The following is a 57,671-nucleotide window of genomic DNA, read 5'->3' on the forward strand; positions in this document are numbered from 1 at the left end:
CTGCCGCCGCGCCGGGTGGGCGGGCGCGCGGCTCCGCGCCGCGCCCGACCGCGCCGGCGGCAACAAGACCCGGGCGGCGAGCTTCCTCGGCGTCACGCGCCGCCGCCTGTACTCGCTGCTCGCCTCCTCGGGCTGCAAGCCCGGCGAGCCGGGCGAGGACGCGGGGGCGTAGCGTCACGAAACCGTCACCCGCGCCCAGGGGACGGGCGAGGGCGCGCTTGGTATACTCATGGGTCGCCGTCGCGCGTGCCCTGGGGCCGCGCGCGGAAAATCCCGCGCGAGATCCTCACGATCCATGCCCGACCGCACCCTCCAACTCGCCAGCGCGCCCGCCGAGATCGCCCGGGAGCCCGCGCCAGCGCCCGCCGGCCTCGCCGTCGGCGCGCTCCTCGACGAGCGCTACCGCATCGCCCGGCGCCTCGGCGCCGGCGGGATGGGGACGGTGTACGAGGCGGAGAACGTCCGGATCGGGCGCCGCGTCGCGATCAAGGTGCTCCACCCGGAGTTCGCCCGGAGCCGGGTGGACGTCGAGCGGTTCCAGCGGGAGGCGCAGATCGCCGTCCGCCTCGGCTCCCCGCACGTCGTCGAGGTCCTCGACTTCGGCCGGACCGCGGAGGGGTCGCTCTACCTCGTCATGGAGCTGCTCCGCGGCGAGAGCGTGGGCGCCCGGCTCGCGCGCGACGGCCGGCTGCCGCCCGAGCGCGTGACGGACCTGATGCGGGAGCTCCTCACCGGGCTCGCGGCGGCCCACGACGCCGGCATCGTGCACCGCGACCTCAAGCCCGAGAACCTCTGGCTCACCGCGGGCGGCGGCGGCGAGCGGCTGAAGATCCTCGACTTCGGCATCGCCAAGGTCGCCGACCTGCCCGAGGGGGCGGCGCGGACGCAGGTGGGGCTCGTCGTCGGGACGCCCGAGTACCTCTCGCCCGAGCAGGCGGTGGGCGGGGCGGTGGACGCGCGGTCGGATCTGTACAGCGCCGGCATCATCGCCTGGGTGCTGCTGACCGGGCGCCACCCCTTCCCGCGGGAGAGCGCCCGCGAGCTGGTCCGCGCCCACGCGTTCGAGCCCGTCCCGCCGCCGGACCGCGAGGTCCCGGAGCTCGCCGCGCACCCGTCGCTCCTCAGGTTCGTGGCGCGGGCCACCGAGAAGGACCCCGCGGCGCGGGCCCAGTCCGCCCAGGAGCTCCTCGCGATCCTCGACGGCCGCGAGGCGGTCCTCCGCTGGACGTCCACGGCCGGCGCCCGGGCGCGGACCGGGGCCGGCGCCTGCGAGCCGGCCGAGCCCGCCCCGCCGCCGCCCCGGACGCTCTCCGGCCTCCTCCGGCCGACGGCGACGCTCCCCCGCGCCGTGGGCACGACCGTCCTCGTCACCGAGATCGTCGGCTACGCCGAGCTCGAGGGCGCCCTCTCCGCCGACGCGCTCGCGCGCCTGCTGCGCGTCCACGACGAGATCGTGCTCCCCGCCATCCGGGCGTTCCAGGGGCGGCCCGTCCGCTCGCGGCGCGAGACCGCGCTCGCGGCGTTCCCCTCGCCGACCAACGCCATCCTGAGTGGGATGGCGATCCAGGACCGCCTGGCGGGGCGGCCCGCCGCCCCCGCCGGACCGGCGTTCGCCCTCCGCGTCGGGATCCACCTCGGCGAGGCCCGCCCCGAGGGCGGGGACCTCGTGGGCGAGGCGGTGGACCTCGCGCTCGCGGTCCGCGGCGCGGCCGAGCCGGGGGACGTCGCGCTGAGCCGGACCGTGTACCTCGCGATGAACCACAGCGAGGTGCCGGTGGAGCCGCGCCCCGCGATCGCCCACCCGCAGCGCGACGAGCCCCTGCCGCTCTACCGCGTCGAGCGCGTGCCAGGCCCCCTCCCCTACGGCGGCCGCGAGGCGGGCCGGGTCGCGACGAGCGATCGGGTCGCGCAGGTGCTCGGCCCCATCGCGGACGGCCTCGCGTCCATCGAGGAGGGCGCGGCGGAGGGGCGTGGCCGCGCCGCCCTGCGGGTCGTGGGCGCCGGCACCGGGCTCGTGGCGCTGCGCTGCGTGGACGTGGGCGCCCGCGCCACGTCCGGCGCGCTCGCCGTGGTGAGCTGGGTGGGCTACCGGCGCCGGCCCATCCCCGCGGCGCTCGCCCGGCTCACCCGCCAGCTCGACGCCCTCCGCGAGTGGGTCCGCCAGCGCCGGCCGGTCCACCGCGCCGCCCTCTCGCGGCCGCTGCGCTGAGCGACCCCCGCCCCCGGAACGGACCTGCGTGATGCGAAGCGAGAACCGCGTCGTGATGTTCACGGACATCAAGGGCTACACGGCCGCGACCAGCCGTCAGACCCGCGAGGAGAGCGCCCGGATGCTGGCGCTCCACGACGCGCTGGTGCACCCGGTCATCCGTGCGTTCGCCGGGCGTCGCGTGAAGACGATCGGCGACGCGTACCTCGTGGTGTTCGGGGCGCCCACGCGGGCGCTGCTCTGCGCGATGGCGATCCAGGATCGCCTCTGGGATCACGCGCGGCGCGTCCCCGAGGCGAAGCGGATCGAGATCCGCGTCGCCCTCTCGCTCGGCGAGGTCCGGATCGCGAAGGGCGACGTGTTCGGCGACGCCGTGAACCTGGCGGCGCGCGTCGAGGCGGAGGCGCAGCCCCGGGAGATCTGGTTCACGGAGGCGCTCTACTGGTCGCTCGACCGGAGCCTCGTGCCGTTCGAGGAGGTCGGCTACCGCGCGCTGAAGGGCTTCCCCGACGCGGTGCGGCTGTTCCGGGTCCCGCGGGTGGGCGCGACCGACGCGCCTCCCTACGGGAACGCCGCGCTCGACCTCGTCTCCGGGATCCCGGAGCCCGATCCGGCGGTCCTGGAGAAGGACCTCGACGTCGGCCCGATCGAGGCCGGCTCGCGGGGCGCCCCCATCCTGCGCGTCGGCGCGCTCGCCCTGCTGCTCGGCGGCGGCGCCGGCGCGGGGTGGTGGTTCCACCTCCCCCCCACCGAGCGCGCGCTCCGGCGCGGCCGGTACGAGGAGGCGCGCGTCGCGCTCGAGCAGGTGACGGAGGAGAAGGGCCCCCACGACCCCGGGGTCCTGTTCCTCCGCGGCCGGTACGAGCAGGTCCGGGCCGACGCCGGCGCCGGCGGCTCGCTCCGGGCCGCCTTCACCTCGTGGTCCCGCGCCCTCGCGGCAGGCAGCGAGGACGCCCTCTCCACGCTCGCGCACGAGGCCCGGTCCCACGACTGCGAGCGCCGGCGCCTCGCCGCGCGCGCCCTCGCCGAGTCGCGCTCGCCCGAGGCGCTCGAGCCGCTCGGGGAGCTCTCCGAGGCCGAGCCGCCGGAGCCGCCGCCGGAGAACGCGCTCGAGGCCCTCCGGGGCGCCTTCTCGGGTCCCCGGGGGTGCGGCGCGGGCGAGATCGCCCGCGACGGGATCGCGTCGATCGAGCGCCGTCGTTAGCGAGCCGCCGCACGCCCGCAGGGCCGGCCCGCGATCCCCCCCGGCAGCCGGCAGAGCCCACGCCGGCCTCTCGGGAGCCCCGCTGGATCGCGTGCGCCCCCACGGCGCGCCGGTTATCCACTTGACGGAAGGACCACGATCGCAGCCTGCGTCTCGGAGCACTCCCGCTCCCTCATCGGCCGGCGCGAGGGATCGACCATGGACACTCAGAGCACCGTAGCTGCACCCATTCACTACTACGACACGAGCCATCGCACGATCCTGTGCGGACTCCACGGGTTCGCGCACCGCTCGACGAAGCACGCGCGCGCCGTCACCTGCCCGTCGTGCGTCGCCCTGCTGAAGGGGGAGCCGGCCGAGGAGCACCTGCTGGCGGGCGAGCCCTCGGCAGGCGCCGTCGTCCACTAGCGCAGCCGCCCACGCGCGCCGTCCGGGAGGGGACGACGCGCTCGCGGACGGATCGGCGTGCGCCGCGCTCCGCGCACGCCGACGCGCGACGCACATCGCCGCACGCCGTCCCTTTCGCGCGCCGTCCGCCAGCGCGTACAAGGGGTGATGATCGACGCGCCGAGACGGTCGCTGCTCCCCGGAGACGCCCCCGCAGTTGGCCGCCGGGCAGAGGGCTGACCCCGATGGCCGCGACCAGGTGGAAGCGCGTGAAGCGCGCCGCGCGCGCGGCGGTGATCGTCGCGTTCGTCCGGGGCCTGATGGTCATGCCGCTCGGGGCGGGCCTCGCCCTCGGCGGCGCGCTCGGCCGGCTGGCCTGGCTCCTCTCCCCCCGGCTCCGCCGGGAGATGCGCGCGAGCCTCGCCGCCGCGTTCCCGGCGAAGGACGGCGCCGAGCGCGACGCGATCGCGCGCGCCAGCCTCGTGCACCTCGGGTGGCTCGGCGGCGAGCTGATCACGATGCGGGCGTGGGCCTCGCGGATGGACGAATACGTCGAGGTGCCCGCGGCGACGGTCGCGACCCTCCAGCGCGCCATCGCGCGAGGCAGAGGGATCATCCTCGTGCTCGGGCACATCGGGAACTGGGAGCTCACCTCCCGGATCTCCCGGTACATCGAGCCGACCGGGGTGATCGCCAAGCGGAGCTGGCACACGAGCCTCGACGCCCTGGCGGAGCAGCTCCGCGCCGACAACCACGTCCAGACGCTCTGGCGCGACGACCCGACGACCGCGCGAGGCATGCTGAAGCTGCTCAGGCACGGCGGCACGCTCGGCATCCTGATCGACCAGGACATCCGCGGGGTCCAGAGCGTCTTCGTCCCGTTCTTCGGGCGCCCCGCGGCGACCCCGCGCGGCGCCGCGGATCTCGCGCTGCGCTTCGGGGCGGCCGTGTTCGTCGTGTCCTGCCACCGGCGCGGACCGCGCCCGGGCGACGGGCATCGCGTGGACGTCGTCGAGGTCGAGTACGACGGCGCGGCGACGGATCGCGAGGCCGAGGTGATCCGGCTCACCGCCGCCTGCGTGGCGATCCAGGAGCGGATGATCCGCCAGCATCCCGACGAGTGGGTCTGGATGCACCAGCGGTGGAAGACGGCTCCTCCGACGGCAGGCGGCGACACCCGCTCGAATTGAGAGCTTGTCGAAGAATTCGACGAGCTCTCAGGCCGACCCGCGTGAGCGGGGCGGCGGGTGGGGTGAAGCACCCGAATTCATTTCGGGCGCGAGGGGCGGGCGACGGCCCGCCCCTCCTGGATGGTCAAGGCCCGTCGATTGTTCGACGGGCCTTGAGCTGCCGCGGCGCCCCCCGGCCGCGCTTCCGCCAGAGCGTCGTCCGGCCGATCCCGAGCCGCCGCGCGGCCTCGCTCTGGTTCCCGTTGCACTCGCGGAGGACCTGCTCGATGCGCGCGCGCTCCGCGTCGTCGGGGTCGCCGCGCCGCCGCGGCGCGTCGGGCGCGAGCGGCGCCGGCACCACGGCGCGGAGCTGGTCCTCGAGGGCCTCGCCGAGCGCGCCCGCGCTCGAGCACAGCACCGCCGCGCGCTCGACGACGTTCTCGAGCTGGCGGACGTTCCCCGGCCACGGGCAGCGCGCGAGCAGCGGCAGGAGCACGGCCGCGGCCCGATCACGCAGCGCGAGCGCCCCGTACCGGCGGAGCGCCTGCTCGAGGAGCCGGCCGGCCACGGGGCCGACGTCCTCGGGGCGCTCGGCGAGCGGCGGCAGGTGGAGGTGGAGGATGTCGAGGCGGTAGTAGAGGTCCGCCCGGAAGCTCCCGTCGGCCACGCACCGCTCGAGATCGCGGTTCGTCGCGGCGACGACGCGGACGTCCACCGGCGTCGGGTCGTTCGCGCCGAGCCGCAGCACCTCCCGCTCCTGGAGCACCCGCAGCAGCCGCGTCTGGAGCGGGAGCGGCATGTCGCCGATCTCGTCGAGGAAGATCGTCCCGGTGTGGGCCGCCTCGAAGAGCCCGGCGCGGCCGCCGCGGCGCGAGCCGGTGAACGCCCCCTCCTCGTAGCCGAAGAGCTCGGACTCGAGGAGCGTCTCCGGGAACGCGGCGCAGTTCACGGCCACGAACGGGTGCGAGTGGCGCGGGCTCGCGTTGTGGATCCCCTGGGCGAACAGCTCCTTCCCGGTGCCGCTCGCGCCCGTGACGAGGACCGTCGCGTCGGTCCGCGCGTACGTCGCGGCGAGCGCGCGCGCCCGGCGGACGGCGGGCGAGACGCCGATCACGTCGGCGAGCTCGTGGCGCGCCACGAAGCGTCGCGGCCGCTCGTGCGAGCGCAGGCTCCGGTCCACGCGCGCGATCTCCGACGCGTCCTGGCAGGTGAGGACGGCGCCGGTCTGGGTCCCCTGCTCGACGAAGGGGATCCGGTTCGTGACCAGCGTCCGCTTCCCCACCGTCTGGATGCCCTCCAGCTCGGGCACGCCGCTCTCGAGGACCCGGGCGAGGCCGAGGGCCGGGGCGACGGAGGACAGGCGCGCGCCGACGACCTTCGCCGCCGAGACCCCCAGCAGCCGCTCCATGGCGGGGTTCAGGGACTCGACGCGCTCCTCCGCGTCCACCGCGACCACCCCGTCCCGGAGGTGGTGGAGGATCGTGTCGATCCGCTCCCGGCGCGCCTCCTCGACGCGGGCGACGCGGGCGATCTCGACCGCCCGCGCCAGCGCCTCGCGCACCGAGCTCTCGGAGTAGAGGAACACCCCGCGGAGCCCCGCCTCCTCGGCCAGGTCGCAGACGAGCCCGGGGCCGACCACGACCTCGACCCCCGCCGCGCGGAGCGCCCTCACCGCCGCGCGCGCGTCCTGCGCCGTCACGTAGGCGCGCTGGGCGATCTCGAGGTCGTAGAGATCCTTGAACTGCTCCAGCTCGGGGGTGACCGCGCCGTAGGTGACGAGGCCGACGCGGCCGGAGAGCTTCCGGGCCCGGGAGAGCGCCGCCAGCATGTCGAAGCCGGTCGGCGCCACGACCACGACCGGCACCGGCGCGCGCGCCTTCAGGTAGGCGCCGTTCGACCCCGCGGAGACGAAGACGTCCACCTCGTCGCCCCCCTTGATGAGGGCGCGGGCGGCGTCGAGGGCCTCCTCGAAGCCGAGGTGGAAGACGCGGACCTCGGCCACCGGCTCGAGCTGCGGGATCACCGCCTCGAGGAGCTCGTTCAGCTTGCTGAGCGAGAACGCCCAGATCTTCGGCTTCCGATCGGCCCGGCCTGGCGTGCGCATGTTCCACCATTTGAAACACATCCGTTTCGCGAGGAACAGCGCATGGAACAGTCGCCCGGCCGCGCCGCGCGACGGTACTGCGAGATTTCAACGCCTTACGTCGCCGACCGCTTTCGGCGCGGCGCTGGCCGCGTGCTTGCTCTCGTGGGTGGGCGCCGCCGAGCGGCGGCACTCGAAAGGAGAGGACCTTGAGCAAGCGCTCCACCCCTGGCGACCGGTTCCGGGCAGCGATCGCCGCCGAGCAGCCGCTGCAGATAGCCGGCGCCGTGAACGCCTACGCGGCGCGGCTCGCGCAGCACGCCGGCTTCCGGGCGCTCTACGTCTCCGGCGGCGGCGTCGCCGCCTCGTCCTGCGCCGTCCCCGATCTCGGGATCACCACCCTCGACGACGTCCTCGTCGACGTCCGGCGGATCACCGACGCCACCGACCTGCCGGTCCTCGTGGACGTGGACACCGGCTGGGGCGGCGCCTTCAACATCGCGCGGACCGTCCGCTCGATGGAGAAGGCGGGCGCCGCCGCGATCCACCTCGAGGACCAGGTGCAGCAGAAGCGCTGCGGGCACCGCCCCGGGAAGGCGATCGTCTCGACGCGGGAGATGGTGGACCGGGTGAAGGCCGCCGTGGACGCGCGGGTGGATCCGGCGTTCGTGATCATGGCCCGCACGGACGCCCTCGCCGTGGAGGGGCTGGACGCGGCGCTGGAGCGGGCGCGCGCGTGCGTGGCCGCGGGCGCGGACATGATCTTCCCCGAGGCGGTGCGGACGCTCGCGGACTACCGCCGCTTCGTCGAGGAGACGAAGGTCCCGGTGCTCGCCAACATCACCGAGTTCGGCCAGACGCCGCCGTTCACGGTGGACGAGCTCCGCAGCGCGGGCGTGGCGCTCGCGCTGTACCCGCTGTCCGCCTTCCGGGCCATGAGCGCGGCGGCCCTCGCCGTCTACCGGGCGCTCCGCGAGGACGGGACGCAGGCGCGCGTCCTGCCCCTGATGCAGACCCGCGCCGAGCTGTACGAGCACCTCGACTACCACGCGTTCGAGCGCAAGCTCGACGAACTCTTCACCGCGGAGGAGCACTGACCATGGCAGAGGCCCAGAGCACGACGCAGCCCGCCCCGAAGAAGTCCGTCGCCCTCTCCGGCACGATCGCCGGGAACACCGCGATCTGCACGGTGGGTCGAAGCGGCAACGACCTCCACTACCGCGGGTACGACATCGCCGACCTCGCGGCCCAGGCGACCTACGAGGAGGTCGCGTTCCTGCTGGTGCACGGGCGCCTCCCCGGGGCGTCCGAGCTCGCCGCCTACCGGGCCCGGCTCCGCCGGCAGCGCGGGCTGCCGGGGCCGGTGCGGGCCGGGCTCGAGCAGATCCCGGCCGCGGCCCACCCGATGGACGTGCTCCGGACCGGCTGCTCGATCCTCGGCACCGTCCTCCCGGAGAAGGACGACCACCCCGAGGCCGGCGCGCGGGAGATCGCCGACCGGCTCCTCGCGAGCCTCGGCTCCATGCTGCTCTACTGGCACCACTTCTCGCGGTCGGGGCGCCGGATCGAGGTCGAGACCGACGACGAGACGATCGCCGCGCACTTCCTCCACCTGCTGCACGGGCGGCCGCCGTCGCCCCTCCACGCCCGCTCGCTCGACCAGTCGCTCATCCTGTACGCGGAGCACGAGTTCAACGCCTCGACCTTCACCGGGCGCGTCGTGGCGGGCACCGCGTCCGACCTCTACTCGGCCGTGACCGGCGCGATCGGCGCGCTGCGCGGGCCGAAGCACGGCGGCGCCAACGAGGCCGCGATGGAGATCATCCAGCGCTACGCGACCCCGGACGAGGCGGAGGCCGACGTTCGCGGCCGGATCGCGCGGAAGGAGATCCTGATCGGCTTCGGCCACCCGGTCTACACCGTGGCCGATCCCCGCAACCGCATCATCAAGGAGGTCTCGCGCCGGCTCTGCGCGGAGGGCGGGTTCGGGAACCTGTTCGCGATCTCGGAGCGGATCGAGCAGGTGATGTGGGAGATCAAGCGGATGTTCCCGAACCTCGACTGGTACAGCGCGTCCGCCTACCACGCCCTGGGCGTCCCCACCCCCATGTTCACGCCGCTGTTCGTCCTCGCCCGCACGGCGGGCTGGGTGGCGCACGTCATCGAGCAGCGGCAGGACGGCAAGATCATCCGGCCCGGCGCGAACTACGTCGGCCCGGACGACCGCCCGTTCGTCCCCATCGCGCAGCGCGCCTGATCCCTCGTCCCCGTCCGGAGAACCCATGAGCTCGCACGCCGCAGATCCCAACGCCCGCCCCGCCCCGGATCCCGAGCTGGTCGCCATCGCCGACTACGTCGCCCGGCCGATCGGGAGCGCGGAGGCCTACGACACCGCCCGCCACTGCCTGATGGACACGCTCGGGACCGGCCTCCTCGCGCTGCGCTTCCCCGAGTGCACGAAGCACCTCGGCCCCATCGTCCCGGGGACGGTCGTCCCGGGCGGCGCCCGGGTCCCGGGGACGCAGCTCGTGCTCGACCCCGTGAAGGCGGCCTTCGACATCGGCGCGATGGTGCGCTGGCTGGACTTCAACGACACCTGGCTCGCCGCCGAGTGGGGACACCCCTCCGACAACCTCGGCGGCATCCTCGCCGTCGCCGACTGGGTCTCCCGGAGGAGCGTGGCCGCCGGGAAGGCGCCGCTCACCGTGCAGGACGTCCTCGGCGCGATGATCAAGGCGCACGAGATCCAGGGCGTGCTGGCCCTCGAGAACTCGTTCAACCGCGTCGGCCTCGATCACGTCGTCCTGGTGAAGGTCGCCTCCACCGCGGTCGTGTCCCAGCTCCTCGGCGCGACGCACGACCAGATCGTGGACGCGCTGTCCCAGGCCTTCGTGGACGGGCAGAGCCTCCGCACCTACCGGCACGCCCCCAACGCCGGCTCCCGGAAGTCCTGGGCCGCGGGGGACGCGACGAGCCGCGCGGTCCGGCTGGCGCTGATGACCCTCCGGGGCGAGATGGGGCTGCCCGGCGTGCTCTCCGCGAAGCGCTGGGGCTTCTACGACGTCCTGTTCCAGGGCAAGCCCTTCGCGTTCCAGCGGCCGTACGGCTCCTACGTGATGGAGAACGTGCTCTTCAAGATCTCGTTCCCGGCGGAGTTCCACGCGCAGACCGCGGTGGAGTGCGCGGTGAAGCTGCACCCGCAGGTGAAGGACCGCCTCGACCGGATCGCGCGCGTGGAGATCACCACGCAGGAGCCGGCGATCCGGATCATCAGCAAGGACGGCCCGCTCCACAACCCGGCGGACCGGGACCACTGCATCCAGTACATGGTCGCGGTGCCGCTCCTCCACGGGCGGCTCACCGCCGAGTGCTACGAGGACGCCTTCGCCGCCGATCCGCGGATCGACGCGCTCCGGGCGCGGACGCGGGTCGTCGAGGAGCCGCGCTTCACGAAGGAGTACTACGACCCCGACAAGCGCTCGATCGGCAACTCCGTCCAGGTCTTCTTCGACGACGGCACCGCCACGGACAAGGTCTCGATCGACTACCCCATCGGCCACCGGCGCCGCCGCGCGGAGGGGCTCCCGCTCCTCGTGAAGAAGTTCGAGGAGGCGCTCGCCACGCGCTTCCCGCGCCGGCAGGCCGCGGCGATCCTCTCCCTCTTCCAGGACCCGCCGCGGCTGGCGGCGACCTCCGTCCCGGAGCTGCTCGACCTGATGGTCATCTAAACGAGGGTTCGCGATTCGCGAACACCTTCGGTGTCGCGCCTCGCGCCCTCGTTTAGCCATTTTACACGGGGGCTGCGCCCCCGCCCCGTCGAGCGAAGCTCGCCGGGGCCCCACCCCGGCTCCGCGGGGCCCACGCGCGCTGGCGCGCGCTGTCCCGCGGGGAGGGGCGCTGCCCCTCCCCACCTGCGGTGGGGCCCCTCCCCGCTGACTGTTCTCGAATCATGACCGACCGTTTAGCCGCGTCCTCGCGCACCCTCGAGCCCGCCCAGGCGGCCGCCCTCCGGCGGCCGTCGCGGGCGGAGCCATCCCCGAACAGGAGCCCCGCATGCCGGACCGCTCGACGAACCGCCCCATGAAGACCCTCGACGGCAACGAGGCCGTCGCCTCCGTGGCCCACCGCGCCAGCGAGGTCGTCGCCATCTACCCGATCACGCCCTCCTCGACGATGGGGGAGTGGGCCGACGAGTGGGCCGCGCAAGGGAAGCCGAACGTGTGGGGGGCCGTCCCGCTCGTGCAGGAGATGCAGTCGGAGGGCGGCGCCGCCGCGGCCGCCCACGGCGCGCTCCAGGCGGGCGCCCTGACCACCACCTTCACGGCGTCGCAGGGGCTCCTGCTCATGATCCCCAGCATGTACAAGATCGCGGGGGAGCTCACCCCGTTCTGCATGCACGTCACGGCGCGGGCGATCGCCACGCACGCGCTCTCGATCTTCGGCGACCACTCGGACGTGATGGCGTGCCGCCAGACCGGCTTCGCGCTCCTCGCGAGCGGCTCGGTGCAGGAGGCCCACGACCTCGCCGCCGTCGCGCACCGGGCGACCCTCGAGACCCGGCTCCCCTTCCTCCACTTCTTCGACGGGTTCCGCACCTCGCACGAGGTCGCGAAGATCGCGCCGATCGACGACGCGGAGCTGCGCGAGCTCCTCCCGGACGAGCTCGTCGCCGCGCACCGGGCCCGCGCCCTCTCCCCGGACCGTCCGGTGATCCGCGGGACGGCGCAGAACCCGGACGCCTTCTTCCAGGCGCGCGAGGCCGCGAACGTCCACTACGCCGACGCCCCGGGCAAGGTGCAGGCGGCGATGGACGCGTTCGCCGCGATCACCGGCCGCCGGTACCGGCTCTTCGAGTACGTGGGCCACCCGGAGGCCGAGCGCGTCGTCGTGATCATGGGCTCCGGCGGCGAGGTCGCCCACGAGGCCGTGGAGCACCTCGTGGCCGCCGGCGAGAAGGTGGGCGTCGTGAAGGTCCGCCTCTTCCGCCCCTTCGCGGTGGACGCGCTCCTCCGGGCGCTGCCGCGGACCACCACCCGGATCGCCGTCCTCGATCGCACCAAGGAGCCGGGGGCGATCGGCGAGCCCCTGTTCCAGGACGTGGTCACCGCGCTGCGCGAGGCGGAGCAGCGCGGCACCTCCCGGTGCCCGCCGCCGCTGGTGATCGGCGGGCGCTACGGCCTCTCCTCCAAGGACTTCACCCCCGCCATGGTGAAGGCGGCGCTCGACGAGCTGGGCCGCCCCTCGCCGAGGCCCCGCTTCACGGTCGGCATCCGGGACGACGTCACGCACCTCTCCCTCGACCTGGATCCGGACTTCGACACCGAGCCCGCCGACGTGGTCAGCGCGCTCTTCTACGGCCTCGGCTCCGACGGCACGGTGGGCGCCAACAAGAACTCCATCAAGATCATCGGGGAGCAGACGAGGCTCTTCGCGCAGGGCTACTTCGTCTACGACTCGAAGAAGTCCGGCTCGATGACCGTGAGCCACCTCCGGTTCGGGCCGCGCCCGATCCGCTCGTCCTACCTGGTGCGCCGGGCCCGCTTCGTCGCCTGCCACCACCTCCCCTTCCTCGAGAAGGTGGACGTGCTCGACCGCGCGGCGCGCGGGGCCACGCTCCTCCTCAACGCGCCCCACGCCCCCGCGCAGGTCTGGCAGCGGCTGCCGCGCGAGGTGCAGCAGCGGATCCGGGATCTCGACCTCCGGCTGTTCACCATCGACGCGAGCGCGGTGGCGCGGGACGCGGGCATGGGCGGCCGGATCAACACGGTGATGCAGACCTGCTTCTTCGCCATCTCCGGGGTGCTCCCGCGCGACGAGGCGATCGCCGCGATCAAGCGGTCGATCGCGAAGTCCTACGCGCGCAAGGGGGCCGGCGTCGTCGAGCGGAACTGCGCCGCGGTGGACGCCGCGCTCGCGCACCTGCACGAGATCGAGGTGCCGGCGCGGGTGGACGGACGGCCGCGCCCGCCGGTGGTCGCCGCCGCGGCGCCCGGGTTCGTGCGGCGCGTCACGGCGCCGATGCTGGAGGGGAAGGGCGACCTCCTCCCCGTGTCCGCCTTCCCCGTGGACGGGACCTGGCCCACCGGCACCGCGCGGTGGGAGAAGCGCGCCATCGCCGAGGCGGTGCCGGTCTGGGACGACGCGGCGTGCGTCCAGTGCAACCGGTGCGCGCTCGTGTGCCCGCACGCGGCGATCCGCCCGAAGCGCTACCCGGCCCTCGCGCTCGCCGGAGCCCCGCCCGCGTTCCGGTCCGCGCCGCTCCGGGCCCGCGGCGCCGGCGACGCGCGCTACACGCTGCAGGTCGCGCCGGACGACTGCACCGGCTGCACGCTGTGCGTCGAGGCGTGCCCGACCCGGAAGGACGGCACGAAGGCGCTGCGGATGGCGCCGCTCGCGCCCGTGCGCGACGCCGAGCGCGCGAACCTCGAGTTCTTCCTCGGGCTCCCCGATCCGGACCGGAGCGCGCTCGAGCTGGACGTGAAGGGATCGCAGCTCCTGCGCCCGCTGTTCGAGTACTCCGGCGCCTGCGCCGGCTGCGGCGAGACCCCGTATTTGAAGTTGGTCACGCAGCTCTTCGGCGACCGGGCGCTCGTCGCGAACGCCACGGGCTGCTCCTCCATCTACGGCGGGAACCTCCCGACCACCCCGTACACGGCCGACGCGCAGGGGCGGGGTCCGGCGTGGTCGAACTCGCTCTTCGAGGACGCCGCGGAGTTCGGCTTCGGGATGCGCCTGGCGGTGGACGAGCTCGCGGACCACGCCCGGGAGCTCCTGCGGCGCCTCGCGCCGCGGCTCGGCGGCGAGCTCGTCGAGGCGCTCCTCGGCGCGGACCAGACCACCGAGGCCGGGCTCGCGGCGCAGCGCGAGCGGGTCGCGCTCCTCCGCGAGCGGCTCGCCTGCACGCCGGGCGACGAGGCCCGCCGGCTGGCGCGCCTCGCCGAGCACCTCGTGCGGCGCAGCGTCTGGATCGTGGGCGGAGACGGCTGGGCCTACGACATCGGGTACGGCGGCCTCGACCACGTGCTGGCGCAGGGGCGCGACGTGAACGTCCTCGTGCTCGACACGGAGGTCTACTCCAACACCGGCGGGCAGGCCTCGAAGGCCACGCCGCTCGGGGCGGCGGCCAAGTTCGCCACGAGCGGCAAGCGGAGCGAGAAGAAGGACCTCGCGCTGCTCGCGATGACCTACGGCACCGCCTACGTCGCCCGGGTGGCGCTCGGCGCGAACGACCAGCAGGCGGTCCGCGCGTTCCGCGAGGCGGAGAGCTTCCCCGGCCCGTCCCTCGTCATCGCCTACAGCCACTGCATCGCCCACGGCTACGACCTCGCGCGCGGGCTCGACCAGCAGGCGGCCGCCGTCGCGAGCGGCTACTGGCCGCTCCTCCGGTACGACCCGCGGCGCGCCGCGCACGGCGAGAGCCCGCTGCGGCTCGACTCGCGCGCGCCCACGCGCGCGCTGGCCGAGTTCACGGCCGTCGAGAACCGCTTCCGCCGTCCCGGGAGCCCGCAGGAGGAGGCGGCGTTCCTCGACGAGGCGGAGCGGCGGCTCCAGGCCCGGAGGGCGCTCTACGAGCGGCTCGCCGGGACGGGACCCGCCGCGCCGCGCGACGGGCGTTGACCGGTCGCGCCACCCCGTCGCCGCGCGGCACCTCGTCAGGCGCGCCGCGGGCTCCCCGAAGCGCCAGGGGCCCGCGGCGCCGCGAAGCCGCGGTCTTCAGCGCCCGCTGCGCTCCGCGTCGAGGACCTCCGCGAACGCCGCGCGCCGCGGGGGCCGCAGCGGCACGGTGAGCGGATCGCGCCGCGCCGCGGGCGGGCCGCACACCGGGCAGTCCGCGCTCCGGCGCGGCGTGAGCCAGACCCCCTGGTACGGGCCCTGCCCCGGCGTGTCCCCGAACACCCGCGGGTAGAACCAGTAGCCGGCCACCGTCGAGAGCGTCAGGTAGGACATCCCGGAGGAGAGCACCTCCTCCGCGAAGGCTCCCAGGGCGGCCTCGCTCCCGGGCGGCAGGAGGAGCGACAGCGCGAGCTTCACCGCGGCGGAGGCCACGTGCTGGATGTCGGCCGCGAGCGCGATCTCGCCCCGGAGCCGGCCCGTGCCGTAGTCCACCTCGCGGGCCACCCGCCCGCCGGCGCGCTCGACCTCGTGGCGGCTGCGGGTCGCGCACAGGTAGCACGCGGTGCGCTCGGGGACGCTCACGACGACCTCGCCGCCGCGCGCCCCCGCGTACAGCCCGACGAAGAGGGCCGGCTTCCCGCGCGCGTAGGCGAACCGATCCAGCGCGCGCTGCGCGCCCGGATCGTCCGTGGCGGCCACCACCAGGTCGGCGCCGCGCACGAGCGCGTCGAGGGCGGCGGGCTCGAGCGCCTCGACCGCCGACGGCGTGAGCGCGAGCTCCACCGCGGGGTCGACGCCGAGGAGGCGCCGCGCCAGCGCCGCCGTCTTCGGCGTCCCCACGTCCTCGGCGGTGTAGACCGTCCGCGAGAGGTTCTCCGCCTCGACGGCCTCCGGATCGAGGAGCGCGAGCCGGCCCACGCCGCCGCGCACGAGGTGCTCGGCGACGTAGCAGCCGACGGAGCCGCACCCCGCGACCAGCGCGGAGCGGCCGCGCAGCGCGCTCGAGAGCAGGCCGGCGCCGCGGGAGAGGATCGCCGCGCGGCGCGCGCCCGCGCGGGCCTCGAGGTCCTCGCCGGTCAGGCGCGGCGCCCACCCCGCGAGGCGCGCCACCGCCTCGTCGCGCGTGAGCGCGGGGCCGCCCCGGGGGCCGTGGGCGCGGCGGTAGGGGCCACGCCCCTCGAAGACGGTCCGCAGCGCCGCGACGAGTCGGTCCTCCTCCGGCGCGGCGAGCGCCCAGGGGAGCTGGAGCTGCTCGGTCGCGTCGCCGGCGCCGCTCAACAGCACCGCGGGCGGGAGCGACGGGTACAGCTCGCTCGCGAGCACGACGAGCTCGAGGTCGCCCGGGAGCCCGAGCCGCCCCGCGAGCAGCGCGCCCCGCCCCGCGTCGGAGACGAAGGTCGCCGGGCGCTCGCCGCCGAGCGCGTCCGCCGCCCGCTCCAGATCGCGGAGGAGCGGCACGAGCCGCACGCGCACCGGCCGGAGCTCCGCCCCGCCCTCGCGCGTCCGGTGGGCGGCGAAGAACGAGATCTTGCCGGACGGGAGCGGGAGCTCGTGCGGGGCGAGCTCCGCGTCCTCGCGGCGGTCGGAGACGATCGGACCGGCGTAGCGGGCGAGGTGCGGGTTGCGGCGGAGCCCCTCGGCGAGCTCCAGGGCGTCCTGCTCGGAGGGACGATCCAGCCCGTCCCGGTGCGAGTGGACGATCCCGGCGAGCTCGAGGTCCGCCTCGCGCTCCAGCTCGACGACCCGCGCGGCGAGGGCGCGCGAGGGCGCGTAGGAGATCGCGGTCGCGACCGCCCCGGGATCCGGGACCAGGTGCGTGAGCACCGGGCGCTGGCGCGGGCCGAGCAGCGCCCCGCCGCGCTCGGGAGGGTGGACGGCCAGCTCCGCCTCGAGCTCGCGGAGCAGCCAGTCGGCCACGTACACGCATCAGCTCCGCGGGGCGGCGAAGACCGCCGGGTGCACCTCCGAAAGCATCCGCTCCTCGGCGTCGTCGGGGGGCGCCATCGGGTCGCCGAAGACGACCCGGCCGCTCGGGGTGACGTAGATCCGGCGGCGGGCCTCCTCCGGGCGGGGCTCCGCCCGGCGACGCTCGTCGAGCATTGCGTCGCGGAGCCGGTCGAGAACGTCGGTCTGGGCCATCGCTGCCTCCTCGGGTGGACCCGCGCGAGCGCGCGGGGGCTGCTAGTAGGGGAAGTGCTCGTCGCGCAGGTAGACGCTGAAGCCGTTGCACCAGACGACGCTCCGGGCGTAGGCCGCCTGCAGCGATTCCATCCCGGCCCCCGCCTCCGCGGAGAGGCAGATGCGGGCGTCCGGCAAGAGGTGGCACGCGTGCGGATCGAACCGCCCCTCCACCTCCGGCTCCACGACCTTCACCTGGTAGGCCGCGCCGTCGAAGTAGAGGAACAGCCGGAACGCGTCGCCGAGCTCCGTCGTGACCGGGAAGAGCCAGCCGCGGACCCCGTCCACGGTCAGGTGGCGGGCGGACGCCGGGAGCGCCCCCTCGGCGCGGGCCTTGTCCCGCAGCACGCGCGTGAAGCCGTCGAGGAAGCTCGCGAGCCCCATCCCCCCTCCGCCGCCGCGGCGCCCCGCGGCCTTCCCCTCAATGTGTTCGGCGCCGCGGCCAGCGCCGCAGCCCCCCGTCAGGGAGCCGCCTGATCATCAACGGGCGACCGCTCCACGGGGAGCCAGGGAGGCGGGGCGAGGGATCGGCCCGTCGAACAATCGACGGGCCTTGACCATCCAGGAGGGGCGGGCCGTCGCCCGCCCCTCGCGCCCGAAGTGAATTCGGGCGCTTCACCCCACCCGCCGCCCCGCTCACGCGGGTCGGCCTGAGAGCTCGTCGAATTCTTCGACAAGCTCTCAGCCCGCCGCGCCGGCGAGCTCCCCGCCGCCGCGCTTCCCGTGCATGAGCTCGAACACCGCCTGGTAGAGCTTGCGCCGGGTCTCGTGCCGCTCGAAGGCCCGCGTGATGTAGCGCGCCTCGATCTCGACCCCGGCGCTGGTCGGGACGACGTTGATCCCCGGCTCCGCGGAGAACGAGCGCACGCGGTAACGCGTGGTCGTCTTGCGCCACTCCTGCTCCGCCAGCTTGGCGTTCGCCTCGGTCTCGCGCTGCGTCAGCTTCTGGACGCCGTCGATGATCGGGTACGGATCCTCGCCCGACGGGATCAGCACCCGGAGCTCGTCCCACATCCACTGCCCGGAGGTGGAGAAGTTGAAGTAGTGCCCCTCGATCGCGAAGCTGTTCACGAACGACACCCGGCGGCCGGTCGGGTGGCCGGCGTCGGTCCAGCTCCCGGTCTCGAGGAGCACCGTGTGGAGCAGGCCGATCTCCACGACCTCGCCCCCCACCCCCTCGATCTCCACCCAGTCGCCGACGCGCAGCCCGTTGCGCCCCATCAGCACGAACCAGCCGAAGAACGCCACGATGAAGTTCTTCATGGCGACCGTGAGCCCCGCGCCGGCGAGGCCGATGATGGTCGTCGCCTGCGCGGGCGCGCCGAAGATCATGAACAGGACGACGAGCGCCCCGCCGAGCTGGATCGCGACCTTCGTCACGGTGCGGAGCGTCGGGGCGCGGGGGTCGTCGCCCTCGATGCGGCGCACGAGCCGGTCCGCCACCACCGACGCGGCGGTGATCGCCGCCACGGTGAGGAGCAGCCAGAGCACGTGGAGGAGGACCGCGTGCAGGGCCGAGCGCGCGCGCGTCTCCACCACGCCACGCCACTCCGAGTACACGTCCGCGAGATCCCGCTGGTTCTGGATCCGCTGGTCCACGACGGTGAGCCGGCGCCGATCGGCCGAGAGCTGCTTCAGGGACGCGAGCGTGGTCTTCGCCTCGGGCGCCGCGCCGGGCAGGGGGTCCCCCTGGGCGATCCCCGCCGCGGCCTGCCGCGCGGCCTCCCGCTGCGGCGCCGCTGCCGCGATCCGCTGCTCGAGCCGCCCGTGCCACGTCTCCAGCCGCGCCGCCTTCTCCCGCGCCTCCCGCATCGCGCCGGCGAGCTGCTCGCGCTTGCTCCGCTGCGCCGTCCACCCGCGGAGCCGCGCCGCCAGGCTGGTCGGCTCGGAGACCGCGGCGGCGGGGGCGCCGGAGGCGGCCGCCGCGACGGCGCGCGGCTCCTTCTGCGCCGCGTCGTAGACCTCCTTGAGCCGCCGGATGCGGGCCTGCGGATCGCCCCCGGCGCGCTCCAGGTCCTCGGCGGCGAGGTTCAGCTCGTCGCGATCGAGCTCGAGCTGCGCCCGGGCCACCTCCAGCCGATCCCGCTGGCGGTCCCCTTCTTCTCCTGGAGCTGCGGGCGGCGTGGCGGCCGCCTGTGCGGTGAGCCGGTCGATGTCGCGCTGATCGGCCTCGACGGCCGCCTGCGCCTTCGCCTTCCGGGCGGCCAGCTCCTTGATCTGCGGGGTCGTCGCGGGCTGCTCGTCGGTCGCCTGCCGCATCGCCTCCGCAAAGGCGAGATCCACGGAGTGGTCCGCCAGCCGCTCGGCCTGGCGCGCGAACTCCTGCTCCTCGGGGGTCGTCGCGAGCGACGACATGCGCCGCGCCGTGAGGAGCGGGCTCATGTCCACCCACCCGCGCCGGTACGCCTGGGCCAGGGATCCGGCCGCGGGGCGCTGCTGGCCCTTCGCGGCCCCGGCGCCCTCGGGCGTGGGCGCCGGGACGGAGTCACGGGTCCACCACAGCCCCGCGCCCGTGCCCAGCGCCAGCGACGCCACCACTCCGATGGTCCACCTGCGAGCGATCATGCAGGAGAGAACACCACGAAGGAGGGTCCGCTGCCCAGCCCTCCACGCGCGCGCCGGGCGATCGTCCTTGCGAGCGGGCGCACGCCCGGGCGCGGGTCGGACCGGGCGGCCGGCGGACGAGGTTCCCCCGCGCCTGCCCCGCGGAGCGGCCGAGGTCTCGCCGCGGCGACGTGGGCGGCCGCCGGCAGCGGCTTCACCCGAGCCGGTACCGCCGCAGCTTGTAGTACAGGTTCCGCGCGGTGATCCCGAGCGCGCGCGCCGTGGCCTCGCGGTTCCCGCCGTTGCGCGCGAGCTGCGCGCGCAGGAGCTGCCGCTCCCAGTCGGCCCTGAGCGCCGCGAGCGGGCGCGGACCGCCCGCGGCCGGCGCGCCGGCCTCGACGCCCGGCGCCGCGTCCTCGAGCACGAGGTCCGACGCGCGCAGCACGCTCGCGTCGGGGGGCCGGTCGATGACGCCGCGGCGCAGGACGTTCTCGAGCTCGCGGACGTTCCCCTTCCAGTCCGAGGCCTGGAGCAGCGCGAGCGCGTCCGGCGTCAGATCCACCGGCGCCACCCGGTACTCCTCGCAGATCCGCGCGAGGAGCTCCCGCGCGAGGAGGGGGACGTCCTCGCGGCGCTCCCGCAGGCTCGGCAGGCGGATGGGCATCACGCTCAACCGGTAGAAGAGGTCCCGCCGGAACGCGCCGCGCGCGAGGCGCGCCGCGAGGTCCGCGTTCGTGGCGGCGACGAGCCGGACGTCCACCGGGACCGGCCTGCTGCTGCCCACCCGCACGATCTCGCGCTCCTGCAGGGCGCGGAGGAGCTTCACCTGGAGCGCCAGCGGCGCCTCGGCGACCTCGTCGAGGAACAGGGTCCCGCCCTCCGCCTCCTCGAAGTGCCCCTTCTGCCCGCGGGCGCGCGCGCCGGTGAACGCGCCCCCCTCGTACCCGAACAGCGCGCTCTCGAGCAGCCCCTCCGGGATCGCCGCACAGTTCACGCGGATGAGGGGGCCCTCGCGCCGATCGCTCGCGTCGTGGATCGCGTGCGCGAAGAGCTCCTTGCCGGTCCCGCTCTCGCCGAGCAGGAGCACGGTCGCGGGCGTGCGCGCCGCCCTCCGCGCGAGCTCCTTGGCGCGCGTGATCGCCGGCCCATCGCCGAGGATGTCGTCGAACGAGCGCCGCGGCTCGAGCTTGCGGAGCAGCCGCCTGGCCGAGGCGAGCTCGGCCGACAGCCGCTGGATCTCCGACACGTCCCGGATGACGCCCACGCTCCCGCGCAGCTCGCCGCCCACGATCAACGGGGCCGCGTTGACGATCACCTCCCGCCCGTGCGGCCCGACCCGCAGCCGCGCCCCTCGGATCGCCTCGCGCGTGCGCAGCACGCGCAGGTGCACGCTCTCGCCCTCCGCGATGTCCGCGGTGACGGGGCGGCCGAGCACCTCCGCCTCGGTCAGCCCCATGAGCTTGGTGTAGGCGGGGTTCACGAGCACGGTGCGCCCCGCCGCGTCGGAGATCGAGATGGCCTCCTGCGAGCACCGGACGATCGCCTCCGACAGCTCGCGGAGATCACGGACGGTGTGCAGCTCTCCCGCGAGCGCCCGGACCTCGGAGAGATCCCGGAAGGTCGTGCCGTCCACCGGGACGCTCCCCTCGAGGATCGCGCCGAGGAGCGCCTCGAGCCGGTCGAGCGACTTCGTCGGGGCGATCGCCATGCGGCTCCTCTAAACGAGGGTTCGCGATTCGCGAACACCTTCGGTGTCGCGCCTCGCGCCCTCGTTTAGCCAGGTTACACGGGGGCTGCGCCCCCGCCCCGTCCACCCTGAGCTCGTCGAAGGGTCGCCGGGGCCCCACCCCTGGCTCCGCGGGGCCCACGCGCGCTGGCGCGCGCTGTCCCGCGGGGAGGGGCGCTGCCCCTCCCCACCTGCGGTGGGGCCCCTCCCCGCTGTCCGTTCGCGAATCATGATCGGCCGTTTAGCGGACGTGTTCCTCGTCGCAGGCGCGGACGCTTCCCGCTCCCAGGTGCGGCTGAAACGATTAGCATGAAAAGGCTTTCAGGATCTCGCGCTGCCTTCACTTCAAGCCACGGAGATCACTCGGGTCGTGCGCGCTACCGCGCGGGCCCGCCGTTTGCTCGCTCTTCACGGCATGAGCGAGCGCCCGCACTGGAACGTCCCGACCGGGGCGTCCCCGCTGCCGCTGGAGATCCGCGTCCACGGGCGCGGCGGCCAGGGCGGCGTGACCTGCGCGAAGCTCCTCGCGGCGATGTTCGCGGAGCAGGGGCGACACGTGCAGACGTTCGGGGACTACGGCTCGGAGCGGGCCGGCGCGCCCGTGCGCGCCTTCACCCGGGTGGACCTCGCGCCGATCACCAACCGGAACAAGGTCTACCGCCCGCACCACCTCCTCGTGCTGGACGCCGCCCTCCTCCCCAGCGGCTCCGGGGACGACGTGCTGGACGGCGCCGGGCCCGGGGCGCTCCTCCTCCTCAACACCGCGCGCGGCCTCGCGGCCTTCACGTCGAGTCATGATGCGTTCCGCGTCGCCGCCGTGGACGCGACCGCCATCGCGCGCCGTCACGGCATCGGCTCCGCCGCCCTCGTGATCGTGAACACGACCGTCGCCGGCGCGTACGCCCGCGCGGTGGACCTGCCGTGGGCGGTCGTCGAGCGCGCCTTCCGATCGCTGGGGATGGACGGCGATCTCGGCGCCGCGCGCGAGGCGTACGCCGCCGTCGCCGTGCGCCCGCCCCGCCCCGGCGCGATCGCCCCGGCACCGCGCGTCCCGGCGCCGCCGCGCCCGGTCCTCGGCCTCGCGGAGCACGTGCGAGACGTCCCCACCGCGCTCCCGACAGGCACCTGGCGCACGCAGCGGCCGCGATACCGGAGCCACGTCGCCCCGTGCAGCGCGGCCTGCCCCGCCGGCAACGACGTGGTCGGCTTCGTCCAGGCGCTCCGGACCGGCGGGGTGGAGGCGGCGGCGCGGCTCCTCCTCGCGACCCAGCCGCTCCCCTCCGTCTGCGGCCGCGTCTGCCCGGCGCCCTGCGCGGCCGCCTGCAACCGGGCCGCCTACGACGGCGCGGTCAACGTCCGCGCGCTCGAGCGCTGGATCGGCGATCGGCTCGCCGACGCGGGCGCGCGGGCGCCGCTCGCCGCGCGGCCGCGCCGGTTCGCGGTGGTCGGCGGCGGCCCGGCCGGGCTGTCCGCGGCCTTCGCGCTGCGCTCCGCCGGCCACGAGGTGCTCCTCCTCGAGGCCGGCACCGGCCTCGGCGGCGTCCTGCGCACGGGGATCCCGGCCTACCGGCTCCCCCTCGACGTCCTCGATCGCGACGTCGCGCGCGTCCTCGCGACCGGGGTGGACGCGCGGTGCGGGGTGGCGATCGACGGCCCCGGCGTGCGCGCGCTCGCCGCCGACCACGACGCGGTGATCCTCGCGGCGGGCCTGCCGCGGCCCGCCCGGCTCGACGCGCCCGGCGCGTCGCTCGGCGGCGTGCGGGACGGGCTCGGGTTCCTCGACGCCGTGAGACGCGGCGAGCGCCCGACGCTCCGCGGCCACGTCGTCGTCGTCGGCGGCGGCAACACCGCGGTGGACTGCGCGCGCACCGCGCTCCGCTGCGGCGCGGCCCGCGTCACGATCGCCTACCGGCGCGGGCGCGAGGAGATGCCCGCCATCCCGACCGAGGTCGAGGAGGCGCTCGCCGAGGGCGTCGCGCTCCTCACGCACCGGCAGCCGGTCGGCTTCGCGGGCGGGGGCGCGGTCGCGCGCGTGACGCTCGCCGAGGTCGAGCCGGGCGCGCCGGACGCGAGCGGCCGCCGCCGCCCGGTCGTCACCGGGCGCGCGAGCGACCTCGCCTGCGACGCGGTGCTCCTCGCCCTCGGGCAGGGCCCCGATCCCGCCCTCGTCCCGGCGGGCTGGTCGGTGCGAGGAGGCCGCTGCATGGACGGGGAGCGACCGACCGACGTGTGGCTCGCGGGCGACCTGGCCACCGGCGACGGGACGGTCGCCCACGCGATCGGGAGCGGCCGGCGGGTCGCCGCCCGGGCGCTGGCCGCGGTCGAGGGCGCGCCCGTCCCCGCCGAGCGCGCTGCGCCGGCCGAGGACCGCGTCACGCCGGCGCACGTGCGCTTCAGCCACTTCGAGGTGCGCCGGCCGCGTCCCGAGCGACACGCGGCGGCCGCCGACCGCGCCCGCTGCTTCGCCGAGGTGAACGGCGGGCTCGAGGACGCCTCCGAGGCCGAGCGCTGCTTCTCGTGCGGGCGCTGCACGCGCTGCGACACCTGCCTGCTGTCGTGCCCCGAGGGCGTCGTGAGCCGGAGCGGCGACGGCTACGCGGTGGACGAGGCCTTCTGCAAGGGGTGCGGCGTGTGCGTGGCGGAGTGCCCGCGGCGGGCGATGGAGATGACGCTCGACGCGGAGGCGAGGTGATCATGGCCGGACGGCTCATCAGCGCGAACCACGCCGCCGCCCTCGCGGCGACGCTCGCCGGGCGGGCGAACCGGACGGCGCGCGGCTTCTGCAGCGGCGTGTACCCGATCACCCCCTCGACCGAGTGCATGGAGCTCCTGTGCAACCAGGAGTTCGAGAAGGGAGAGGTGGTGCGGGTCGAGAGCGAGCACAGCGCGATGGCGGTCTGCATCGGCGCGGCGGCGAGCGGCGCCCGCACCTTCACCACCTCGTCGTCGAACGGGCTCGCGCTCATGGCGGAGAACGTGGTCTCGGCGGCGCTGCTGCGGCTCCCCGTGGTGATGGTCGCCGCGAACCGCGCCCTCGGCCCGCCCTGGAACCTCTGGGCGGACCACGGCGACACGCTCCTGCTGCGCGACAGCGGCTGGGTGCAGTTCTACTGCGCCGACAACCAGGAGGTCCTCGACACGGTGCTCTGCGCGTACCGCCTCGCCGAGGACCACCGGGTGCTCCTGCCGGTGCTGGTCTGCCAGGAGGGGTTCGTGCTCTCGCACACGACGACCCGGACCGAGGTCCCCTCGCAGGAGGAGGTGGACCGCTTCCTGCCGCCGCTCGAGCTCCCCGCCCGGCTCCGCGACACGCCCCGGGCGCTCGGCGGCGTGGACGTGCCCGGCGTGGCCGAGGCGCACCGGGCCCAGCACCACGAGGCCATGGCGCGCGTGTTCGAGGTGTACCGGGAGGTGCAGGACGCGTTCGAGCGCGAGCTGGGGCGCCGCCCGGCCGACCCGGTGGTGCCCTACCGCGCCGAGGACGCCGACCTGCTCGTCGTCTCGATGGGCACCATCGCCGTCACCGCGCAGCGGGCGGTGGACGAGGCGCGCGCGCGCGGGGAGCGGCTCGGCGCCGTCCGGGTCCGCACCTTCCGGCCGTCCCCGGCGGAGCAGCTCGCCGCGATCTTCCGCGGCAAGCGGCGCATCGCGGTGATCGACCGCGATCTCAGCCTCGGGTTCGGCGGCGTGCTGTGGGGAGAGGTCCGGGGCCTCGCCGAGCCCGGCGCGGTGGTCCAGGGGTACGTCATCGGCGTGGGCGGCGGCGACGTCCGGCCGGAGCACGTGGCGGCCGTCGCCGCGGACCTGGCGGCGCGCACCGCCGCGGGGCGGCCCGTGCTCATGGAGACCGGCGCATGAGCGAACCTTCGACCGTCGCGGGCCCCTCCGCGGAGACTCGCCCGACGCCGCTCCTCCGCCCCGGCAACAGCAACTGCGGGGGCTGCGGGATGTCCTCCGCGCTCCAGCTCTTCGGCCGCGCCGTCGAGCACCGGCGCCTCCAGCTCGTCGTCCCCGCCTCCTGCGCCGCGGTGACCGCCGGCCCCTTCCCGACGACGTCCTTCGGCGTGCCGACGGTGCTCACCACGTTCGGCGCGGCCGCCGCGGTCGCGACCGGGCTCTCGCGGGTGGCGCGGCTCAACGGCGACGGCACCCGCGTGGTGTGCTGGGCGGGGGACGGCGGGACCTACGACATCGGGATGGCGAGCCTCTCGGCCGCGGCCGAGCGCGACGAGGACGTCCTGTACGTCTGCTACGACAACGAGATCTACGGCAACACCGGCGGCCAGCGCTCCTCCGCGACGCCCGCCGGCGCGAGCACCACGAACACGCCCGCCGGGAAGCCGGAGGAGAAGAAGGACCTCCTCGCGATCATGGCGGCGCACCGCGTCCGGTACGCCGCCTCCTTCTCCATCGCCCACCCGCAGGACGCGATCCGGAAGGTGCGCCGCGCGCTCGACGCGACCGGGTTCCGGTTCCTCCACGCGCTCTCGCCCTGCCCCACCGGCTGGAAGTCCGAGCCCGCGCTCGGGATCGAGCTGGTGCGCCTCGCGGTGCGCTCCGGCCTCTACCCGGTCGTCGAGATCGTCGAGGGGCGGAAGCTCGTCGTGAACGTCGAGCCGGACTTCTCGCGGGAGGCGCTGGAGCTGTACCTCTCGCTCCAGCAGCGGTTCCAGCGCTCGGGGATCACCGCCGAGCGGCTCGCGCCGGCGATCGCGCGGCGCTGGCGCGAGCTCCGCGCGGCCAGCGGGCGCATCCTCCCGGCCGAGCGCGAGGCCTGAACCCACGCGGAGGACGCCATGCAGAGGGACATCGGCGAGCGGATCCGCAGGCTGCGCGAGGCCCAGCGGCTCACGCGCGAGCAGGTGTGCGCGCTGGCGGGCCTGAGCGTGGATCGCCTCGCGGCGTTCGAGGAGGGGCGCGAGGCGCCCTCGGTCGGCGTCGTCATCAAGCTCTCGCGCGTGCTCGGATCGCGGCTCGGCGGGATCCTCCACGGCGGCGCGTCCACCTCGGACGCCCTCGCCATCTGCCGCGCCGACGCGGTCGGCGTCGGCTACGACCAGGGCGACACCGACCAGGGCTACACGTACCGCATGCTGACGCGGCCCGGGACCCCCGGCCACGGCATGGAGCCGTTCCTCCTCACCTTCGATCCCCGCGTGACGGACGCGCGGCCGCTCGCGCACGACGGCCAGGAGTTCGTCTACGTGCTCGAGGGGCGCATCGAGCTCCTCTACGACGGCGAGCGGTCCACGCTCGCCCCGGGCGACAGCGCCTACCTCGACGCGACCCATCCGCACCTGTTCCGCGGGCTCGGCGACGCGCCGTCGCGGATGCTCGCCGTCGTCTGGTCGGCGGGGTGAGGCCCGATCCCCGCGGCTACCGCGCGAGGGGCGGCAGGCGCGCGTCCGAGAGATCGATCTCGCGCTCGATCCGCCGCAGGACCTCGTCGCTGATCCGGCGCTCGTCGCGGAGACGGATGACGGCCTCGCGCTCGGCGCGGAGCAGCTCGCGGAGCACCTCGCGCCTCCGCCCGCGGGGCGGCGGACGATCCGCGCCGCGGCCCGCCGGGTGCGCGCGCGACAGGGCCGCCAGCCGGTGACGGTAGTGCTCGCCCACGTCGTCGTAGATCGCCTCGAGCACCGGGCCGTCGCGCCCCGACGCGCGGAGCTCGTCCAGGCGCGCCAGCGCCGCCTCGAGGACGATGCGGCGCGCCTCGGGCTCCTCGCAGTCGGGCCCCGCCGAGCCCTCCAGGCCGAGGGCGCGGACGAGCGGCGGGAGCGCCAGCCCCTGGAGCAGCAGCGTCGCGACGATGACGCAGAACGTGAGGAACACGATCGCGTTCCGCTGCCGGAACGGCGCGCCGCCCGCCGTCGCGACCGGGAGCGCCATCGCCGCGGCGAGCGCGACCACGCCGCGCATGCCGGCCCACCCGAGCACGAAGAGCTGGCGAGGGGGCGGCATCGCCGCCTCCTGCCGCAGCACGTGGCGGCGGATCCACGCGGCGAGCCCCGCGGCCGGGATCACGCCGAGCAGCCGGAGCCCGATGACGACGGCGCCGAGCGCCGCGCCGGCGGGGACGAGCCGCCCCGGCCCGAGGTCGCGGATCCCCGCGAGGACCACCGGGAGCTGGAGCCCGAGCAGCACGAACACCATGCCGTTGAGGATGAACGTGAGGGCGTCCCACACGGCGTACGCCTGAATCCGCACCTCCGGTGAGAAGAACCGCGCGCTCCTGCGGCTGAGGTAGAGGCCCGCGGTGACGACGGCGAGGACCCCCGACGCGTGGATCGCGTCGGCGACGAGGTACGCGCCGTAGGGCACGAGGATGCTGATCGCGATCTCGATGGGCCCGTCGTCGATGCGGCGCTCGACCCAGTCCACGACCCACCCGAGCAGCAGCCCCACCCCGATCCCCGCCACGACGAGGAACCCGAGCCGGAGCAGCGCGTACCCGACCGACGGCGCCGCGCCCCGGACGAGCAGCGCGATCCCGAGCTCGAGCGCCAGCAACCCCGTCGCGTCGTTCACGAGGCTCTCGCCCTCCAGCAGGGCGACGGTCCGGCGCGGCAGCCCCATGCGCCGCGCGATCGACGTCGCGGCGATCGCGTCGGTCGTGGCGACGACGGCGCCGAGGACGAACCCGGCGCGCCCGTCGAGCCCGGGGAGGATCCAGCCCGCGGTCAGCGCGACGCCCGCGACCGTCAGGGCGACGACCCCGACGGCGAGCGACGCGATCTCCGCGAGGTCGCGCGAGAACTCCCGCCACGAGGTGTGCCACGCGGCGGCGTAGAGCAGCGGCGGCAGGACGGCCAAAAAGATCACGCCGGGATCGAGCGCCGGCCGCGGCAGGCCGGGGACGAAGCTCACGGCCAGGCCGCCGACGAGGAGCACGATGGGGTACGGGACCCCGAGCCTGCGCGAGAGCGCGCCGAACGCGATCACGAGCAGGAGCAGGACGACGAGGACCAGTTGCTCCGAATGAGCCCCGGCGGCTGCCATCGCGCCTCCGGTCAGGATCTAGGGTCCTTCGAGCCCTTCAGGCTCGGGGCCCCCTGCGTTTCCGTGACCTGCGGCATGCGCCGCTGAATCGCGGGGCGCTGTGTGACCCCCATGGTCACGCCATGACCGTGCCGCGCGACCCCGACGTGCGGCGAGCTCCGTGAATCCAGCCCCTCACGGCACGGGGAGCCGGCACGACGAGTGCAGCCCTCACGCTCGACCTGACCGGCGCCTCTCTCGACGGCGCCCCCCGAGGCGGCCCGCCGCCTGGACGCGTCCGCGCCCGCTTGTCGCGCGGAATCCGGTCTGCGACATGGTCTTCAATCCGTCGAGCGCTCCGGCCGCGCTCGACGAGGCGGCGTGTGAGGCGCGTCGAGCTCCCGAGCGTCCGGGAGAAGCCCTGCATTCGGTGGGGACACGAAATGGGACCAGCATCCCCGATGCAAGACGCGTAACTCGGAGCATCGGCCCGAGGAGCGCCGGCCGACCAGGGCAAGCTCAGGCCGTGAGAAGCTCGGGGGGGCGATCCTGGAGGCGGCCCATGAAGCGCAGCGCGTTGATCCTCGCAGTCGCGCTCGCGAGCTCAGCCGCGGGCGTCGTCGCCGGAGTCACGCTGCTTCGGCCGCGCGGCCCACCGGTCGCAGGACCGCGGAAGCCGCTCTACTACCGCGCCCCCATGAACCCAGCCCGCACCTCGCCCGTTCCGCGAAAGGACGAGATGGGGATGGACTACGTGCCGGTGTACGAGGGCACGGCCGCCCCACCAGCCGGGGCCACGGAGCGTGGCGTCTACGTCGAGCCGCGGATGGCGCAGAGCTCGGGAGTCCGCGACGAGGTGGTCCGCTCCCGCCCGCTCGCACGCGTGATCCGGACCGTGGGGCAGGTCACCTACGACGAGCGGCGACTCTACAACCTGAACGCCAAGATCGCGGGTTGGATCACGCGGCTATACGTCGATTACACGGGCAAGCCGGTTCGCCGCGGCGATCCGCTCATGTCGATCTACAGCCCGGAGCTGTACTCCACGGAGGAGGAGTACCTGCTCGCGTTGCGCCATCGCGGCGCGCTCGCGGCGAGCAGCTCCGTCGAATTGCGCGCCCAGGCGGACGCGCTCGTTCGTAGCGCGCGTCAGCGGTTGCGCTACTTCGACGTCCCCGACTCCGAGATTCGCGCCCTGGAACGGCGCGGCTTCAGCTCCAAGGCGCTCACGCTCCGCTCCCCGGCGGACGGGTACGTGGTCGAGAAGGCGGTCGTCGCCGGCGCCCATGTGACGCCCGGCATGCCTCTCTTCCGGATCGCGGATCTCTCGACGGTGTGGGTCCTCGCCGACGTCTACGAGTACGAGTTGCCATGGGTCGCGGTCGGCCAGCGAGCGTCGGTGACGCTCCCGTATGCGCCTGGGCCGTCGCTCGAGGGGCGCGTGACCTTCGTGTACCCGACGCTCGCAGGCGAGACGCGCACCGTGAAGGTGCGCGTGGAGCTACGCGACCCGGGCCGGCGCGTCCAGCTCAAGCCGGACATGTTCGCGACCGTGATCATCCGATCCCCGATCGTCCGCGAGGCGGTCGCGGTCCCGGAGCAGGCCGTCATCCGCACCGGCGAGCGGGCCGTCGGGATCGTCTCCCTCGGCGGCGGATGGTTCGAGCCGCGCGAGCTGAAGCTCGGCGTCGCCGCCGATGGGTGGGTCGAGATCCTCGAGGGGGTCCGCGCGGGCGAACGGATCGTCACCTCGTCGCAGTTCCTGATCGACTCGGAGAGCAACCTGCGCGCTGCGGTCGCGGCGATGACCGGAGACCAGGCGGGCGGCGCCGCCGGGCCGTCGCCCGCTCCAGCGCCTCAGCCGGGCGTCCAGGGGCGACACGGCGGCCCCGGTCCGCACCGAGCGGGCGCTGCGGCGGGCTCGGACCACGCTGGGCACGGGACGGAGTGACGCGGGGAGGCCCCCATGCTGCAGAAGATCATCGAGGCCTCGGTCCGGAACCGGTTCCTCGTCCTGCTCGTGATCGCGGCCCTGGCCGGGTGGGGCGCCTACTCGCTCCTGAAGACCCCCGTCGACGCCATCCCCGACCTCTCCGACGTGCAGGTGATCGTCTACACCGAATACCCCGGCCAGTCGCCCCGCATCGTCGAGGACCAGGTCACGTACCCGCTCACCACCGCGATGGTCTCCGTGCCGGGCTCGAAGGTGGTGCGGGGATACTCCTTCTTCGGCTACTCGCTCGTGTACGTCATCTTCGAGGACGGGACGGACATGTACTGGGCGCGGAGCCGCGTCCTCGAGTACCTCAACTACGCGCAGAAGCGGCTGCCGCGGGACGTCGTCCCGACGCTCGGACCGGACGCGACGGGCGTCGGCTGGGTGTTCGAGTACGCCGTGACGTCGGATCGGCGCTCGCTCCAGGAGCTGCGCTCGTACCAGGACTGGTACCTGAAGTACGGCCTCGCCTCGGTCCCTGGCGTCGCGGAGGTGGCCAGCATCGGCGGCTTCGTCAAGGAGTACCAGGTCACCGTCGATCCCGCGAAGCTGCTCGCCTACCGCGTGCCCATCGAGATGGTGGAGACGGCGATCGCGCGGTCGAACAACGACGTGGGCGGCGAGGTCGTCGAGCTGTCGGAGAAGGAGTTCATGGTCCGCGGGCTCGGCTACATCCGCGACGTCGAGGACGTGAAGGCGATCCCGGTGATGGTGAACCCGAGGACCGGCACGCCCATCTTCGTCCGGGACGTCGGTGACGTGACGCTCGGCCCCCTCATGCGGCGGGGGCTCACCGAGGCGAACGGCGAAGGGGAGGTCGTCGCCGGCATCGTGGTGATGCGCTACGGCCAGAACGCGCTCCGCGTGATCGAGGGGGTGAAGCGAAGGCTCGAGGAGCTCAGGCAGGGGCTGCCGGCGGACGTGGAGATCACGCCCATGTACGACCGCTCCGGGCTGATCGAGCGATCCATCGAGACGCTGCGGAGCAAGCTCGTCGAGGAGTCGATCATCGTCGCCCTCGTCAGCGTCGTGTTCCTGCTCCACGTGCGGAGCGCGCTCGTCGCGATCCTGACGCTCCCGACCGCGATCCTGATCTCCTTCGCCGTGATGCGGCTCCAGGGGATCAACGCGAACATCATGTCGCTCGGTGGGATCGCGATCGCGATCGGCGCCATGGTGGACGCGGCGATCGTCATGATCGAGAACGCGCACAAGCACATCGAGCGGGAGGCGTCGAAGCCTCCGGAAGCGCGTCGCGAGCACTGGCGGGTGATCCTGGACGCGTCGAAGGAGGTCGGCCCCTCGCTCTTCTACTCGCTGCTCGTGATCACCGTCTCGTTCATCCCCGTGTTCACGCTCGAGTCGCAGGAGGGCCGCCTCTTCCGGCCGCTGGCGTTCACGAAGACCTACGCGATGGCCGCCGCCGCGGCGCTCTCGGTGACGCTCGCCCCGATCCTCATGGGCTACTGGATCCGCGGGCGGATCCTCCCCGAGGAGCGGAACCCGCTGAACCGGCTCCTCATCCGCGCGTACCACCCGGTGGTGGGGTTCGTCCTCGCGCACAGCCGCTGGATCATCCTCGCGGCCGCGGCGGTCGTGGCGGTGACGGTGGTCCCGTTCCTGAAGCTCGGCTCCGAGTTCATGCCGCCGCTCTACGAGGGGGACCTGCTGTACATGCCCACGACGCTCCCGGGGATGTCGATCACCAAGGCCCGCGAGCTGCTGCAGCAGACCGACCGCATCATCCGGACCTTCCCCGAGGTGAAGCGCGTGCTCGGGAAGATCGGGCGCGCGGAGTCGGCGACCGACCCGGCCGGTCTCGACATGGTCGAGACGACCATCCAGCTCAAGCCGGAGGGGGAGTGGCGTCCGGGGATGACGCCCGAGCGCCTCGTGCGGGAGATGGACCAGGCCATCCGGTTCCCGGGCGTCACCAACGCGTGGACGATGCCCATCAAGACGCGCACCGACATGCTCAGCACCGGGATCAAGACGCCGGTGGGCATCAAGGTCGCCGGCCCCGATCTCGCGGTGCTCGAGTCGATCGGGAGGGAGGTCGAGGCGGTCGTGCGAACCGTACCGGGGACGCTCAGCGCGTTCGCCGAGCGGGCGACCGGTGGCAACTACATCGACTTCCACATCGATCGCACCGCCGCGGCGAGGTTCGGGCTCACCGTCGGCGACGTGCAGGACGTGATCCAGACGGCCCTGGGCGGGATGACGATCACCACCACCGTCGAGGGGCTCGAGCGCTATCCGGTGAACCTTCGCTATCCGAGGGAGCTGCGGGACGACCCCGAGGAGCTGCGACGCGTGCTCGTCCGTACGCCGTCGGGGCAGCAGATCCCCATCGGGCAGCTCGCCGACGTCCGGCTCACCAGCGGGCCGATGGTGGTGCGGAGCGAGGCCACGCGCCCGAACGCCTGGATCTACGTGGACATCACCGGGACCGACGTCGGGACCTACGTCGAGCGCGCGATGCGCGCCGTCGCCGAGCGGGTGAAGGTTCCAGCGGGGTACACCCTGACCTGGAGCGGCCAGTACGAGTACATGCAGCGGGCGCAGGCAAAGCTCCTGGTGGTCGTCCCGCTCACGCTCTTCATCATCTTCGTCATCATCTACCTGAACACCCGATCGCTCACGAAGACCGCGATCGTCCTGCTCGCCGTGCCGTTCTCGCTCGTCGGCGCCGTCTGGCTCCTCTACGCGGCCGGCTACAACATGAGCATCGCCGTGTGGGTCGGGATGATCGCGCTCGCCGGGCTCTCCGCGGAGACCGGGGTGGTGATGCTCCTCTACCTGGACGTGGCGTACCAGGAGTGGCGTGGGCAGGGACGGATGCGCGGGCTCGCCGATCTGAGGGAGGCGATCGATCACGGCGCGGTGAAGCGTGTCCGGCCCAAGATGATGACCGCCGTCACGATCATCGCGGGCCTCCTCCCGATCATGTGGAGCGGCGGGGCGGGCGCGGACGTCATGAAGCGCATCGCGGCGCCGATGGTGGGAGGGATCGTCACCTCCGTGCTGATGGAGTTCCTCGTCTATCCGGCCGTCTACTATTTGTGGAAGGCGCGGGAGCTCCGCGAGGCCGAACGTGAGGGGCGACCGCTCTCGTCCTGACGGGGACGACCGAGGTCGCGCCCGAGCTGCTGCACGAGCCGGAGGGACGAACATGGCCGCGAGCGTCAGGGACCCCGTGTGCGGGATGCCGGTCGACCCCGCCCGCGCACTTTCGTTCGAGCTGGACGGGACGCGATACTCCTTCTGCTCCGAGTACTGCCGCCACGTCTTCCGGTGGAACCCGCAGGCCTACGCCGCCGGGGGTCTCGCGCGTGCGGACGCGAATGGGCGGCCGCGTCAGGTCGCGTATCTCTCGATGGAGGTCGCGATCGATCCACGCATGCCGACGTACAGCGGGGGCCTGGGCGTCCTCGCCGGGGACACGCTGCGATCCTGCGCCGATCTCGGGCTCCCGCTCATCGGGATCACGCTGCTGCACCGCAAGGGCTACTTCTCCCAGGCGCTCGACGAGGCGAGCGGACAGGTCGAACGTGAGGAGACCTGGGAGCCGGAGCGCCGCCTCCGCGCGCTCCCTGCTCGCGTGGAGCTCTCGATCGAAGGCCGGACGGTCCAGGTTCGTGCCTGGCAGTACGACATCCCGGGCGCCCGCGGCGTGGTACCGCTCCTGCTCCTCGACACCGATTTGCCGGAGAACGCCGAAGCGGATCGCCATCTGACGGACCGCCTGTACGGTGGCGACGACGGCTACCGGCTCGCGCAGGAGATCGTCCTGGGCATCGGCGGCGTGCGGATGCTCGACAGCCTCGGCCATTCGGCCATCCGCAAGTTCCACCTCAACGAGGGACATGCGAGCCTCGTGCGCTCGAATTGCTCAGACGACACGGCGCAGCGGCGCAGTTCGACGACGTCCGCGAGCAGGTCGTCTTCACCACCCACACCCCCGTGCCGGCTGGCCACGACCAGTTCGACCACGATCTCGTCGCGCGCGTCCTCGGGGAGCCGGTCCCGCGAGCCGTCCTCCAGATGCTCTCGGGCAGCGACCGCCTGAACATGACGCGCCTCGCCCTGAACCTCGCCGGGCACGTGAACGGCGTGGCGCGAAGACACCGGGAGGTTTCGCAGGGGATGTTCCCCGAGTACGCCATCTCCAGCGTCACGAACGGCGTGCACTCGGTCACCTGGACGAGCGAGCCGTTCCGGATCCTGTACGACCGGCACGTCCCCGGGTGGCGCGAGGAGCCGACGCTCCTGCGCCAGGCGATGCGCATTCCCGCGGAGGAGCTCTGGCGCGCACACGGAGAGGCGAAGCGATCGCTCCTGATGGAGGTGAAGCGGCTCACAGGGCGGACACTCTCGGAGGACGCGCTCACCATCGGGTTCGCGCGCCGCGCGACGGCCTACAAGCGCGCGGACCTGATCTTCTCGGACCTCGCGCGGTTGCGCGCGATCCGCCGGATGGGGCCGCTGCAGCTCGTGTACGCCGGGAAGGCGCACCCGAGGGACGAGGGCGGGAAGGAGCTCATCCGGCGCGTGATGCGCTTCGCGCGCGAGCTGGACGAGGAGATCCCCGTCGTCTACCTGCCCGACTACGGCGTCGAGCTCGCAAAGCTTCTCGTCGCCGGCGTTGACCTCTGGCTCAACACGCCGCGGCGCCCCATGGAGGCCTCGGGGACGTCCGGGATGAAGGCGGCCCACAACGGCGTGCCCAGCCTGTCCATCCTCGACGGCTGGTGGATCGAAGGGCACGTCGAGGGCGTGACCGGCTGGTCGATCGGTCGCGCGGAGGCGGGGACCGAGACCGACGCCGACGATGCAGCGGACCTGTACGCGAAGCTCCCGATCGTCCTCGAGACGTTCCAGCACGCCCCGGAGCGGTGGGCCGCCATGATGCGGTCCGTGATCGCTCTCAACGCGTCGTTCTTCAACACATACCGCATGGTGCTGGAGTACGCGACGAACGCGTACCTCCTCTAGCTCTCGATACGGAGGAGGTCGCGTGGCGAGCCCTGACTGTTTCGTCACAGATCGGCCGCCTCGGCGCCGCGCCGGGTCCGGATCCGCCAGACGCTCTCCAGCGGCGTGACGGTGAGGATGCCGTCGCCGGGCGTACCCGTGCTCGCCGCGGCGAGGATCGCGTCGACCACCGCTGCAGCGCGAGCGGAGCCGGTGACGACCTCGATACGAGCGTGCTGGCCCATCCAGTCGTTCGCGAAGAAGTCCACGTACTCGCCGTACCCCTTGACCCGCGAGACGGACACGCCTCGGACGTCCATCGCCTGGAGCGCTCGCTCGACCGTCGAGAGCCGCTCGATCCTCACGAACGCGGTCACCCTGCAAAATGCCGTGTCCATGGCTCACCTCCTGGCGTGCTCGGCCGAGCTTCTCGCTGGGCCGCGCCCGCGAGGCGCACTCTCTGTTTGTATTGCAACAGCAATGCCGAACCGAGCCACGACGGCGCCAGCGCGCGAGGCCGCGACGAGCGACACCGCGCAGCCGTCAGCTCGCGAGCCCCCGGCTGCCCGCCGATCAGGCGGATGCTGGGCCTCCCCGAGCGCGAGCGATTTCCCGGCCCTCTCCGTGAACGTCGGGAACGTCCGGTCGCGGCCGCGCTCCCCGTGCGCGTGGAGGAGGGCTCACGGATCCTGAGCAGGAACGGATCGCGCAGCGCGGCGACGATCGCCGTCAGCGCCGCCGCGAGAGCAGCGAGCGCGCCGGCCGTGAACACGGGCGCGACGAGGACGCTCGCATGACCGACGAGCGCAAGTCGGTCGCCCGCCTAGCCCAGCGCGCGCGCGACCGCGTCGACGGCCTTCAACCCCTCGCCGAAGCGGGCCATCGACTCGCGGTGCTGCTCGAGCGCGCTGTAGGGCAGGTACTTCACCGCGAGATCGCCGATGCGCCGGAAGGCCGGTCGCGCGAGCTGCTTGCGGACGTCCTCCTCCCGCGCGTCGGGCGCGACGAGGTACAGACCACGGACCGCCTGCGCGGCCCCGGAGGCGAGGTCTAGCATCCGCACGATCCCGGAGTAGATCGAGGTCGTGTGCTCGACCTCGAACGCGGCCGCCGCGCGGTCGCTCCCACGCTCGAGCCAGAGCACGTCGATGAGCGGCACGGAGTCGATCGCCGCGAGCGGGGCGGGCAGCGACTCCAGGCACCCGTCCGCGAGCCGACCCGCGCCGGACGCGCGCGTTCGATCGTTGGTTGCGACCCACACGTCGAAGCCGAGCGCACGGCCGAGATCCCGGAGCCAGCCCTGGACCTCCGTGTGAGTCCGATCCCCCTCCCGGACCGCCTCGAGCGATCTGCGCTCCCGCTCCGACTCCTCGCGGACCCGCGCGAGGTCGGCGCGCCACGCGCCCTCCGCCGCCTCGTCCCCGTCGCGCGACGGCAAAGGGTACCGACCCGACCCGACGTCGAAGAGGAACCCGGCGATCGCGCCGAGATCGTTCGAGAAGAGCGCCTGGTGCTCGGCGTTGAGCCTCAGCACCCCGGCGCGCATCGCCAGGTACTCGTCCCATCGCCCGAGCTTCACCTTGGAGCCCGTGAGGGCGTCGTACCCCCTCACGATGGCCGTGTTGAACGGGACCGCGATCGTGGGGTGCAGGAAGTAGAGCAGGTTCGCCGCCGCGGGGCCGAGCCCCTTGATGCGGCGCTCGTCGAGCCGCCGGATCGCCGCGAGGACCTGCTCCTCGCCGGTGCAGCACGCGCAGGTGTCGAGGAAGCGCCCGAACGCGAGCTGGTTCTCGCGGTCCTCGTAGATGTCGGGGATCCGGAGCTTCGGCTTCCAGAGGAACGCGTGATCCGCCCCCTTGAAGATCTGCCGCTGCTCGGCGATGGAGCCGACGACCGTCTCGAGCGCGGAGCCCTTGTACGTGGTCCCGAAGGTCCCGGCCTCGATCTGATTCACGACCACGGCGATGCCGCGGCGGATCGACCGGAAGTTCTTGAGCCGCTCCTCCCAGAGGAACCAGGTCCGGTACGTGCCGCCCGGGTCATCACGCCAACGCTCGACGAGCTCGCGTACGTGCGCCGTTCGCATTCCCCGGATGTTACACGCCGAGCGATCGGAGCCGCCAGCGCCTCGCGCGCGGCGCCGGCGCGGCGCGGGCGCGCTACGCGTAGACGGAGGTCGTCCGGACGTCGTCGCCGGACCAGGTGTACACGGCGAGCAGGGGCTCGTCCTCGGTGCGCATCGCGTGCACGACGCCCGAAGGGTGGAGCACCAGCTCGCCGGGCGGAACGCGGCGGGAGCGACCGGCGGCGCTCCAGGTCGCGCTCCCCGTGAGCACCCGGTACAGCTCGATCGCCGGGTGATGGTGATCGGGGTACAGGGTCCGCGGCGCGATCAGCGTCACGCCGAGGCAGACCACCTCGCTCCTGAACGGCGCCTCCGGGCCGATGATCTCGGCGAAGGCGATCCGCTCCCCGAGATCGGGCGCGTCGGCTCGGCGCGGGTACCCGTAACGCCATGGGAGGTGCTCGGCGACCGCGCCGAGCGCGGTCGTCACCTCCACCGCCGGGCCGGCCGCGGCCCCGAGCGCCGCCGCCAGGTGACCGACGATGGGATGATCGCTCCTCGGCAAGCCCGCGGCGGGCACGGCGATCGCCCGGAGCCGCGACCAGACCCGCGCGATCTCCGCGGCCACCGCGGGATCCGCAGGGAGCGCGCGATCGTCGAGCGCCTCGACCGCGCGCACGAAGTCGAGGACCTGCCCCGGGGTCGCGAGCGGCGCGTTCATCGGGCCACCGACTTCAGCACGACGGCGGTGTGGCCGATGCGCTCGCCCGCCTGGAAGGCCTCCCAGGCGCGCACGGCGTCGAGCCGCTCGGGGGCGAGGGATCGCTCGATCTCGAGCGCCTGCGCACCGGAGGTCGCGAAATCGACGGACGCGAAGCGCCGCCGGAGCGCGTCGGCGCGGTAGAAGTGAAACGGGCCGAAGCCTCGCCGCTGCCGCTCCGCGTGATCCCGGATGACGCTCTCGCCCTCTGCCTGGACCTTCCAGGTGTAGGCGAGGAAGGACGAGCCGACGCCGGCCGCCTCGCCCATCCGCAGGAACACCTCGAGCGGCACCCGCGCGCCGAGCATGGAGAGGACGGCCCCTCCCGGCGCGAGGAAGTCCCTCGCGCTCCGGAGGGCGACGTAGTGGAGGTCGAGCATCTGCCGCTTCACCTCCGGCGGGATCGCCTCCGCCCGGGGCGGGACGTGGGTCGAGCTCGTCCGCTCGACCGCCACGGCCGCGGCGCTCTCGGCGGGGACGTTCGGGAGGTTCTCGTAGACGACGTCGTACCTCGGCCGGAGGGGCCGGAGCGGCTCGAGGAGATCGCCGTGGCCCGCCTCGATCGCCACGGGCTGGCCGCCCGCGAGGTTGCGGCGGACGTTTCCGACGGCGGCGGCGACCACGTCCTCGTGCACGTCGGTCAGCCCCACGCGCGTGGCGTCGAAGACCTCGATCGCCGAGAGCACGTCGAGCCCCGCCCCCGTGCCGATCGAGCAGAACGACTCCACCCTCCCTCCGCCGCGCTCGCGCCGGAGCAGCCGAAACGCGGGCACCGCGACGTGCGCGACCCAGTCGCTCGCCAGGTCCTCGTCGCGCGGGAGGAAGCAGTGCTCGCTCACGTGGATCGTGAGCTCCCGGCGGATGCGCGTCGGCTTCGGCTCGGAGAGGTACCTCGTCGCGTCGATGCGGAGCTCGATCGCGCGCTCCGTGCCCGTGGGGTGGTCGCGCGACGGCACGCGGGGACTACGCGAGGGGGCGTCGGCCGGATCGCTACGCATCGGCGTGCCTCAGCGCCTGATCGAAGTCCTCGAGGATGTCCTCGGCGTCCTCGATCCCGGTGGAGACGCGGATCATGTCCGGGGTGATCCCGGCGCTCCGCTGCTGCTCGGGCGTGAGCTGCGCGTGCGTGCTCGAGGCGGGGTGCAGGACGCACGTGCGCGCGTCCCCGACGTGGACGACCAGGGCCGCCACCCGCAGGCTCTTCACGAAGCGCCGCGTGGCCTGGAGGTCGCCCTGGAGCCCGAAGGTCAGGATCCCGCTCCCCTCCGGCTTCGAGAAGTAGTTGCGGACGCGCGCGTACTGCGGGCTCGACTCGAGCCCGGGGTAGACGACCCAGCTCACCTTCGGGTGCTTCGAGAGGAAGCGCGCGAGCGCCAGCGCGTTCCTGCCGTGCTGGGGCATCCGCAGGTGGAGCGTCTCGAGCCCGAGGTTGAACATGAAGGCGTTGAACGGGCTCAGGCACGCGCCGAAGTCCCGGAGGAACTGGGCGCGGGCCTTCGCGACGAACGCCGCACGCTCGAACGCCTGGACGTACCGGACCCCCGCGTACGTCGGGTCCGGCTCGGTGAACTCGGGGAACTTGCCGTTCGCCCAGTCGTAGCTCCCGCCGTCCACGACGACGCCGCCGAGGCTCGTCGCGTGGCCGTCGATGTACTTCGTCGCGGAGTGCGTGACGATGTCCGCGCCGAGCTGGAGGGGCGTGCAGAGGTACGGCGTCGCGAGGGTGTTGTCCACGATGAAGGGGACGTCGAACCTCCGCGCGAGCGACTTGAACTTCGCGAAGTCGAGGACGTTGAGCCCCGGGTTGCCGATGGTCTCGCCGAAGAGCGCCTTCGTGCTCGGCCGGAACGCCTTCTGGAGCACCTCCTCGGGCGCCTCGGGATCGACGAACGTGACGTCGATCCCGAGCTTCCGGAGCTTCGTCGCGAACAGCGTGTAGGTCCCGCCGTAGATCGTCGACGCCGAGACGATATGATCGCCCCCGTTGCAGAGGTTCGTGATCGCGAGCAGGTTGGCCGCCTGGCCGGAGGCGAGCGCGACGGCCCCGACGCCCCCCTCGAGCGCGGTGATCTTCTGCTCGAACGCCGCCACCGTCGGGTTGCCGGTGCGGGTGTACTTGAACCCGACCTCCTCGAGGGCGAAGAGCCGCTCGACCTGCTCGATGTCCTCGTACTTGTAGGTGGTGGACTGGAAGATGGGCAGCACGCGCGGCTCGCCCGGCTTCGGGGTCCACCCGCCCTGCACGCAGATCGTCCCTTTTCCGAAGTTCGACATCGAAGCGGCTCCTTCGCGTGAGTTCGTGATCACGGCTCGGCGCACGGGTGAGCGTGCGCGGTCTCGACCATCGCCCGGACGTTCTCGATCGGGACGGTCGGCGGGATGTCACAGCCGGGCATCAGCACGTAACCCGGGCCCGGGCCTGCGGACCGGATGCATGCGCGGCAGGCGGCCGCGACGCCCTCCGGCGTCTGGTCCTGCATGACGGCCGCGGGGTTCATGTTCCCGGCGAAGGCGATCCGTCCGCCGAGCACGCGCCGCGCGGCGGCGAGATCGACCTTGTAGTCGACCGACATCAGCTCCGCCCCGCCCCCTGGGATCGCTTCGAGCCTGTTGGTCGTGTCGCCGCAGATGTGCACCAGCACCCGGACGCCGCGCGCCTTCACCCGCGCGGCGACCTTCGTCAGGTACGGCAGGGAGAACTCGAGGAACTGATCCCTGGAGACCATGTCTCCGGACGACGTCGGATCGGCGAGCGAGATCATCGAGACGCCCGCCTCGATGAACGGCTCGAGGTACGCGAAGCAGAGGTCGGCCGCGAAGCCGAGGATCGCGTGCACCGCCGGCTTGTCCTTGTAGATGCCCCGCATCACGTGCTCGGCGCCGTAGGCGAGCGCTCCCAGCGTGAAGGGCGCCCACTGGCTCGTCCCCACGACGGTGGTCGAGCCGATGGAGCGTGACAGGATCGACGCGGCGCCCACCAGCGCCCGGATCCCCGGATCTTCTCGGACTCGGTCCAGCCGGACGCGCTCCACGTCCGACGGTGTCCGGAGCAGCGGCTCCTGGACGTCCGGCGTGCCCTTCGCGCGGAACTTGATCTTCCCGCCGACGGCGCGGAGGGCCAGGTTGTGATACCCGGACCCGGGCCACACGATGTCGCACCGGACCAGCTCGTTGGTGCGGGCGATGACCTCCGCGATCCGCTCCGGTCCGGCCCCGAGCGCCCCTTCGAGCGTGAGGCCGTGCCGGTTCAGCGTCCACGCCCCCGCGGAGAGGAGCGACACGGGCAGGCGCGGCGTCGCCTCGAGGCGCAGCGCCCTCTCGATGATCTCCTTCGAGGTCACGCCGGGCTCCTGGCGCGGCTCGCGCGCATGCAGAGGTCCAGCACGTCGCGCCGGAGCCGCGTGAACCGCGGGTCGGCGCGGTCGCGTGGATACGCGAGCTCGACCGGCACGACCGCCTCGACGCGGGCCGGGCGGCTGCTGAACACGAGCACCCGGCTCGCCATCAGCAGCGCCTCCTCGACGTCGTGGGTGACGAGGAGCGCGGTGAACCCGGCGCGCCGCCAGAGCGCCAGGATCTCGTCCTGCATCGCGACGCGGGTCAGCGCGTCGAGCATCCCCAGCGGCTCGTCGAGGAGGAGGACGCGCGGATCGTTGACGAGCGCCCGCGCCAGCGCGGCGCGCTGGGCCATCCCGCCCGAGAGCTGGTGCGGGTACGCGCTCGAGAACGACTCGAGGCCGACGAGGCGCAGCGCGTCGTCCACGCGCGCCCGCGCTCCCTTCAGCTCGCCGCGCGCGTGCGGCCCGAGCGCGACGTTGTCCCGGACGGTTCGCCAGGGGTAGAGCGTGGGATCCTGGAACACCAGCACGCGCGACGGATCCGGGCCGGAGACGAGGCGCCCGCCAGACCAGACGCTCCCGTGCGCGGGCGCGTCCAGGCCGGCCAGGAGCCTGAGCAGGGTGGACTTCCCGCAGCCGCTCGGGCCGACGAGGGCGACGAGCTCCCCGGGCTCCACCCGGAAGTCCACGCGGTCGAGGACGGGCAGCGGCTCACCGCGGAGCCGGAAGGCGTGGCTGACGCCGCGGATCTCGACGGACTCGCCGGCGCCGGTGGCGCCGCGCGGGAGCGGAGCGGTGGCGGCGGCTACCATCGGACGAGCCCGCTCTGCCAGCCGAGGAGCCGGTCGCGCGCCGCGAAGAGGAGCGCGATCAACCCGCAGAAGACCAGCGCCATGAACAGGAGGGCCGCGAACATGTTCACGTAGGCGGCCCACCCCTGCGCCCAGGAGAGGTACCACCCGAGGCCGGCCTTCACCCCGAGCATCTCCGCCACGACGAGCACCGAGAAGGACGCGCACAGCCCCATGAACAGGCCGACGAACACGTGCGGGAGCGCGGCCGGGATCGCGACCCTGAGCACGAGGAACCGGGGCGAGGCCCCGAGCGTCCGGGCGATGTCGTAGTACGCGTTCTTCACCCCGGCGACGCCGGACCACGTGAGCACGGCGACCGGGATCCCCGCCGCGAGCGCGATGAGGAACACGCTGGCGCTCCGGCTCGAGGGGAACACGAAGAACGCGAGGGGCAGCCACGCCGTCGCCGGGACCGGGCCGACGAGGCGCAGCAGCGGGTGGCCCCAGTACGCGGCGGCCCGCGACCACCCGATCGCGACTCCCGCGCCGAAGCCGGCCAGCCCGCCGATCAGGAACCCCGCGCCGAGCAGCGCGAGCGAGTGAGCCGTGCACTCGAGGAGCCGGCGCCAGTCCTCGACGTAGACCTCGATCAGCGCCTGCGGCGGCGCGAAGAATGGACGCGGCAGGAGGCCGAGCTTCGCCGTCGCGAGCTGCCACCCCGTCACCCACAGCGCCAGCGCGAGGAGCCACGGCGCGGCGACGCGGAGGCGGCGGCCGGCCGCCCGCAGCCAGGGCGCGCCCACCGAGAGCGCGAGCGCGGTCAGGCCGATCGCGACCTGCAGCGCCGCGAGCGTGGACGTGTGAGGCGTCTCCTCGAGATCGGGCCACTTCACCGTCACCGCGGCGGCCGCGAGCCAGGCCGCCCCCGCGACGACCCCCGCGACCGGCGGCCGGACGGCGGGCGGCGCATCGTCCGCGGCGATCACCGGCTCGATCGCGGCTGCTTCGGTCGATCGCTCCTCGATCCACATGGCGGCCTCAGCTCAGCACGTCCGCGAAGATCTTGTCGGCGAACCGGGCCGGGTCGGTGCTCGACTTCAGCACCGAGATGCGCTTCAGGTCGTCCGCGTAGAGCGCCAGCTCCCGCCGCAGATCCGCGCCCACGGGGTGGTGAGCGTGCGTGTGGCTGCGGAGCTGGGCCACGAGGTCCTCCACCGGGTCCTTCGGCGAGTACTGCTGCGAATAGACCTTGGCGGCCCTGACGGGGTCGGTGACCGCGATGGCGTGCGCCTCGTGCAGCGCTTCCACGAGGGACCTCACCGCCCCCCGATCCTCGCGGAGGAGGCTGCCGCGCGCGCCGATGACGCAGCAGACGCGACTCCTGTACTCACCGTACAGGTTGCTGGCGACCTCGACGAGCTTGCCCGACTTGAGGTTCCGGTAGGCGTCCGGATCCCAGTGCGCGAGCGCCTGCGCCTCCCCCTTCTCGATCGCCAGCGCCTGGAGATCGGGCGGATAGGTCCGCCAGTCCACGCTCTTCACGGGATCGATGCCGCTCTTCGCCAGCAGGATGGAGAAGAAGTTCTTCGCAGGGCTCGCCAGGTCGCTCACGGCGACGGTCTTGCCCGCGAGGTCCGTCACGGTCCGGATGCCGGACGCCTTCGAGGCGATGAGCCGGATGCAGCCCCCGTGCGTGCCCGCGACGAGCTTCACGTCGAAGCCCTGCTCGAGCGGCTTCAGCCAGCGCAGCACCATCCCGATGCCCGCGTCGGCCTTCCCCGTCGCGATCGCCTCCAGGAGCTGCTCGGTCGAGCCGGCGAAGTTCACCACCTCCACGTCGAGCCCGTGCCGCGCGAAGATCCCATCGTGCACCGCGAGCGCGATCGGCGAGTGGCACACCGCGCCGGAGTTCCACGCCAGCCGGAGATGCCGGCCTCTCCTCCCAGCCCCGTCTGCCCCGCGCGCCCGCGCTCCGAGGCCGGCGAGCGGGAGCGCGATCCCCGCCCCCACGGCCGCCCGCAGCAGTGCGCGGCGGGTCAGCTCCGCTCGGCGGGGTGCTCCCTGCTGCCGCTCCCCGGTTCCGAACCCCTCTCGTCGATCGCTCACGTGAACCCTCCGTGCGAAGCCCATGGCGTCCGCCCATGCCGGATTCGTCCGCTATAGCAGACGCCGTTGAGGCGGGCAAGCGCGCACCCGAGCGCAGGCCCGCCCCCTTGCCGATCGACCGCACGATACCAAGTCGCTGTGGCCCAAGCCGCGCATGCGCCATCGCGTCACGCTTTGCGCGCCCAGGGCGATGGAGCGGCCGTCCGCTTGACCGGACGGATGGCGATTATCTAGACTCTTCGTCCGCAAGAACGGACGGACGCACGGTTTCGTCACCGACGGATCTCCGCGTGCGCGGAGGTCCACTCGTCACCCGTTCGACAAGGGAGAGCTCCATGACGCGTCCCGCCCGCGATCCGACCCCGCCCCGGTGCGCAGCCTGCGCCGCCGTCCAGCGCAAGGAGGGGACGACGCACTGCTGGAGCGAGCCGTCCGCGGCGCCCCCCGCGCCGGGCACGTGCCCGACCGGCGCGTACGCTGCGACCGTCGCGGCGACCCTGCCCGTGTACCTGGACGGCGGCCCCGACGCGCGCCTCGCCCGCGTCGCCGCCAGGGTCGAGGGGCTCTGCTACGACAAGGTGGGGGACGGCGCGCTCCACGCGCGGTGGACTCGGGTCGAGGACACGATCGCGTTCGCGCGCCTCATGGGCTGGAGGCGCGTCGGGATCGCCACGTGCATCGGCCTCCTCGAGGAGAGCGCGCGCCTCGAGGAGATCCTGAAGGCGCAGGGGCTCGAGCCGATCTCGGTCTGCTGCAAGGTCGGGCGGGTGGACAAGGAGCGGGTCGGGGTGCGGGACGAGGAGAAGGTCCGCCCGGGCACCTTCGAGCCGGCGTGCAACCCGGTGGCGCAGGCGCGCATCCTGAACGAGGTCTGCACGGATCTGAACGTGATCGTCGGGCTCTGCGTGGGCCACGACATGCTGTTCTCGAAGCACTCGGCGGCGCCGGTGACGACCCTCGTCGCGAAGGACCGGGTGACCGGCCACAACCCCGTCGCAGCCCTCTACGGGCAGAGCTTCTATTACCGGCGGCTCGCGAAGACCCCGCTGGCGATCCCGGGAACGGACGACCCGCCGCGCTCGCCCGGCGACGCGGACGACGCGCCGCCGACCGCCGGCCGGCGGCGCGAGTGACGGCGGGGAGCCGATCCGTGTCCACCCTGGTGCTGGCCTGCGAGGTCGTGCGCGAGGAGCTGCTCCGGATCCGTTCCGCGGCCCCCGTGTCGTTCGCCTTCCTGTCCATGGGACTGCACGTCGCGCCCGACCGGCTCCGCGCGGCCATCGCGGCGGAGCTCGAGCGGCCGCGCGAGGTGGACCGGATCGTGCTCGGGTTCGGTCTCTGCGGGAACGCGATCGCCGGCGTGCGCTCACCGCACGCGCCGCTGATCATCCCGCGCGTCCACGACTGCATCCCGCTCCTCGCCGGCGCACCGCCACCCCCTGGCGCCGGTCCGCTCCACGAGCGCGGGACCTTCTACCTGAGCGGCGGCTGGATGGAGGGCGAGCGCACCCTGTACTCGGAGCACCGCCGGTCGGTCGCGCGGTTCGGCGAGCAGAAGGCGCTGCGCGTCCTCTCCACGATGCTCGGGGGCTACCACCGGTTCCTGTTCATCCGCACCGATCACCCGCGCCGGGAGCTTCGGGAGCGCGACGCCGGTCAGCTCGCCGCCTGGGTCGGGCTCCCGCTCGACACGGTGGACGGCAGCCGCACGTACCTCGAGGCGCTCGTGAACGGTCCGTGGGACGCGGCGCGCTTCGTCCACGTCGCCCGAGGCGTGCCGGTGAGCCCGGAAGCCTTCACGCGGACGACCTCGGTCCCGTGCCGCGCAGCGTGCCCACCGTGACGACCCGCAGCCGGAGCGGGGAGGGAGCGCCACGGCCGTTTGACACTCGGACTGGGTCGTGTCATCGTCCGTTAAACTGGATACGCTGCTCATTTAACGGATTCGCCTCGAGGCGCCCGGCGGCGGCCCTCGTCCAGCAGGCCGACGGTGAGCGGGTTTCCTCGAGGGGCGACGAACCTGCCGGCGCCGAGCCGGTCGTGAACACGGCACGTTCCGGGTGCCCGGACGAAGGGGTCGAGACGACCATGACGAACACCAGCTTGCAGCAGGCGGTCCTCACCGAGCTCGCCGACGCGGTCGTCGCGCTCGACGAGGCGCGCGCGGTGGACGCTGCGCACGAGGCCCTGAACGAGAGCGTCGACCCGTACACCGCGATCGAGAGCGGGCTCCTCGTGGGCATGAGCCGCGCGGGCCAGCTCTTCGAGGAGCAGGAGTACTTCGTCCCGGAGCTGCTCGTCGCGTCGGACGCGCTCTACGCGGGCCTCGGCGTCCTTCGGCCACACATCGCGGCGGACAGGCTGGACGTCCCTGGCAAGGTGGTGATCGGCGTCGTCGAGGGCGACACCCACGACGTCGGCAAGAACCTCGTCCGGATCATCCTCCAGACCAAGGGCTTCGAGGTCCACGATCTCGGGCGCGACGTGCCGCCCTCCCGGTTCGTGGACAAGGCGGTCGAGGTGGGCGCCGACGTGATCGCCCTCTCCACCCTGATGACGACCACCATGGTGAACATGGACGAGACGGTGAAGCTGCTCGCGAAGCGGGACCTCCGCGACCGCTTCCAGGTCATCGTGGGCGGCTCGCCCCTCTCGAAGGCCTACGCCGACCGGATCGGGGCGGACGGCTACTCGAAGGACGCGATCGGCGCCGCCGACCTGGTGAAGCGGCTGGTCCAGCAGGCGCCTCGCGTGGCGACCTGACCGCGGGTTCACGCCCGAACCGCAGACGAGAGACCGATGACCGACAGCGCCAGCCCCAAGGAGCGGCTGCTCCGCGTGCTGCAGCGGCGGCCCGTGGACCGCCCACCGGTGGCGTGCCTCGGCGGCATGATGAACGCCGCCGTGGTGGACGTCATGGAGCGGACCGGGAATCCGCTCCCGGAGGCCTACGACGATCCGGCCAGGCTGGCGAGGCTCGCGCGAGACGTCGCGCGGCTGACCGGGTTCGAGGACCTCGCCCTCCCCTTCTGCATGACGCTCGAGGCGGAGCTGCTCGGGAGCCGCGTCGATCCCGGGACGATCGCGGTGGAGGCTCGGATCGCCGAGGAGGCGTTCCCGTCGGTGCGCGAGGTGGCGCTCCCGAAGCTCGAGCGGATCCCGGAGGCCAGCCGCGCCGCGCGAGTGATCCAGGCGATCGCGCTCGCCGCGGCCGCGAAGCCCGACGAGCCGATCGTGGGCAGCCTCACCGGGCCGGTGAGCACCGCGGCCTCGATCGTCGATCCGATCACCTTCCTGAAGGAGCTGCGCAAGGAGCGGGCGAACAGCCACCGGGTCCTCGACGCGGTGGTCGGGGCGGTGGGCCGGCTCGCCGAGGAGATGGTCTCCGCGGGCGCCGACGTCATCGCCGTCAGCGACCCGACCGCCACGGGGGAGATCCTCGGGCCCCGCGCGTTCGAGGAGTTCGCGCTCCGCTACCTGAACGAGCTGACCGATCGCATCCACCGGCTCGGCGCGCCCGTCGTCGTCCACATCTGCGGCGACATCCGCCCCGTCGAGCACCTCGTCGCGCGCCTCCACGCACGCGCCGTCAGCACCGACGCGGTGGTGAGCCTGTCCCACCTCAAGGCCAGCCATCCGGGCCTGGTGACGATGGGCAACGTCAGCACGCAGACGCTCCAGCTCGGCGAGCCCGAGCGGATCGCCGGCCGGGCGCGGCAGCTCGTCGAGGACGGCGTGGACATCATCGCGCCCGCGTGCGGGCTCGGCACGTCCACGCCCCTGACCCACATCCGCGCCCTCACCGACGCGGTCCGGGAGGGCTGACGTGCCGAAGGTCTCGTTTCCCCAGAGCGGGCTCGAGCTGGAGGTCGAGCGCGGCGTGACGCTGCTCGACGCGGCCCGGCGGGCCGGCCTCGAGCTCGAGTCGCCCTGCAACGGCGCGGGGACCTGCGGCAAGTGCCGCGTCTCGGTCGATCGCCCCGCTGCGGTCCTCCGGCGGAGCGGCGAGCCGCCCGCGGCCGAGGTGCTCTCGTGCTCGACCGAGGTGCTCGACGCGGACCTCCAGGTGACGTTCCCGCAGGTCGTCCGCGGCCGCGACCGCGTGCTCCTCTCCGGCGAGCGGGTCGCGCGGCCGCTCCGGCCCTTCGTCCGGCGCGAGTGGTGCGCCGCGACCGATCGCAGCCGGATCTTCCACGGCGACGCGCTCGTCGTCGAGCGCCCCGGTCGCGCGCCGATCTACGGGCTCGCGGTGGACGTCGGGACGACCACGCTCGTCGTCGCGCTGATCGACCTCCTCGACGGGCGCGAGCTGGGGACGCTCGGCGCGGTGAACCCCCAGACCCGCCTCGGACACGATGTCCTGTCGAGGATCCAGATCGGCTCCGAGGAGACCGGCCTCGCCGAGCTGCACCGGCTGCTCGCGGACGAGCTGAACCGGCTGGGCGCCGAGGTGCTGCGCCGCGCCGGCGCCCGGGTCGGGGACCTCCACGAGATCGTGCTCGCCGGGAACACCACGATGCTGCACCTGGCCGCGCGCGTGAGCCCGCGCTCGCTCGGGAGGTACCCCTACACGCCCGCGCTGCGCGGCGGGACCGCTGCACGCGCGGTCGACCTGGGCCTGCTCGGCGGCGCGCACACCCGCGTCTACTTCCCCCCGGTGTTCGACGCCTACGTCGGCGCCGACATCTCCGCGGGCGTGGTGGCCACGGGCCTCGCCGACCTTGATGACGTCGGCGTCACGCTGTTCATCGACGTCGGCACCAACGGCGAGATGGTGCTCGCGTCGAGCGGGCGGCTCGTCGCCACCTCCACCGCGGCCGGCCCCGCGTTCGAGGGGATGAACATCACCTTCGGCATGCGCGCCGGCCCCGGCGCGATCGAGAAGGTCCGGATCGACGCCGACGGGCTGCACGCCCAGACGATCGGCTCGGCGCGCGCGCGCGGCCTCTGCGGGAGCGGGCTGGTGGACGCGGTGGCCGAGCTCGTCCGGACCGGGCTCGTCGACCCCTCCGGCCGCTTTCGGCGCCCGGAGGCGCTCCCGCCGGAGCTGGCCGCCCTCCTCGTCCCGCACGCGGGGAAGCGCGCGCTCTGCCTGGCGCGCGACGCCGACCTCCCGGAGGGCGTCGTCGTGCTCACGCAGCAGGACGTCCGACAGGTCCAGCTCGCGAAGGGCGCGGTGCGCGCCGGGATCGACGCCCTCCTCGCCCACGAGGGGCTCGTCCCGGAAGACGTGGACCGCGTCCTCCTGGCCGGCTCCTTCGGCGCGCACCTCAGGCCGGAGAGCCTCGCCGGCATCGGCCTCCTCCCCCCCGAGTCGAGCCGCCGCGTGCTCGCGGTGGGGAACACCTCGCGCACGGGCGCGGAGGCGCTCCTCCTCGACCGCGAGGCCCGCGACGAGCTGCTCGAGCTCGTGGGCCGCACGAAGGTGCTCGATCTCGCCCACGCGCCCGGCTTCGAACGAACCTTCGTGAGAGCGCTCGCGTTCCCGAGTCGCCCGGTGACAGCATGAGCGAGAAGCCGGCCGACCTCCTCGCCTCGCTACGATGGCTCGTGAAGAAGCCGCCGTCTCATCGATCCGCTCTCGACCCCGCGAGAGACGCACCTGAGCGCCGCCCCGCGACGACCACGTAGAGCGTCGGCAGCACGAGGAGCGTGAGCAGCGTGGAGGTGACCAGCCCGCCCATCACGACGACCGCGAGCGGCTTCTGGATGTCCGCCCCGGAGCCGGTCGCGTAGAGCATCGGGAGGTGCCCGATGAAGCTCGTGAGCGCCGTCATGAGGAGCGGGCGGAACCGCAGGTTGCAGCCCTGCTCCACCGTGTCGGCGACCGAGAGCCCGCGCTCGCGGAGCTGCCTGAAGAACGCGACGAGCACGACGCCGTTCTGCACCGCGATCCCGAGGAGCACGATGAACGCGACCGCCGCCGAGACGGAGAGCGGCATCCCGAAGATCACGACCGCGACGACACCGCCGACGAGCGCGAACGGGAGGTTCAGGAGGACGAGCGCGGCGTACGGCACGGACCCGAGCGCGAGGTAGAGGAGCAGGAACACGAGCGCGAGCGCGACCGGGACGACGACCGCGAGGCGCTTCATCGCGCGCTCCTGGTTCTCGAACTGACCGCCGAGCCGCAGGTAATAGCCAGGGGGCAGCTCCTTCTCGACTCCCTGGATGCTCGCGCGAACGTCCTTCACGAAACCGCCGAGATCGCGGCCGCGAACGTTCGCCTCGACGACGACGCGGCGCATGCCGTTCTCGCGGCTCACCTGGGCGGGCGCCTCGACGAGGTTCACCTTCGCGAGCTGCGCGAGCGGAACGCGCTCGCCTTCCGGGCCAGGGACGAGCAGCCGCTCGATCTCATCGATGTCCCGGCGGCTCTCCTCCGGGAAGCGGACCGTGACCGCGAACCGGCGCTGACCCTCGATGAGCGTGCTCGCCTGTTGGCCGCCGATCGCGGTCTCGATCGTGTCGTTCACGTCGCCGACCCGGATGCCGTAGCGGGCGGCTGCCTCGCGATCGATGTCGAGGTCGTACTGCGGCATCCCTGACACCTGCTCGACCTTGACGTCGCCCGCCCCCCGGACGCCGCCGACCGCGGCGCCGATCCGATCGGCGAAGCCCTTCAGGACCTCCAGCTCGGGGCCGAACACCTTCACCGCGAGGTCGCTCTTCACTCCCGAGATGAGCTCGTTCACGCGAAGCGCGATCGGCTGCGAGACCGAGATCCGGAGCCCGGGGACCTCGGCGAGCTCCTTCCGCATCGCCTCGACGAGCTCGGTCTTGTCGCGCCCGCTCCTCCAGGCGCGGTGCGGCTTCAGCATGACGAACACGTCCGTCTGCTCCGGCCCCATCGGATCCTCGGAGATCTCGGCGCGGCCGGTCTTCGACACGACCGTGTCAACCTCGGGGAACTCCCGCAGCCGCTTCTCCATGTAGCTCGCGACGTTCACCGATCCGGCGAGCGACGCGTTCGGCAGCCGGACGACGTTGATGGCGATGGACCCCTCGTCGAGCGGCGGCATGAACTCGGTCCCGATGAGCGGAACGAGCGCCGCCGACACGACGAGCACCACGGCGCTGATTCCCAGGGCCCTGCGCGGGTGCGCCACCGCCCGGCGGAGGAGGTTCAGATAGCCTTCGTGGAAGCGGCGGACCAGCCGGAACTCCTTCTCCGGGGCCTGCTTCAGCAGCGTCGCGGAGAGGACGGGGATCACCGTGAGCGCGACGACGAGCGACACGAGGAGCGCGATGAGCATCGTCGTCGCGAGCGGGGCGAACATCTTCCCCTCGATCCCCTGCAGCGCGTAGAGGGGCACGAGGATGACCGCGATCACCAGCACCGAGAAGGCGACGGGTCGGGCGACCTCCCGCACCGCCATCGCGATGACGTCGTGCCGGCTCCGCTTGGGATCCTCCGCGAGGTGCCGCCGCGCGTTCTCGACCACGACAATCGATGCGTCGACCACCATGCCGACCGAGAAGGCGAGCCCGCCGAGCGACATGAGGTTCGAGGTGAGCCCCGCCCAGCCCATGACGATGAAGCTCACCAGGAACGTGAACGGCAGCGAGAAGAGGACGACGACCGCCGTCCGAAGCTCCGCCACGAACAGGAACAGGACCAGGATGACGAAGATCCCGCCCTCGAGCAGCGCGTCGACGACGGTCTTGATGCAGGCCTCGATGAGCGAGGTGCGGTCGTAGAAGACGCTGATCCGGGATCCCTTCGGCACGGTCGTCTGCGCGCGGTCGATCGCGTCCTTGACGCCCGCGACCACGTCCTTGGCGTTCGCGCCCTTCAGCATGACCACCATGCCGGCGACCGTCTCGCCGTTGCCGTCGCGGGTGACGGCCCCCTGGCGCGGCTCGGCCCCGATCACGACGTCGGCGACGTCGCGCAGGTACACCGGCGAGCCGTCGAATGCGCCGAGGACGATCCGCTCGATGTCCGGGACATCGCGGAGGAGGCCCACGCCGCGCAGGTACGTCTGCTCCCAGCCCGCGACGATGACGCCGCCGCCGGCGTTCCCGTTCGACCGCTCGATCGCCTCGGAGACGTCCCGAACGGTGAGCCGGTACTTCACGAGCCGGTCTGGATGGACGAGTACCTGGTACTGCTTCACCTCGCCGCCGAAGCTGTTCACCTCGTTCACGCCGGGGATGGGCCGGAGCTGCGGCGCGAGGATCCAGTCCTGGATCGTCCGCAGGTCCATCGGGGAGAGCCCCTCCCCCTCCAGTGTGTACTGGAAGATCTCTCCCAGCCCGGTCGAGATCGGGCCGAGCTCCGGCTCGACGCCGGGCGGGAGCTGCTCGCGCGCGGCGGCGAGCCGCTCGAAGACCACCTGCCGCGTCCAGTAGGTCTCGGCGCCGTCCTCGAACACGACGACGACCTGGGACAGCTCGGCCTTCGAGAGCGACCGCACGGAGAGGACGCGCGGCAACCCCCGCATCGACTGCTCGATGGGGAAGCTGACGCGCTGCTCGACGTCGACCGCCGCGAGGCCGGGCGCCTTCGTGAGGATCATCACCTGCGTGTTCGTCACGTCCGGATAGGCGTCGATGGGCAGGCGCGTCCAGGCGACCCAGCCGCCGACGGCGAGGACCGCCGTGACCGCGAGCACCAGGAGTCGATTCTTCAGGAGCCACTCGGTGATTCGCATCGTCGCCCCTAGTCCGCGCAGCCCGCGCCCATCTTCGAGCGCAGGACGTCCGACTTCAGCAGGAAGGCGCCGTCGCCCGCGAGCGTCTCGCCGCCGGACACGCCCTGCTTCACCTCGACCCAGTCCAGCCACTTCCGGCCGGGTTCGACCGGCCGCCGGACCCAGTAGTCGCCGTGGTGATGCACGAAGACGAACGAGCGACCCTCGTCCGAGAGCACCGCCGCCCTCGGAACGGCCAGCGCCTCTTCCTGCCCGGGCAGGAAGATCCGGACGCTGGCGAACAACCCGGCCCGGAGCTTTGCCTCGGGGTTGGCAGCAGCCACGCGCACCTTCACCGTCCTCGTCCGCTCGTCCATCGTCGGGCCGACGAAGTCGACCGCGCCCGGGAACGAGGCGTCCGGGAACGCCTTGACGGCGATCTCGGCGCGGAGCTTCCCACCGCGCTGCGCGTCGAGTACCCGCCCGAGCTGGTCCTCGTGGAGATCGGCCCACACCCACACCGAAGAGACGTCGCCCACCGTCACGATGCTCTCGTCGGGTTTCACGAGCTCTCCCGGCACCGCATGCATCTCGAGCACGATGCCGTCCGCGGGCGCGCGGACGACGAGCGCGCCATCCCCCGCGCTTCGGCCCACCGAGGCGAGCCGCTCGACGTCGCCCCGCGACACGCCGAGCCGCGCGAGCTTCTCCAGCGCGGAGCGGGCGTGGATCTGCGCCGTCTCGTGCTCCTGCCGCGCGGAGAGGTACTCCTTCTCGGAGGAGATCTGCTCCTTCCGGAGCTGCTCCTGGCGTTCGAAGCTGGAGCGCGCGAGCCGGGCCGCCGCCTGCGCCGCGAGGTAGTCGCTCTCCGCCTCGCCGAGCTGGATGCTCTCCAGCTCGACGATCGGCTGGCCGCGCCGCACCCGCTCTCCCAGGCTCGCGTGGGCCTTCCGTATGGTCCCCTCGATCCGCGGCGAGAGGTGGGTTACGTGCCGTTCGTCGAACCGGACCTCGCCCGTGAGCACGATCGGCGCCTCGACGCGCCGCTTCGAGACGCTCGCCTTCTTCAGGAGCCCGCCCTGGACGAGCTTCTCGGGCACGCGCACGACGCCGACCCCGTACCGGCACTCGTCACACTCGTACGTCTTCTTTCCGTGCTCGCAGACGTCCGCGAAGAGCTCGTCTACGGGACGGTCGAGATCGGAAGTCTTCTCGGCGCCGTGCTCCTCGTGCCGCTCCTGGCCCGCCACCTTCGCAGCGGCGTTCGGCTGGGCCGCATCAGCGTGTCCGCCTCCGCGGCACGCGAGCGAGATGACTGCGACTGCGACGACGAGAACGTTCAGGCTTCGAGGGATCATGGCAACTCCCGACCGGACAGCAGGATGAGCGCCCCGCACTCGACCTCGCGATCGCGGGCGCTGGAGAGGGCCGCGCGCCGGGCCTCGAGCAGCACCCGGCGCGAGTCGATGACGTCGAGGATCCCGATCTCGCCGAGCTGGAACGTCCGCTCGAGCGTGCGCGCCGACTCCTCGGCGCGGGGCAGGATGCGCGCCGTCTGGCGATCCGCGATGGCCCGAGCGCTCTCGCAGGACGCGACGGCCGCCGCGAGCGCAGCGCGCAGCGCGCGCCCCTCGGCGTCCGCGCGGCTGGCCTCCGCCGCCGCGGCGGCCTCGGCACGCTGGACGCGTCCGGACCTCCAGTCCCACAGCGGAAGCTCCACGCCGACCCGGCCGCCGACCGCCTCGCGGTCCAGCTCGCTCGCGTAGAAGGCGCCGAGGGAGATCCCGGGGATGCGCGACCGTCGCGCGACGGAGGCCTCCGCCCTCGCAGCCTCGAGCCGCGCGAGGGCGGCCCGGATCCGCGGGTGCTCCGCGAGCTCGCTCGGCGAGCCGATCCCGATCGACTCGGCGGGCGGCGGCGAGGGCGGGAGCTCGACACGCCGGATGTGGGGGAGCTTCAGCCACGCCGCGAGGCGGGCGAGCGCCCCATCGCGTGCCGCTCTTGCCGCCGCCACTTCGTTCCTCACCCGCTCCAGCTCGAGCTCGATCCGCGGGATCTCGACCGGTCGGCCTTCGCCGGCATCCACCCGCCGCCGGACGAGCCGCCCGAGCGCGCCGGCCTGCTCCTCGGACGCCTCGAGCGCCTCCACCTCGAGCTGCCCGTAGGCCGCCACGGTGTAGAGCCGCCACAGCTCCGCGGTGACCTCGGCGCGGAGCGCCTCGGCCTCCGCCGAGACCTCGTCCACGCTCGCGCGCGCCGCGTCGATCCCCGGCCCGCGCCGCGCGATCCAGTCGAGCGGGATCGAGAGCGCCAGCTCCCACTCGGCGCGCGCGACTGCGCCGTTTCGGGCCGATCCCCGCCCGGCCGCCGCCTCGAGCTCGGGGTTCGGCGGGGTTCGAGCGGCCCTGACGGCGCCCTCCGCGGCGTCGATGCGTGCCCGCGCCGCGGCGAGGCGCGGGTCGCGCGCGACCGCCGCGACCACGTCCGGCCAGCGAAGAATGTTCTCCTGCACGTCCTGGGGACGCGCGGGCGCTCCGTACGCTGCGAGGAGCGCGCACGCGACCCATCCCTGTCTCGACACCTTGCCTCCGGACACGAGCACGCACGACCAGGCCCGCGGCAGCGCGGGCGATCGGATACGCGGAGCGCCCGGGCACCGGCCCGGCGCTCGCGCGAGCGCGATGGCCTCGAGTCAGGCGATCGGAGGGCGGAACGGCCGCGAGGGCGCGCGCGCCGGCAGCTCGACCGCGCTCGGCGCCAGCGGGCGCTCGGGCTCGCCCGCGAGGGAGCTCACGACCACCTCGCTGGGCACCGCCGCCAGCGGCTGGCTCGCGCAGCAGGTGCAGCGATGATGCGTCGATCCGCAGCCGTGCTCGTCGCACTGCCGACCTGGATCGCCCCGATGCATCGCGCAGTGCGCCACGTGCCCGGTCCGCAGGCAGTGGACCACCGCCTCGCCGGCCTCCGCGAGGTCGGGGACGATGCCGTTCACGAGCACGAGGACGAGCAGGAGGCGCAAGGCTCATGGAGAGTATCCGGGTTGCCGACGCGTCGCAATCAGGCCGCGCGCGCTCGCGCCCCGCGATTCGGCCAGCCGGCTCACCAGCCGGTGCAGGTCCTTCACCACCAGCGGCGTGGACAGGTACGCGTGGACGCCGAGGTCGCGGGCGCGGCGCCGGGCATGCACGTCCTCCGCCGGACCGGCGAGGACCACGACCGTGCCGCGCAGCCGCGCGTCGGCCTGGATCGCGGCCGTGAGCGACAGCCCGTCCATCCGGTCGAGCGCGACCTCCGACACGACGACATCCGGCTCCCAGGAGTGCGCCCGGCGCAGCGCGGCCAAGCCGTTCAGCGCGACCTCCACCTCGTGTCCCCAGTACGCGAAGAAGACGAGGCACGTCGGCGCGAGCGCGCCGTTGCCGTCCGCGATCAGGATCCTCATGTGCGCTCCCCCTCGAGCCCGCCCGCGACGCGCCACGCCGGCGAGGCACGCCCGGAGCGCCGGATCTCCTCGAGGAGCGCCTCGCCGTCCGCCCACTCTCCGTGGCCGGACTCGGCGTTGATGTGACCGCAGGGGCCCGCGTCGAGGAAGCGGGCGCCCCACGCGTCCGCGAAGGCCCGGGCCCGGGCCAGCGTCGCGTGCGGGTCGTCGCGGCTGGCGACGACCCACGACGGGAACGGGAGCGGCTGGAGCGGCATGGGCGCGAAGGAGCGCAGCGCGGACGGTGCTCCGGGGCGCTCGACGTCGGCCGGGGCGACGAGCAGCGCGGACGAGACGCCCGCGGTGGATCCCCGGCGCGCCCAGTGCGCGACGAGGGCACACCCGAGGCTGTGCGCGACCAGGATCACCCGCCGGTGCCGGCGCACCGCTCGCTCCAGCGCCGACGCCCAGTCCCCGAGGCGGGGGCGATCCCAGCTCGCCTGCTCGACGCGGCGGAACTCGGGATGGCGGATCTGCCAGATGGTCTGCCAGTGCGTCGGCCCCGAGCCGTTCAGCCCGGGGACGACGAGCACCGTCGCGCCGGCCGACGAAGGCCGGGCGGCGCGCCCCGCACCCCAGGGCGCCATCGCGAGGTGATCGACCGTCTTCGAGGACATGTGTCCGTTATAACGGACGACCGCCGCGCGCACAAGCCTGCCTCGCGCTCTCGCCGCGCACGCCGTCGCGCCGCGCCCACGCCGGAGCGCGCGGCGGGGGTGCACGGGGGCAGGAGGACGCCAGGCCCTCATCCGCTTGACCGGAGGCGCCGCGGCCATCTAGGATCTGCTTTAGCGGATGAGAACCACCCCGTACGGGAGGCAGCGCGTGGCGACGAACTTCTCTTCTCCCTCGGAGGGCGCGCTCGCGCTCATCGGCGGGACGCCCATGGTCCGCGTCCGCCACCTCGACACGGGGCCGTGCGAGCTCTTCCTGAAGCTCGAGAGCGCCAACCCGGGCGGCTCGATCAAGGACCGCGTCGGGCTCTCGCTGATCGCGGCCGCGGAGCGCGACGGCAAGGTCGGCCCGGACCAGCGCCGGCTGGTCGAGGCGACCGCGGGGAACACCGGGCTCGGGCTCGCGCTGGTCGCCGCGCAGCGCGGGTATCACCTCACCCTCGTCATCCCGGACAAGATGAGCCGCGAGAAGGTGCTCCACCTCAAGGCGCTCGGCGCGGAGGTGGTGATGACGCGCTCCGACGTCGGGAAGGGCCACCCCGAGTACTACCAGGACATGGCCGAGCGCATCGCGCGGGAGGAGGGCGCGTTCTACGTGAACCAGTTCGGGAACCCGGCGAACCCGGCGGCGCACGAAGCCACCACCGGGCCCGAGATCACCGCGCAGCTCGGCGGGCGGCTCGACGCGATGGTGTGCGGCGTCGGCTCCGGCGGCACGCTCACCGGCCTGTCGCGCCACCTCCAGAGAGCCATCC

At 73.6% G+C, this 57,671-nt stretch carries 45 protein-coding genes (1 of these 45 cut by a window edge); 23 read left to right on the forward strand and 22 right to left on the reverse strand.

Annotation, left to right across the window (positions count from 1 at the left end):
- The 5 genes from MNZ27_RS02025 to MNZ27_RS02045 all read left to right on the forward strand — a co-directional run.
- Positions 1-172, forward strand: a 172-nt coding sequence (locus MNZ27_RS02025) for a helix-turn-helix domain-containing protein (RefSeq protein ID WP_242392461.1), incomplete at its 5' end; no start/stop codon positions are given.
- 123 nt (positions 173-295) lie between these two features.
- Complete coding sequence (locus MNZ27_RS02030; protein WP_242392353.1) at positions 296-2,209, forward strand: protein kinase domain-containing protein; 1,914 nt, start codon at positions 296-298, stop codon at positions 2,207-2,209.
- A gap of 31 nt (positions 2,210-2,240) precedes the next feature.
- Positions 2,241-3,413 carry an adenylate/guanylate cyclase domain-containing protein gene (locus tag MNZ27_RS02035; protein WP_332842740.1) on the forward strand — a complete coding sequence of 391 codons (1,173 nt, stop codon included), beginning with the start codon at positions 2,241-2,243 and terminating at the stop codon, positions 3,411-3,413.
- Positions 3,414-3,611: 198 nt separating this feature from the next.
- A complete protein-coding gene (locus tag MNZ27_RS02040) occupies positions 3,612-3,821 on the forward strand; it encodes a hypothetical protein (RefSeq protein ID WP_242392355.1) in 210 nt (69 codons plus the stop codon).
- A gap of 224 nt (positions 3,822-4,045) precedes the next feature.
- Positions 4,046-4,990, forward strand: a complete 945-nt coding sequence (locus tag MNZ27_RS02045) for a lysophospholipid acyltransferase family protein (protein ID WP_242392356.1) — start codon at positions 4,046-4,048, stop codon at positions 4,988-4,990.
- Between the two features lie 124 nt (positions 4,991-5,114).
- On the opposite strand, the gene prpR is transcribed toward MNZ27_RS02045, so the two are convergent.
- Positions 5,115-7,073: a propionate catabolism operon regulatory protein PrpR gene (gene prpR, locus MNZ27_RS02050; protein WP_242392357.1), complete on the reverse strand. Its 1,959-nt coding sequence runs from the start codon at positions 7,071-7,073 to the stop codon at positions 5,115-5,117.
- Positions 7,074-7,261: 188 nt separating this feature from the next.
- Here prpR and prpB point away from each other — a divergent pair, with 188 nt between their 5' ends.
- The 4 genes from prpB to nifJ all read left to right on the forward strand — a co-directional run bounded on the left by prpB (position 7,262) and on the right by nifJ (position 14,669).
- Positions 7,262-8,149, forward strand: coding sequence for a methylisocitrate lyase (gene prpB / locus MNZ27_RS02055; protein WP_242392358.1), 888 nt, complete (start codon positions 7,262-7,264; stop codon positions 8,147-8,149).
- 2 nt (positions 8,150-8,151) lie between these two features.
- Complete coding sequence (gene prpC / locus MNZ27_RS02060; protein ID WP_242392359.1) at positions 8,152-9,309, forward strand: bifunctional 2-methylcitrate synthase/citrate synthase; 1,158 nt, start codon at positions 8,152-8,154, stop codon at positions 9,307-9,309.
- Between the two features lie 25 nt (positions 9,310-9,334).
- A complete protein-coding gene (locus tag MNZ27_RS02065; RefSeq protein WP_242392360.1) occupies positions 9,335-10,780 on the forward strand; it encodes a bifunctional 2-methylcitrate dehydratase/aconitate hydratase in 1,446 nt (481 codons plus the stop codon).
- A gap of 352 nt (positions 10,781-11,132) precedes the next feature.
- Positions 11,133-14,669 carry a pyruvate:ferredoxin (flavodoxin) oxidoreductase gene (nifJ, locus tag MNZ27_RS02070; RefSeq protein ID WP_242392361.1) on the forward strand — a complete coding sequence of 1,179 codons (3,537 nt, stop codon included), beginning with the start codon at positions 11,133-11,135 and terminating at the stop codon, positions 14,667-14,669.
- Between the two features lie 96 nt (positions 14,670-14,765).
- Here the strand turns inward: nifJ and MNZ27_RS02075 are convergent, their stop codons facing one another.
- The 5 genes from MNZ27_RS02075 to MNZ27_RS02095 form a co-directional block, all read right to left on the reverse strand.
- Entirely contained in the window at positions 14,766-16,589 is a 1,824-nt protein-coding gene (locus MNZ27_RS02075; protein WP_242392362.1) for a ThiF family adenylyltransferase, read from the reverse strand.
- Between the two features lie 3 nt (positions 16,590-16,592).
- Entirely contained in the window at positions 16,593-16,805 is a 213-nt protein-coding gene (locus tag MNZ27_RS02080) for a hypothetical protein (RefSeq protein WP_242392363.1), read from the reverse strand.
- A 42-nt stretch (positions 16,806-16,847) separates the two neighbouring features.
- Positions 16,848-17,228 carry a hypothetical protein gene (locus tag MNZ27_RS02085; protein WP_242392364.1) on the reverse strand — a complete coding sequence of 127 codons (381 nt, stop codon included), beginning with the start codon at positions 17,226-17,228 and terminating at the stop codon, positions 16,848-16,850.
- A 297-nt stretch (positions 17,229-17,525) separates the two neighbouring features.
- Positions 17,526-19,409, reverse strand: a complete 1,884-nt coding sequence (locus MNZ27_RS02090) for a mechanosensitive ion channel family protein (RefSeq protein WP_242392365.1) — start codon at positions 19,407-19,409, stop codon at positions 17,526-17,528.
- A 193-nt stretch (positions 19,410-19,602) separates the two neighbouring features.
- A complete protein-coding gene (locus tag MNZ27_RS02095; protein ID WP_242392366.1) occupies positions 19,603-21,096 on the reverse strand; it encodes a sigma-54 interaction domain-containing protein in 1,494 nt (497 codons plus the stop codon).
- A 433-nt stretch (positions 21,097-21,529) separates the two neighbouring features.
- On the opposite strand from MNZ27_RS02095, the gene MNZ27_RS02100 reads away from it, so the two are divergent.
- From MNZ27_RS02100 to MNZ27_RS02115, 4 genes are read left to right on the forward strand one after another with little or no spacing between them, the layout of a single operon-like run.
- Entirely contained in the window at positions 21,530-23,806 is a 2,277-nt protein-coding gene (locus MNZ27_RS02100; protein ID WP_242392367.1) for an FAD-dependent oxidoreductase, read from the forward strand.
- Positions 23,807-23,808: 2 nt separating this feature from the next.
- Positions 23,809-24,972, forward strand: coding sequence for a hypothetical protein (locus MNZ27_RS02105; protein WP_242392368.1), 1,164 nt, complete (start codon positions 23,809-23,811; stop codon positions 24,970-24,972).
- Positions 24,969-25,892, forward strand: a complete 924-nt coding sequence (locus MNZ27_RS02110) for a thiamine pyrophosphate-dependent enzyme (protein ID WP_242392369.1) — start codon at positions 24,969-24,971, stop codon at positions 25,890-25,892. Before MNZ27_RS02105 ends, MNZ27_RS02110 begins: the two co-directional genes overlap by 4 nt.
- A gap of 18 nt (positions 25,893-25,910) precedes the next feature.
- Positions 25,911-26,474 carry a helix-turn-helix domain-containing protein gene (locus tag MNZ27_RS02115; RefSeq protein WP_242392370.1) on the forward strand — a complete coding sequence of 188 codons (564 nt, stop codon included), beginning with the start codon at positions 25,911-25,913 and terminating at the stop codon, positions 26,472-26,474.
- Between the two features lie 16 nt (positions 26,475-26,490).
- Here the strand turns inward: MNZ27_RS02115 and MNZ27_RS02120 are convergent, their stop codons facing one another.
- A complete protein-coding gene (locus tag MNZ27_RS02120; RefSeq protein ID WP_242392371.1) occupies positions 26,491-28,113 on the reverse strand; it encodes a Na+/H+ antiporter in 1,623 nt (540 codons plus the stop codon).
- Positions 28,114-28,654: 541 nt separating this feature from the next.
- On the opposite strand from MNZ27_RS02120, the gene MNZ27_RS02125 reads away from it, so the two are divergent.
- Genes MNZ27_RS02125 through glgP form a run of 4 tightly spaced genes read left to right on the forward strand, consistent with a single transcriptional unit; the run spans position 28,655 to position 35,083 of the window.
- Positions 28,655-30,043 (forward strand): efflux RND transporter periplasmic adaptor subunit, encoded by a 1,389-nt coding sequence (locus MNZ27_RS02125; RefSeq protein WP_242392372.1) that lies wholly within the window; start codon positions 28,655-28,657, stop codon positions 30,041-30,043.
- Between the two features lie 15 nt (positions 30,044-30,058).
- Positions 30,059-33,208, forward strand: a complete 3,150-nt coding sequence (locus MNZ27_RS02130) for an efflux RND transporter permease subunit (protein WP_242392373.1) — start codon at positions 30,059-30,061, stop codon at positions 33,206-33,208.
- Between the two features lie 52 nt (positions 33,209-33,260).
- Positions 33,261-34,157: a YHS domain-containing protein gene (locus MNZ27_RS23875; protein ID WP_242392374.1), complete on the forward strand. Its 897-nt coding sequence runs from the start codon at positions 33,261-33,263 to the stop codon at positions 34,155-34,157.
- Positions 34,052-35,083 (forward strand): alpha-glucan family phosphorylase, encoded by a 1,032-nt coding sequence (glgP, locus tag MNZ27_RS02140; protein WP_242392462.1) that lies wholly within the window; start codon positions 34,052-34,054, stop codon positions 35,081-35,083. The genes MNZ27_RS23875 and glgP overlap by 106 nt, the downstream gene beginning before the upstream one ends.
- A 44-nt stretch (positions 35,084-35,127) precedes the next feature.
- Here glgP and MNZ27_RS02145 read toward each other — a convergent pair whose 3' ends face one another.
- The 9 genes from MNZ27_RS02145 to MNZ27_RS02185 all read right to left on the reverse strand — a co-directional run bounded on the left by MNZ27_RS02145 (position 35,128) and on the right by MNZ27_RS02185 (position 44,149).
- Positions 35,128-35,460 carry a P-II family nitrogen regulator gene (locus tag MNZ27_RS02145; RefSeq protein WP_242392375.1) on the reverse strand — a complete coding sequence of 111 codons (333 nt, stop codon included), beginning with the start codon at positions 35,458-35,460 and terminating at the stop codon, positions 35,128-35,130.
- Between the two features lie 425 nt (positions 35,461-35,885).
- The gene (locus MNZ27_RS02150) at positions 35,886-37,148 is read right to left on the reverse strand and encodes a type II restriction endonuclease (protein ID WP_242392376.1); all 1,263 of its coding nucleotides are present in this window, start codon (positions 37,146-37,148) and stop codon (positions 35,886-35,888) included.
- Positions 37,149-37,221: 73 nt separating this feature from the next.
- On the reverse strand, positions 37,222-37,848 hold the full coding sequence (locus tag MNZ27_RS02155; protein WP_242392377.1) for a dimethylsulfonioproprionate lyase family protein: 627 nt from the start codon (positions 37,846-37,848) through the stop codon (positions 37,222-37,224).
- Positions 37,845-38,885, reverse strand: a complete 1,041-nt coding sequence (locus MNZ27_RS02160) for a class I SAM-dependent methyltransferase (protein ID WP_242392378.1) — start codon at positions 38,883-38,885, stop codon at positions 37,845-37,847. Before MNZ27_RS02160 ends, MNZ27_RS02155 begins: the two co-directional genes overlap by 4 nt.
- The gene (locus tag MNZ27_RS02165; RefSeq protein WP_242392379.1) at positions 38,878-40,161 is read right to left on the reverse strand and encodes an O-acetylhomoserine aminocarboxypropyltransferase/cysteine synthase family protein; all 1,284 of its coding nucleotides are present in this window, start codon (positions 40,159-40,161) and stop codon (positions 38,878-38,880) included. Before MNZ27_RS02165 ends, MNZ27_RS02160 begins: the two co-directional genes overlap by 8 nt.
- Before the next feature lie 29 nt (positions 40,162-40,190).
- Complete coding sequence (locus MNZ27_RS02170; RefSeq protein ID WP_242392380.1) at positions 40,191-41,228, reverse strand: uroporphyrinogen decarboxylase family protein; 1,038 nt, start codon at positions 41,226-41,228, stop codon at positions 40,191-40,193.
- Positions 41,225-42,037 (reverse strand): ABC transporter ATP-binding protein, encoded by an 813-nt coding sequence (locus MNZ27_RS02175; protein ID WP_242392381.1) that lies wholly within the window; start codon positions 42,035-42,037, stop codon positions 41,225-41,227. The genes MNZ27_RS02170 and MNZ27_RS02175 overlap by 4 nt, the downstream gene beginning before the upstream one ends.
- A complete protein-coding gene (locus MNZ27_RS02180; RefSeq protein ID WP_242392382.1) occupies positions 42,031-43,050 on the reverse strand; it encodes an ABC transporter permease in 1,020 nt (339 codons plus the stop codon). The genes MNZ27_RS02175 and MNZ27_RS02180 overlap by 7 nt, the downstream gene beginning before the upstream one ends.
- A 7-nt stretch (positions 43,051-43,057) precedes the next feature.
- Entirely contained in the window at positions 43,058-44,149 is a 1,092-nt protein-coding gene (locus MNZ27_RS02185) for an ABC transporter substrate-binding protein (RefSeq protein ID WP_277957483.1), read from the reverse strand.
- 311 nt (positions 44,150-44,460) lie between these two features.
- On the opposite strand from MNZ27_RS02185, the gene MNZ27_RS02190 reads away from it, so the two are divergent.
- The 5 genes from MNZ27_RS02190 to MNZ27_RS02210 all read left to right on the forward strand — a co-directional run bounded on the left by MNZ27_RS02190 (position 44,461) and on the right by MNZ27_RS02210 (position 49,634).
- Positions 44,461-45,258 carry a DUF1847 domain-containing protein gene (locus MNZ27_RS02190; protein WP_242392384.1) on the forward strand — a complete coding sequence of 266 codons (798 nt, stop codon included), beginning with the start codon at positions 44,461-44,463 and terminating at the stop codon, positions 45,256-45,258.
- A 17-nt stretch (positions 45,259-45,275) separates the two neighbouring features.
- Positions 45,276-45,968, forward strand: coding sequence for a DUF1638 domain-containing protein (locus tag MNZ27_RS02195; RefSeq protein ID WP_242392385.1), 693 nt, complete (start codon positions 45,276-45,278; stop codon positions 45,966-45,968).
- A 245-nt stretch (positions 45,969-46,213) separates the two neighbouring features.
- Positions 46,214-46,888 (forward strand): corrinoid protein, encoded by a 675-nt coding sequence (locus tag MNZ27_RS02200; RefSeq protein ID WP_242392386.1) that lies wholly within the window; start codon positions 46,214-46,216, stop codon positions 46,886-46,888.
- Between the two features lie 36 nt (positions 46,889-46,924).
- Complete coding sequence (locus MNZ27_RS02205) at positions 46,925-47,950, forward strand: uroporphyrinogen decarboxylase family protein (protein ID WP_242392387.1); 1,026 nt, start codon at positions 46,925-46,927, stop codon at positions 47,948-47,950.
- A 1-nt stretch (position 47,951) separates the two neighbouring features.
- Positions 47,952-49,634: an ASKHA domain-containing protein gene (locus MNZ27_RS02210; protein ID WP_242392388.1), complete on the forward strand. Its 1,683-nt coding sequence runs from the start codon at positions 47,952-47,954 to the stop codon at positions 49,632-49,634.
- A gap of 58 nt (positions 49,635-49,692) precedes the next feature.
- Here MNZ27_RS02210 and MNZ27_RS02215 read toward each other — a convergent pair whose 3' ends face one another.
- The 6 genes from MNZ27_RS02215 to MNZ27_RS02240 form a co-directional block, all read right to left on the reverse strand.
- Positions 49,693-52,782, reverse strand: coding sequence for an efflux RND transporter permease subunit (locus MNZ27_RS02215; RefSeq protein ID WP_242392389.1), 3,090 nt, complete (start codon positions 52,780-52,782; stop codon positions 49,693-49,695).
- 8 nt (positions 52,783-52,790) lie between these two features.
- The gene (locus tag MNZ27_RS02220) at positions 52,791-54,119 is read right to left on the reverse strand and encodes an efflux RND transporter periplasmic adaptor subunit (RefSeq protein ID WP_242392390.1); all 1,329 of its coding nucleotides are present in this window, start codon (positions 54,117-54,119) and stop codon (positions 52,791-52,793) included.
- Positions 54,116-55,342 (reverse strand): TolC family protein, encoded by a 1,227-nt coding sequence (locus MNZ27_RS02225; RefSeq protein ID WP_242392391.1) that lies wholly within the window; start codon positions 55,340-55,342, stop codon positions 54,116-54,118. The genes MNZ27_RS02220 and MNZ27_RS02225 overlap by 4 nt, the downstream gene beginning before the upstream one ends.
- A gap of 111 nt (positions 55,343-55,453) precedes the next feature.
- Positions 55,454-55,780: a hypothetical protein gene (locus MNZ27_RS02230; protein ID WP_242392392.1), complete on the reverse strand. Its 327-nt coding sequence runs from the start codon at positions 55,778-55,780 to the stop codon at positions 55,454-55,456.
- A gap of 3 nt (positions 55,781-55,783) precedes the next feature.
- A complete protein-coding gene (locus MNZ27_RS02235; protein ID WP_242392393.1) occupies positions 55,784-56,203 on the reverse strand; it encodes a response regulator in 420 nt (139 codons plus the stop codon).
- Positions 56,200-56,859 carry an RBBP9/YdeN family alpha/beta hydrolase gene (locus tag MNZ27_RS02240; protein ID WP_242392394.1) on the reverse strand — a complete coding sequence of 220 codons (660 nt, stop codon included), beginning with the start codon at positions 56,857-56,859 and terminating at the stop codon, positions 56,200-56,202. Before MNZ27_RS02240 ends, MNZ27_RS02235 begins: the two co-directional genes overlap by 4 nt.
- Positions 56,860-57,037: 178 nt before the next feature.
- Between MNZ27_RS02240 and MNZ27_RS02245 the strand changes: the two genes are divergently transcribed.
- Positions 57,038-57,671, forward strand: the start of a protein-coding gene (locus tag MNZ27_RS02245; RefSeq protein WP_242392395.1) for a pyridoxal-phosphate dependent enzyme. Its footprint extends 782 nt past the window's final position; 634 of the gene's 1,416 nt are visible here — the first part of the coding sequence; it begins with the start codon at positions 57,038-57,040; its stop codon lies beyond the right edge, outside the window.

Origin of the sequence: Anaeromyxobacter oryzisoli, from assembly GCF_022690765.1 — a bacterium.
GTDB classification, from domain to species: Bacteria; Myxococcota; Myxococcia; order Myxococcales; family Anaeromyxobacteraceae; genus Anaeromyxobacter; species Anaeromyxobacter oryzisoli.

Bases quoted from the DNA above. Each gene is read 5' to 3' on its own strand.
- MNZ27_RS02120 (WP_242392371.1), bottom strand. From the start codon at position 28,113: ATGGCAGCCGCCGGGGCTCATTCGGAGCAACTGGTCCTCGTCGTCCTG.
- MNZ27_RS02235 (WP_242392393.1), bottom strand. From the start codon at position 56,203: ATGAGGATCCTGATCGCGGACGGCAACGGCGCGCTCGCGCCGACGTGC.
- MNZ27_RS02185 (WP_277957483.1), bottom strand. From the start codon at position 44,149: ATGGGCTTCGCACGGAGGGTTCACGTGAGCGATCGACGAGAGGGGTTC.
- MNZ27_RS02115 (WP_242392370.1), top strand. From the start codon at position 25,911: ATGCAGAGGGACATCGGCGAGCGGATCCGCAGGCTGCGCGAGGCCCAG.
- MNZ27_RS02125 (WP_242392372.1), top strand. From the start codon at position 28,655: ATGAAGCGCAGCGCGTTGATCCTCGCAGTCGCGCTCGCGAGCTCAGCC.
- MNZ27_RS02220 (WP_242392390.1), bottom strand. From the start codon at position 54,119: ATGATCCCTCGAAGCCTGAACGTTCTCGTCGTCGCAGTCGCAGTCATC.
- MNZ27_RS02095 (WP_242392366.1), bottom strand. From the start codon at position 21,096: ATGGCGATCGCCCCGACGAAGTCGCTCGACCGGCTCGAGGCGCTCCTC.
- MNZ27_RS02100 (WP_242392367.1), top strand. From the start codon at position 21,530: ATGAGCGAGCGCCCGCACTGGAACGTCCCGACCGGGGCGTCCCCGCTG.
- MNZ27_RS02110 (WP_242392369.1), top strand. From the start codon at position 24,969: ATGAGCGAACCTTCGACCGTCGCGGGCCCCTCCGCGGAGACTCGCCCG.
- MNZ27_RS02180 (WP_242392382.1), bottom strand. From the start codon at position 43,050: ATGTGGATCGAGGAGCGATCGACCGAAGCAGCCGCGATCGAGCCGGTG.
- MNZ27_RS02105 (WP_242392368.1), top strand. From the start codon at position 23,809: ATGGCCGGACGGCTCATCAGCGCGAACCACGCCGCCGCCCTCGCGGCG.
- nifJ (WP_242392361.1), top strand. From the start codon at position 11,133: ATGAAGACCCTCGACGGCAACGAGGCCGTCGCCTCCGTGGCCCACCGC.
- prpR (WP_242392357.1), bottom strand. From the start codon at position 7,073: ATGCGCACGCCAGGCCGGGCCGATCGGAAGCCGAAGATCTGGGCGTTC.
- MNZ27_RS02240 (WP_242392394.1), bottom strand. From the start codon at position 56,859: ATGTCCTCGAAGACGGTCGATCACCTCGCGATGGCGCCCTGGGGTGCG.
- prpC (WP_242392359.1), top strand. From the start codon at position 8,152: ATGGCAGAGGCCCAGAGCACGACGCAGCCCGCCCCGAAGAAGTCCGTC.
- MNZ27_RS23875 (WP_242392374.1), top strand. From the start codon at position 33,261: ATGGCCGCGAGCGTCAGGGACCCCGTGTGCGGGATGCCGGTCGACCCC.
- MNZ27_RS02090 (WP_242392365.1), bottom strand. From the start codon at position 19,409: ATGATCGCTCGCAGGTGGACCATCGGAGTGGTGGCGTCGCTGGCGCTG.
- MNZ27_RS02160 (WP_242392378.1), bottom strand. From the start codon at position 38,885: ATGCGTAGCGATCCGGCCGACGCCCCCTCGCGTAGTCCCCGCGTGCCG.
- MNZ27_RS02190 (WP_242392384.1), top strand. From the start codon at position 44,461: ATGACGCGTCCCGCCCGCGATCCGACCCCGCCCCGGTGCGCAGCCTGC.
- MNZ27_RS02205 (WP_242392387.1), top strand. From the start codon at position 46,925: ATGACCGACAGCGCCAGCCCCAAGGAGCGGCTGCTCCGCGTGCTGCAG.
- MNZ27_RS02040 (WP_242392355.1), top strand. From the start codon at position 3,612: ATGGACACTCAGAGCACCGTAGCTGCACCCATTCACTACTACGACACG.
- MNZ27_RS02080 (WP_242392363.1), bottom strand. From the start codon at position 16,805: ATGGCCCAGACCGACGTTCTCGACCGGCTCCGCGACGCAATGCTCGAC.
- MNZ27_RS02145 (WP_242392375.1), bottom strand. From the start codon at position 35,460: ATGGACACGGCATTTTGCAGGGTGACCGCGTTCGTGAGGATCGAGCGG.
- MNZ27_RS02165 (WP_242392379.1), bottom strand. From the start codon at position 40,161: ATGTCGAACTTCGGAAAAGGGACGATCTGCGTGCAGGGCGGGTGGACC.
- MNZ27_RS02175 (WP_242392381.1), bottom strand. From the start codon at position 42,037: ATGGTAGCCGCCGCCACCGCTCCGCTCCCGCGCGGCGCCACCGGCGCC.
- MNZ27_RS02130 (WP_242392373.1), top strand. From the start codon at position 30,059: ATGCTGCAGAAGATCATCGAGGCCTCGGTCCGGAACCGGTTCCTCGTC.
- MNZ27_RS02035 (WP_332842740.1), top strand. From the start codon at position 2,241: ATGCGAAGCGAGAACCGCGTCGTGATGTTCACGGACATCAAGGGCTAC.
- MNZ27_RS02150 (WP_242392376.1), bottom strand. From the start codon at position 37,148: ATGCGAACGGCGCACGTACGCGAGCTCGTCGAGCGTTGGCGTGATGAC.
- MNZ27_RS02065 (WP_242392360.1), top strand. From the start codon at position 9,335: ATGAGCTCGCACGCCGCAGATCCCAACGCCCGCCCCGCCCCGGATCCC.
- MNZ27_RS02085 (WP_242392364.1), bottom strand. From the start codon at position 17,228: ATGGGGCTCGCGAGCTTCCTCGACGGCTTCACGCGCGTGCTGCGGGAC.
- MNZ27_RS02200 (WP_242392386.1), top strand. From the start codon at position 46,214: ATGACGAACACCAGCTTGCAGCAGGCGGTCCTCACCGAGCTCGCCGAC.
- MNZ27_RS02030 (WP_242392353.1), top strand. From the start codon at position 296: ATGCCCGACCGCACCCTCCAACTCGCCAGCGCGCCCGCCGAGATCGCC.
- MNZ27_RS02155 (WP_242392377.1), bottom strand. From the start codon at position 37,848: ATGAACGCGCCGCTCGCGACCCCGGGGCAGGTCCTCGACTTCGTGCGC.
- MNZ27_RS02215 (WP_242392389.1), bottom strand. From the start codon at position 52,782: ATGCGAATCACCGAGTGGCTCCTGAAGAATCGACTCCTGGTGCTCGCG.
- MNZ27_RS02045 (WP_242392356.1), top strand. From the start codon at position 4,046: ATGGCCGCGACCAGGTGGAAGCGCGTGAAGCGCGCCGCGCGCGCGGCG.